Genomic DNA, 57,671 nt, shown 5'->3' on the forward strand with positions numbered 1-57,671 from the left:
GCGTGCCGAGCTCGGCAAGGGAATCGAGCTGGCGGCGCATGGCTTCGATCCGGGCATCGAAGAGCGTGCTCTCGTCTCGTACGATCTGCTGGATGGCGGCGCCATCGGCGGCCTTGAGCGCCTGGGGAAACTCGATCTTGGCGCTGTCGGTGAACTCGGCCCTCAGCCGCGCCCGACGGGCGGCGAGTTGCATCATCTCGAGTTCCATCCGGTTCAACTCGCCGGTGTAGCGGATCTGCTCCATGTCGGAGTAGCCGCCGGCAGGGTTCGTACGGCGTTCGCGCCCGCCCGCCATGGCCACCGCCTGCATCACAGTCATGCCCGGGCGGAATTCCAGCTCGCTCGGCCGGTCGACCAGACCCGTGACATAGATCATCGGGTAGCGGACAACTTCGACGGATGTCTCCGGCGCCTTGCTGAGGCCGGTGCGCTCCTTCAGGAGGTCGGCGATCGTGGCTGCCAGTTCTGCGGGTGTCCGATCCTTGGCCTTCACTTCGCCGACCAGCGGAACCGAGATCGTGCCGGCGGGGGAAACGACATATTCTCCGTTGAGCGCGGTCCATTCCTTGTATTCCCCGGTCGCCGCGACCCATTCGACGATCGCGACCTTGACCCTTGTCTGGGGTTGCAAACGGAACACGGGCTCGGCATGGGCCTGATGGATGGGAGCAAGAGTGCTCAGGCCGATCGCCAGGTACAGGGTCGAGACACGGCCAAGCGACGACAGGCGATGTAGAATACGGTGATCGGCATGGGGCATGGGGCCTCGCTAATGTTCCAGCGCGCCACGGTACCGGACAGCTCGGCTTGGTGTGGCGCGTCGGATTGATTGTCGGCCCAAAACGTTCGAGGTAAATTCCCTGCGGTCTAATCGAGGGTAATCCCTTTAGGGGAATATCCCTAAACCGGCGGCACCATCGGATAGGATTGCCTCGGCCTATGGCTAAGCCCGGGTCGGCCGCCACCGGCCGCTAAACCTTTCGGGTAGGACGATCGTTCCTTCGGATGCACCCCCGGACCGATCTTGGCTCTGTGCACGCGCACCTTGTGTGTCCCATGCTGCGGCAGGATCGTTTCAGAGGGGAGCACTATGCGCGTCGCAATCGTTCATTATTGGCTGGTATCGATGCGCGGCGGGGAGAAGGTGATTGAATCGCTTTGCGACCTCTATCCCGAGGCCGACATCTTCACCCTGGTTTATGATCCGGGCCGCGTGTCCGACAAGATCAAGAAGCACAAGGTCACCTCGTCATTCCTACAGCGCATTCCGGGAGCGATCGGGCACTATCAGTCGCTGCTGCCACTGATGCCTTTTGCGCTCGAGAGCCTCGATCTCAGCGGCTACGACCTGATCATTTCGAGTGAGTCAGGGCCAGCGAAGGGGATCATCCCGCCGCCACATGCAGCACACATCTGCTACTGCCATTCTCCCATGCGCTATCTCTGGGATCACTACCATGCCTATCGGTCGAGCGCGGGCCTGTTGTCACGGATGATGATGCCGGTGCTGGCGCCGATGCTGCGCAGTTGGGACGTCAATACCAGCATGCGGGTGGATCGGTTTGTCGCCAATTCCCATCATGTTGCGGCACGCATCGGCAAATACTACCGACGTCCGGCCACGGTCGTCTATCCGCCTGTGAGCACAGAGGACTTCGCACCCTCGACGCAGATCGAGGATTTCTATCTTTGTGCGGGGCAGATCGTCCCCTACAAGCGAATCGATCTCGCGGTCGAGGCGTTCACGAAGATGGGCAAGAACCTGGTCGTGATCGGCGACGGCAAGGAACAGGACATCGTCAGGCTGAAGCGCATGGCCGGTCCCACCGTCACCTTCCTCGGGCGCGCGCCTTTTGCAGTGCTGAAGGAAAAGCTCTCGCGCTGCCGCGCTCTTGTCTTTCCCGGAGAGGAAGACTTCGGCATCGTGCCTGTCGAGGCCATGGCGAGCGGCCGTCCGGTCATCGCCTTTGGCGCCGGGGGGGCGCTTGAAACCGTCGTGCCCAATCTGACGGGCATGCTTTTCGAGCAGCAGAGTGTCGACGCGCTGATCAAGGCGATCTACGCTTTCGAGGCGCGCGAAGATACCTTCCGGCCCGACGTCATCAGGACACACACTGCCCAGTTCAGCGTCAGGAAATTCAAGTCCGGCATGCAGGCGGTGATCGATGACGAGCTTCGTCAGCGCCGCGCGCTGCCGTTCGGCGACGGAAAACTGGCGATCGGCGGTTTTCAATTGCGCGACGCGGAAAGCGCGACGCCGCTGCATTGAGGGCGGGCGAGGCTGCGTATCGACCGCCAGTCGCAGCAACGACTGGCCAGCGATGTTCAAACGGGAATTGCCGGCGCGCCGCCTTGGCTTGCCGTCGGCCGGAAGAGGTGGACATGCGTTTTCTTGTTCGTCGGCTGGAGGCTTTCAATCGGGATGAGCTGCCCGCTTGGCGTGGTGCTCAATCGCTGCCGAGACAGGCGCTGCTATTCGTGCCGCGCATCCTCGAATTCCTCGTGATGTATGCCGTCGGTCTGCTTGCCCTTGCGGCAATCCTCGTTCTGATGACGGTTGGGTGGCTGACGGGGCTTGACCGCAAGGCAGGCTGACGGATGGGCGGTTGAAGCGACGCTCCCGGTGGCGGCACCTTCTGCAGATCTGTCTCGCTATGCGGCTTTCGAGCCACACTGGTCCGACGCCATCGCCATCCTGTGTCCATATTGGCGCAACTGCCTTTCGGCAGGTGTCCGCAGGCGATTGGTGTTCTCCATCAGCAACAGTCCGCCGCAAACTTGCATACGGGTGCTTGCGCCCGGAGCGGTGCCTTCGAAATGTCCGATCGGCGTTCAACGGTGACGTCTCTGTTGCTCGATTCGTTTTCCAAAAGACCGAGTGCTGTTGATCAATAACGATCCGAAAAGGAGCGAACTATGAAAAAGAGTCTTGCGATGGCGCTTACTGCTGCAACCCTGGCGTCTGCCGGTGCGTGGGCCGTCAATGCCGCCGACCTGCCGACCTACAAGGACACCTACCGGGAGCCGGACGCGCGCGGTGGCGTCAAGATCGGTTACCTCGACTGCAACATTGCCGGCGGTGCCGGCTATGTCCTGGGTTCGGCCAAGGAAGTCCAATGCGTCTTCCGTTCGACCGTCGGCGCGGAGGCTTCCGACCACTATGCCGGTGCGATCCGCAAGCTCGGCGTCGATGTCGGCTTCACCACCCGCAGCCGGCTGATCTGGGCGGTGTTCGCGCCGACCGCCGGCTATCACAAGGGCGCGTTGAGCGGCATCTACCAGGGTGCGACCGCCGAAGCGACGCTCGGTGCAGGCGTCGGCGCCAACATCCTCATCGGCGGTACGGCCGGTGCCATCCACCTGCAGACGGTCAGTGTGACGGGTCAACTCGGCCTCAACGTTGCCGCGACCGGCACGTCGATGACGCTCACTTCGGTGAACTGATCTGCGAGCGGCGCGCGGCTCTGCTGCGCGCCGGTGCTTCCCCATCCTTTTTCGCCGCCTCCACATCTCAGGATCGCCGCGCTGCCTCAGCCGAAGCTGGCGTCGAGCAATCGTGTCGCCGGACCACGCATCGGCGTTGTTTCCGCAAGGCTGACTGCAGCCCATCTCCTGCACTTCCGGTCGAACGGCTGGCTTCCATCGCCGACCACATGTGGCGCACCCTGTCTTCAGCGAGATTCCAGGCTGCAAACTTTGGGCGGGTTTTTCTCTCATCCCGCCCCGAAATAGAAATGCATTTCTTATAATGCATATTGTCTATGTGTTTTATGGAGTAATGGCGACCAGTACGGACGCTATGACAATCTGGAACACTCGGCATGTCCTATCTTCTCAGTCTTCTCGACAAGAGCCCGATCGATCCGGGAACCACCGCAACTGACGCGTTGCAGGCAACCGCCAGGCTGGCGGCGAAAGCGGAAGAGTGGGGCTATCACCGCTTCTGGCTGGCCGAGCATCACAACATGACAGGGCTGGCAAGCTCGGCGCCCGAAACGCTGATTGCCTATCTCCTGGCGCGCACATCCAAGATCCGCATCGGCTCCGGCGGCGTCATGCTGCAGCATTACAGCGCCTACAAGGTCGCCGAAACGTTCAACCTCCTGGCATCACTTGCGCCCGGACGGGTTGATCTCGGTGTCGGCAAGGCGCCGGGTGGCTTTCCTCTCTCGACAAGGGCACTACAGATCGGCATCGATCCCGAGCGCAAGCCGGGTTTTGCCGAACAGCTGAGCGATCTCAACCACTATCTTGCGCCCGGAAAATCCGACGACGGAGCGTTGCTGGCAACGCCCTTGCCCGTCCATGCGCCTGAAAGGTTCCTGCTTGGGGCCAGTGTCGAGAGTGCGGAACTTGCCGCTGCAAAAGGCTGGCAACTGGTGTTTGCCGCGCATCTCAATGGTGATCCGGACAACATCGAGCGAACTGTTGCGGCTTACGAGCGCGCAACGGGCGGTGGTCGGCCGATTTTGGCAGTCGCGGCGCTGGCAGCGGAAAGCGAGGAGCGCGCCCGCGAGCGCGTCGCCGGCCTTCGTATCTTCAAGGTTTTCCTCGGCAACGGCCAAAGCGTCAATGTCGGCAGTGAGGAACAGGCGGCCGAATTCGCGCGCCAGGCGGGCGTCAGCGACTACCGGGTCGAGGAAAAGAGCCCGAGCGTGCTGCACGGAACGCCGCGGCAGGTCCGCCAGGAGCTTGATGCGCTTCACCGCCGCTACGGCGTCAAGGAATTCGTGATCGACACGCCAGCCCTTCCTGCGGCCGAACGCTTCGCATCGATCGAACTCATCGCCAGAGAGCGGCTTTCGCTCGTCGCCTGAACATCCGCACAAGGATCTCGTCCATGCCCCAGAAAAATGTCACCTTCGGTATCATGCTGCAGGGCCCCGGCGGCCACATGAATGCCTGGAAGCATCCGAGCGGTCCCGCCGACGCTAGCGTCAACTTCGGATTCTTCGTCGACACGGCGCGCAAGGCGGAAGCCGCCGGTATCGCTTTCGCCTTCGTCGCCGACGGCCTCTATATCAACGAACAGTCGATCCCGCATTTTCTCAACCGCTTCGAGCCGCTGACCATTCTGTCTGCGCTTGCCGCATCGACCTCGAAGATCGGGCTCGTCGGTACCGTTTCGACCTCCTACAGCGACCCCTTCACCATCGCCCGCCAGTTCGCTTCGCTCGACCTGATCAGCGGCGGGCGGGCCGGATGGAACGCGGTGACCTCGCCGTTGGAGGGCTCCGGCCGCAACTATGGGCGCGAGCATCCGGAACATGAGCTGCGCTACGAGATCGCCGACGAGTATCTGGATGCGACCAAGGGCCTCTGGGACTCCTGGGACGACGATGCCTTTGTCCGTGACCGTCAGGCTGGCGTCTATGTCGACAAGGCCAAGATGCGCCGTCTGAACCACAAAGGCCGTTTCTTCCGCATCGAAGGGCCGCTCAACATCAGCCGGTCGCGCCAGGGACAGCCGGTGATCTTCCAGGCAGGGGCTTCCGATTCAGGTATCCGTCTTGCCGGCAAACATGCCGATGCCGTCTTCACCAATGGCGGCCCGATCGACGATGCTCAAGCCTTCTACAAGCAGATCAAGCAGAGTGCGATTGCTCAAGGCCGAAGGGCGGCCGATATCGGCCTCTTCCCCGGCATCGCGCCGATCGTCGGCTCGACGGCCGCGGAGGCGGAGACCAAGTATCAGGCAATCCGCGCGCTGGTCACGGTCGAGGAGGCGCTGCTCTATCTCGGCCGGTTCTTCGATCACCATGATTTCAGTGCCTATCCCCTGGACGAACCGTTCCCCGACATCGGCGATATCGGCAAGAACAGCTTTCGCGCGACGACCGACCGCATCAAGAAGACGGCGCGCGAGACCGGCCAGACTCTTCGCGAGATCGCGCTTGATGTTGCGACGCCGCGGACCGCCTTCATAGGCACCGCAGACCACATCGCCGACGAGATCATCCGTTGGGTCGATGGTGAGGCGGCAGATGGCTTCATCCTCGGCTTCCCGGTCATTGCCGAAGGCCTGCAGGATTTCGCCGCCCACGTGCTGCCGATTCTTGAAGAGCGCGGCTATTTCGACCCGCATCTGAAGGGCGAGACGCTGCGTGATCATCTGGGGCTGCCCTACAGGGAGAGCCGCTATGCGGCGGCGGCGGAAGAGATCAAGCAGGGAAGGGCCGTCGGCGCTTGAGGCGTCGACGGAGCTGCCGATGAACATGATCGTCAAGGACACACAGGCGGGGGACGCGGTCGAGCGAGGCATCGGCGCCTATCTCGATGAGATCGTCGCGCTACGCCACGATCTCCACCGCCATCCGGAACTTGCGTTTCACGAACACCGCACCAGCGAAATCGTCGTCAGTCGGCTCTCTTCCTGGGGCTACGAGGTGGCAACGGGAATTGGCGGAACCGGTGTCGTCGCCACCTTGAGCCGGGGTGAAGGCCAACGCAGCATCGGCATCCGTGCCGACATGGACGCCTTGCCGATCGAGGAGGCAACGGGTCTTGCCCATGCCAGCGTCCATCGCGGCGTCATGCATGCCTGCGGGCACGATGGCCACACGGCAATCCTGCTTGCCGCCGGACGCTATCTGGCGGAAGCAGGCCGCTTCGACGGCACCGTGCGGCTGATCTTCCAGCCGGCCGAAGAGATCGGCGCCGGCGCGCGCAAGATGCTGTCCGAAGGGCTGTTCGAACGGTTTCCCGCCGACGCCGTCTTCGGCCTGCACAACTGGCCGGGCGTTCCAACAGGGCAATTCGGCTTCGTTGCCGGTGCCGCCATGGCTTCGGTCGACCAGTGCAACATCACGATCGTCGGCAAGGGTGGCCATGGGGCGGAACCGCAGCTGACCGTCGATCCGGTGCTAGCGACCGCGTCGCTGATCACCGCCCTGCAGAGCGTGGTTTCGCGCAATGTCGACCCGCAGGAGATGGCGGTGGTTACCGTCGGCTCGATCCATGGCGGTTCGGCATCCAACGTCATTCCTGAAAGCGTGGCGCTGAAGCTGACCATGCGGGCCTTCAACGAGGCGACCCGCGCACTGCTCGGCGAGCGGGTACCTGCACTGGCGTGCGCTCAGGCCGAAAGCTTCGGCGCCACCGCGGAGGTGGATTATCGCCGCGGCTTCCCGGCTCTGATCAATCACCGCGCCGAGACGGAGCTTGCCCGCAGTGTCGCACTAGAAGCCTTCGGCCCCGGCCAGATCGTGAGCAACTTCAAGCCGCGCACGGCAAGCGAAGACTTCGCCTTCATGCTGGAGGAGAAGGCCGGCAGCTATCTCTTCGTCGGCAATGGCGACAGCGCGTCGCTCCATAGCGCCAACTACGACTTCAACGACGCAATCATCGCGCCTGCCGCCCGCTATTGGGTGCGGCTGGTCGAAACCTTCCTCGCATGATGACGACAACGGGATTGGCGAAACCATGAGCGATACGTTTCTCTACACCACCCCCCTCGACCCGCGTGCCAAGCCGCTGATCGACGAACTGATCATCGAATATGACAGCCGTTACGGCAACTACTTCAGCGACGAGGGTGCTGCGGCAGAACTCAACCGCTATCCACCTGATGCCTTCGCGCCGCCGCATGGCAATTTCGTGCTGCTGATCCGCAACGGCGAGACGATCGGCGGCGGTGCGTTCAAGCACTACGACGACCGCACCGCGGAGTTCAAACGCATCTGGACGCGCTCCGACCTGCGCCGCCAGGGATTGGCGCGCAGGGTTCTGCTCGAACTCGAAGCGCAAGCAGCAAGGCAAGGCTATTCCCGCATTTATCTGACCACCGGCTTCCGGCAGCCGGAGGCAGTGGGTCTCTATCTCGTCAATGGCTACACGGCGCTGTTCGACGTCGCTGCCGATCCGGAGGTCTACAAGACGCTGCCGTTCGAGAAGGACATCACCCATCTCGTCGCGTCGCTCGCGCTTCTCGGAGAGCCGCGCCCATCGCATCCGCAGGCAGTGAGCCACCCGTAACGCCGGCGTCCAACGGGCGCCAACCATCCAGAGAGGATGCATCATGGCCATTTTGACCGATTATGCCGGCGTTGCCGGAACCGGGCGAGCAAGCGAACCCAATCCGGGCTACGCGCATTATCGCATCGTGCCGGCCCGCCATCCTGGCAGGGCGCTCGGCACCCTGTTTGCTGCGCTCGTCATAACCGGCGTGCTTTATTCGGTGCTGACCAATCCTCGCTGGGGCTGGCCGGTCTTTGCCGAATGGTTCTTTGCAGAACCGGTGCTTGCGGGCCTTGGGCGGACGCTGCTCCTGACGGCACTTGCGACCGTTTCAGGCTCGCTACTTGGAACGGCTCTGGCGCTCGCCCGGGTGTCGAAGTCGCCGCTGCTCGGTGGCCTGTCCTTCGGTTACATCTGGCTGCTGCGCTCCATTCCGCTGATCGTGCTGCTGCTCGTGCTCAACAATCTCGGCTATCTCTACGAGACGATCTCGGTTGGGATTCCTTTCACCGACACGACGCTCTTCAACTACCCGACGACCCAGCTGCTGACGCCGTTTGCAGCAGCCTTTCTCGGTCTGACGCTCAATCAGTCGGCCTTCTTTGCCGAGATCGTGCGTGGCGGCATTCTCTCCGTCGATCACGGGCAACACGAGGCCGCGGCTGCACTCGGTCTTCCCCGTCATCGCCAGGCATTCCGTATCGTGCTGCCACAGGCGATGCGCTCGATCCTGCCGACCGGCTTCAACGAGATCATCGGGCTCGCAAAGAGCACATCAATGGTCTACGTGCTGGCGCTGCCCGAGCTCTTCTACACCGTTCAGGTCATCTATCGCCGCAATCTCGAAGTCATTCCGCTCCTGATGGTGGCCACCGTCTGGTACCTGGTGATCATGACCGGGCTGTCGATCGCCCAGCACTATATCGAACGCCATTTCTCCAAGGGGGCCGTTCGCAATCCGGTGCCGCTGCCGTTCCAGGCCTTCTTCTCGCGGTTTCGGCGTCCGCTGGCCGAGGTTGCGAGCAGTGGTGCCATCGCCCGCAAGACCGGTTTTCATGACGCGACTGCATTCCGCGCCGGCGGTGCCGTCCGCATCCATGGCATCTCGAAGAGTTTCGGTCCGCTGAAAGTGCTAGATGACGTCGAGCTGAGTTTGCCTGCCGGCAGCGTCACGGCGATCCTCGGGCCATCGGGTTCGGGTAAGTCGACTTTGCTGCGCGCCATCAATCATCTGGAGCGGGTCGATGACGGCTTCATCTCGATCGACGGCGATCTCGTCGGCTACAGCCAGAAGGGCAACACGCTCTATGAACTGAAGGAGAAGGATATTTTGAAGCGCCGCGCCGACATCGGCATGGTGTTCCAGAATTTCAATCTCTTCCCGCATCTGACGGTGCTGGAAAACCTCATCGAGGCACCGTTGCAGGTGCGCGGCCTCAAGCGCGACGACGCTGTTCGGTTGGCGCAGGAACTGCTGGCGCGGGTCGGCCTCAGCGACAAGATCAACGCCTATCCCCGGCAGCTCTCGGGCGGCCAGCAGCAGCGCGTGGCGATCGCACGGGCTCTGGCCCTTAAGCCGAAGGTCCTCCTGTTCGACGAACCGACCTCGGCACTCGATCCGGAACTGGTCGGCGAAGTGCTTGATGTCATCAAGGAACTGGCCCGCACCGGCACGACGCTTGTGATCGTCACGCACGAGATCGGGTTTGCCCGCGAGGTTGCCGACACCGTCGTCTTCATCGAGGCGGGACGCATCCTGGAGGCCGGGCCGCCGTCCCGCATCTTCACCACCGCGGAACATCCGCGCACCCGCGAATTCCTCGCCAAGGTTCTCTGAAAATTCCAGGCGTGCATGGGCACGCTGGATCGTGCCGACACAATCTGCAACCCAAAGATGAAATGGAGTTTAAGTACATGGCATTTTTCGATAGAGCAAAACTGCTTTTGGCAGGAGCGGTCGCCGCAGCGACGCTCGGTACGGCCTCGGTTCAGGCGCAGGAGAAGTTCGATCTCAGCCCGGATACGTCCAACCGCGTGCGGGCCGAGCGGAACGAAGCGGCCATCAAGGCGATCGCGCCCGACTTCAAGTTCGTAAACCCAGGAAAATTCACCGTTGCCGTCAACCCCTGGGATCCGCCGATTGCCACCTACGCATCGGACTCCAAAACGGTCGTCGGCGCCGATCCCGATCTCGCCTCGCTGGTGGCCGATTCCCTCGGCCTCGAACTGGATCTCGTCGCGGTCGCCTGGGCCGATTGGCCGCTCGGCGTCGCCTCCGGCAAATATGATGCGGTGATCAGCAACGTGACCGTGACCGAGGAGCGCAAGGAGAAATTCGACTTCTCCACCTATAGGCGCGACGTGCTCGGCTTCTTCGTCAAGTCCGACAGCCCGATCACATCGATCAAGGAACCGAAGGACGTGGCGGGCCTGAAGGTGATCACCGGGGCCGGCACCAATCAGGAAAAGATCATTCTGGAATGGGACAGGCAGAACGTCGCCGCCGGGCTGAAGCCGATCGAGGTGCAATATTATGACGACCGCGCGGCTGGTGACCTGGCGCTGCAGTCCGGCCGGGCCGACGTCGAATTCAACCCCAATGCGACGCGCGCCTATGCCGCCTCGATCCGCAACGACACCAAGGTCGTCGGCATCGCCAGCGGCGGCTGGCCGCTGACCGCCGAGATCGCGGTGACGACCCGCAAGGGTGGTGGCCTTGCCGACGCGATCACCCTTGCCATCAACGACCTGATCAAGAACGGCAAATACGGCGAGGTGCTGAAGCGCTGGAGCCTGACCGACGAGGCGGTCGACGCGTCGCAGACCAACCCACCGGGCCTGCCGAAGAGCGGCTCCTGATCATTGCCTGTTGCGGGTCGGCGCCTGCTTTTGCCGCCGGCCCGTTCGTTCAACATCCCTTCCGGAGACGACAGAAATGCTTGGTCTAGCTGCATTACGCCCCTCGTTCATCGCCGCATTTGCGACGGCACTTTTCCACCTTGCCCCGGCGCTGGCCGCCGACGGCTTCGATTTCAGCCCTGAACAACCGGGGCGCATCCGTGCCGAACGAAACGAGGCGGCGATTGCGGCGATACCGCCAAGCTTCAAATTCGTCACCCCCGGCAAATTCACCGTTGCCGTCAGCCCCGGCGGCCCGCCGCTTGCGACCTATGCGAACGATGCAAAGACCGTCATCGGCGCGGATCCGGAATATGCTTTGGCCGTCGCCGATAGTCTGGGGTTGACGCTGGAGCTCGTGCCAATCGCCTGGATCGATTGGCCGCTCGGCCTGACCTCGGGCAAATACGATGCGGTGATCTCCAATGTCGGCGTGACGGAACAGCGCAAGGAGAAGTTCGACTTTTCGAGCTACCGTCAGGGATTGCATGGCTTCTTCGTCAAGGCCGACAGCGCAGTTACATCGATCAAGGAGCCGAAGGATGCCGCCGGCCTGAGGATCATCGTTGGCGCTGGGACAAACCAGGAGCGCATTCTTCTCAAATGGAACGACGAGAATGTCGCTGCCGGGCTAAAGGCGCTCGAGCTGCAATACTATGACGACGAGGCCACGAGCCTTGTCGCATTGGCTGCAGGCCGCGCCGACGTGATCGTCCAGCCGCATGCGCAACTCGTCTTCATTGCCGCCCGCGACCGGAACATCAAACGCGTCGGCACCTTGAGCGCCGGTTGGCCGGAGCGATCCGACGTGGCGATCACCACGCGCAAGAACAGTGGCCTAGCCGACGCCCTGACCGCCGCCACCAACGGCCTCATTGACAATGGCACTTACGCCAAAATTCTCGAGCGCTGGCACCTGGCGGAAGAGGCGCTGCCGAAGTCGGAAACCAATCCACCCGGCCTGCCGAAATCCTGAGGTGAGCAACGATGACAGAGCATAAGATCTCGATCGATCATATCGGCTTTCTCACTCCCGGAAACTACGCGAGCGACGATCCCTTGGCGGGGCTGGAGCAGACGCTGCGCCTTCTCGAGTATGGCGAGAGGCTCGGCTTCGCCAGCGCCTGGGTGCGGCAGCGCCACCTGGAGCCCGGCATCTCGTCGGCGGCCGCCTTTCTGGCGGCGGCGACCCAGAGAACCGATCGCATTCAGCTCGGCACGGCGGTGATCCCGATTGGCTATGAGAACCCCTACCGGTTGGCCGAGGACCTTTCGACCGTTGACGTGTTGTCGCGCGGCCGCCTGAATATCGGCCTGAGCGCGGGCCGCCCGCCACATGTGGACCTCATCGGTCCGCTCGCCTTTGACGGAGACTGGTCTGCCAGCGATTTCTCCCATCAGCGGGTTCTGCGTTTTGCAGATAATCTGCGCGGGGCATTTCTCGGCGACGAGCATACCGTCATCAAGACACCGTTCGGCCCGCAGCGCCCACGGTTGCAACCCCATGCCAAGGGGCTTGTCGACAGGCTGTGGTACGGTGGCGGCTCCTTGCGCTCCGCCCGCTGGGCCGGCGAGAACGGCTTCAATCTCCTGATCGGCAACGTCACGACAGGCGAGCAGACCAACGACTTTTTCGAGGCGCAGGCACGCCAGCTCGAAACCTATCGGCAGGCTGGCGGCGCAGAGAAACGCGTCGCGCTCGGGCGCGTCATCGTTCCGCTCGATGGCGCCAACGCCAGCACCCGGCGCCGCTATCTCGACTACGCCGCCAGCCGGCATGAGCGCACGCTGACACCACAGGGCGAGCGGCGCACGCTGTTTGCCAGCGATCTCGTCGGTACGTCCGAGCAGATCCTCGAACGGCTGTTGGCCGATCCGATCCTGCCGCATGTGCGCGAACTCAGGCTCGAACTGCCCTACGAATTCGAACACGACGAGTATCGCCAGATCCTCGATGATGTCTTTACGCGCATCGCACCGGAGCTTGGCTGGTCGCCGACGAAGGGCGAGGCCGCTCGAACGCTGTCAGCGAACCCGGCGGCGGCTTAGGCCGCTGCCTACAATCCCAGATCCAAAACCCATGAGGCAGATCTGACAGTGACAAAAAGCATCGACTACTTCTTCTCGATCGGCTCGCCCTGGTCGTTCATCGGGCTTGAAGCCTTTGCGGCTCTCGCACGCCGGCACGAAGCGGCAATCACGCCCTACATGGCCACGGTGGTCGAGGAAAACGGCGGCATCTTCTCGCGCAATCGGCCGCAGGCGCGACGAGCGTACGGCACGCGCGACCTGAAGCGCTGGAGCCGTGTGCGGGGCAGGGAACTTCTGCTCGACGGCCGTCCGCCGCTCGCCGATCCCACGCCTGCGTCACGGATGGTGATTGCCACCTATCTCGACGGCAAGGACTGGTTCGCCTTGACGGAGATTTTGCAGGAAGCCTTCTGGGTCCGAGCCGAGGACATCGGCCGGTCAGAGGTGCGCGAGGCAGTAGCAACGCGCGCAGGCTTCGATGGCAGTGCCTTGCTTGCGCGGGAAAGTGCCGCAGACGTTGTCGAGAAATGGGCGTCCGATCGGGAGCATACTCTCAAGAGCGGCGTCTTCGGGTTCCCGACGTTCGGCTATGACGGCGAGATTTATTGGGGCCAGGACAATCTGCCGTTTCTGGAGCAACACCTGCAAGGCGAGCGGCCTTAGGCATCGGCGGGCGCGGAGATCGAGCGCTCGCGGCACGCCGTCGGATCACTTTTCCAAGCCTGGTACGATCTTTGGGTCGAGGTTCCTTTAATCCACTGTTTAACTCGATAATTTTCAGGATGCTTGAAGCCGAGCAGTCGAATGAAACCTTTTCCGTTGTTTGCGCATTTCCTAGACAACGATGGCTTTTGATGAGGTGTGCCATGAGTGTCCTGCGGCAATATGAACGCCTGAGCGCGATCCGAGATGTCCTGCAAGGCAAGCTTGAGCTTTACGAAGCGCGGGATTGTTTCGGGATCGATGATTTCGAAGACGGAACAACGAACGAACTTCGAGACCGCATCGCAGAGCTTTCGGACGAGATTTCCAATCTCAACCGTCGGCGCGAACGGTACGAAACCTGGTGATTTCGATTGCGGCTGAAGGCTGAAACCAACGCCACGACACAGGAAAGCCATGACCATCGAAATCAATTCGCGTATCGCCGGCCACCCGATCAACCCGCTCTTTCTCGAGCGTTGGTCGCCGCGCGCCTATGCCGGAGCGGAGATCTCCGAAGCCGAGCTGTTCGGCATCCTGGAGGCGGCGCGCTGGGCGCCGTCGGCCTATAACGCCCAGCCCTGGCATTTCATCTATGCCCGCAGAGGCACCGAGCATTGGGACAAACTGTTCGGCATTCTCAACGCATTCAATCAAAGCTGGGCCAAGGAGGCTTCCGCACTGATCTTCGTGCTGTCGAAAACGTCGCTGCTGCCTCCTGGCGCCAGCGAGGAAGTGCCTTCCTATACGCACTCGTTTGACACAGGGGCCGCATGGGGTGCGCTCGCGCTGCAGGCCGCCTATTCCGGTTGGCAGGCGCACGGTATGGCCGGCCTCGACTACGACAGGGCGCGGACCGAGCTTGGCGTGCCGTCCGATTACCGCGTTGAAGCCGCCGTGGCGATCGGCAGGATCGGCGACAAGGCGCAATTGCCCGAGGGGTTGCGGGAGCGCGAAGTGCCGAGCCCGCGGAAACCCCTGACGGAGATCGTGTCCGAGGGTCGTTTCGAGCGGTCTTGAACGCATTGCTCCGATGACTTTGCCGAGGGCGGGTCTCGCCCTCGGCCGCAATTCGGCTGACAGGTCACAATTGCCGTCTTACCTCAAAGTGGCTCTTCAATGGGTGTGTCATGGCCGGACGCGCCGTGCAGGGTCGCACCTGAAAACAGCTCGGAACCATAGGCCTGCTGCGCAACGATCGACGGAAAGCTCACGTCCCGGACGTCGAAGGACGGCATCAGGCTCATCATCGGAAGGATGCGCTCGAACACAGCACCGCCGAGCGGGGCGGCATTCCAGCCGGAGGTGCGGAAGCCATAGGTTTCCGGCAACCCTTTGGGCTCGTCCAGAATGGTCAGGAGCAGATAGCGCGGATCGTCGGCCGGAACGACACCCATGAAGGACGTGAGATTGAGATCCTTGGCATAGCGTCCAGCGACGACCTTTTCGGCCGTGCCGGTCTTGCCGCCGATGAAATAACCTTTGACTTCGGCCTTTCGCGCCGATCCGGTTCTGGCATTGAGGCGGAGCAGAAAACGCATGGCCTCGCCGGTTTCCGGCTTGATGAGGTCGGCGGCCAGCACCCGCTCTTCGACATCAGAGCCTTTGATCAATGTCGGCCTGATCAGGCGCCCGCCGTTGACGAGGGCCGCAACCGCAATGCTCGCCTGCAGCGGCGTCACGGCAATGCCGTGGCCGTAGGATGCGGTTGCCGTATCGATCTCGCGCCAGGAGCGCGGCAGTTGCGGATGCGCGCTCTCCGGCAACTCGGTCGTCAGTCGCGACATCTGTCCGAAACGAGAGAGAAAGGCGCGGAAGTTCTCAGGGCCGAGCGCGATCGCCATCTTGGCCATCGCGATGTTGGAGGAATAGATGAAGGCTTCCGGCAGGCTGAGCGGCCGGTATTTCCCGCGATAATCGCGGATGCGGAACCGGCCGAAGGCCAGCGGCCTGCTGGCATCGATGACGGAGCGGATGTTGAACTGCCCGGAATCGAGCGCCATGGCCGTCGTCAGGGCCTTGAAGGTGGAGCCCATCTCGAAGGTGGCGGCGGCAATGCGGTTGATACGATCAGGCTTCAGCGCATCGGCGGGGGTGTTGGGGTCGAAATCCGGCGCGGAGGCAAGCGCCAGCACTTCACCATTGGTGATATCGAGCACCAATCCGGCACCGGCCTTTGCCCCGAATTTCTCGATCGCCTTGGCAAGCTCGATCTGCAGCGCGTGCTGGATTCGGATGTCGAGCGTCAGCGTGACGGGCTGCAGGTTCTGATGGGAGAGGTCCATGCCGGTCTGGCGCAACACGTCCAGGCCCTGGCTCTCGATCCATTTTTCGATGCCGGCAATGCCGATATTGTCGATATCGACAGTGCCGAGCACGTGGGCGGCAAGCGAACCATTGGGGTAGACACGCCGCTTTTCCCGCTGGAAGCCGACGGCCGGAATGCCCGCGTCCCAGAGCGCCTGCTCCTCAGCCGGTGTCACCTGACGCTTGATCCACGCGAAGGGCGCCTTGCTTTTCAGCCGCTGGTGCAGTTCGCGAGCATCGAGATCGGGGAAGATGGCCGTCAGCTTTTCCACCGCCTCGTCGACGTCGACGATGAAGCGGGGCTCGGCATAGACACCGGAGCTTGGCACATCGATCGCCAGCAGATTGCCGTTGCGATCCAGGATCGAAGGGCGATCGACCGAGGGGCGCTTCGGCACATAGCCGGTGGTCTCGATTTCGGCCGTGCCGAGCTGGATCAGTCGCCCGAACATCGTCAGGAACACGACGATAAACACGGCTATCAGAAAGAGGATGCGCTTGCGGCGATCCGCGCGCGATTGAAGCCGTTGCACCATATCAGTAGAGCCCGCCGGTATTGCTGAGCAGCTTCTGCCGCAATTCAGGTGTTAGGCCCTGGTCGGCGCCGTTGGCCGGCAACTCGGCCATCTCCTTGTCGTCGATGACGGCGCAACCGCCGTCGCAGGGGCCGGTTCCCGGCTTGAAGGCTTCGAGGATGGCGCCTTGCGCGCCGTCCTGCGCGGGCCGCCCCGTCTTTCTGTCGACTGTCTGGAAGGACATGCCGGGCGGCGGATGAAAATCGGCCGCCGGTTTTCCCTGAAGTGCCACCTTCATGAAGTCGATGAAGATCGGTGCGGCGAGACCGCCACCGGTTTCGCCGTAACCCATCGGCTTCGGCGTGTCGTAGCCGAGGAAGACGCCGGTGACGATATTGGGGGTGAAACCCACGAACCAGACGTCCTTCTCGTCGTTGGTCGTTCCGGTCTTGCCGGCGATCGGGACACCCAGCGTGGCGACATTTCTGGCGGTGCCTCTTTCCACCACGCCACGCATCATCGAAGTGATCTGATAGGCCGTCATCGGGTCGAGCACATAGTCCCTGATGTCGACGAGATCAGGCTCTTCCTGGTTTTCCCAGGCAAGCGCATTGCAGTCCGCGCACTGGCGGCTGTCTTGCCGGTAGATCGTCCGGCCATATCGATCCTGAATACGGTCGATCATCGACGGGGTTATGGCCTTGCCGCCATTGGCGATGACGGCATAGGCGGAAACGAGCCGCAGCAACGTCGTTTCGCCGGCGCCCAGCGCCATCGGTAGGTAGGTGCGAAGCTCGTCGTAAATGCCGAAGCGCTTGCCGTAGTCGGCGACAAGGTCCATGCCAAGATGGCGAGCAAGGCGCACGGTCATCAGGTTGCGGCTGTTTTCCAGCCCCGTTCGCAGGGTCGAAGGACCGCTGAAGCGCCCATCATAGTTTTTCGGCCGCCATGTCTTGCCGGTGCCATCAGGGATGGCGATCGGCGCGTCCATGACGAGCGTGGTCGGCGCATAGCCGGTATCGAGTGCCGCGGCGTAGACGAACGGCTTGAACGACGAGCCGGGCTGGCGGTAAGCCTGGGTCGCGCGATTGAATTCGGATTGCGCGTAGGAAAAGCCGCCGGCGACCGCGAGCACCCGACCAGTGTTCGGGTCCATCGAGACCAGCGCTCCCTGCACCTGCGGCGGCTGGCGCAGGACATAGCCAGTCTCCTGCTTTTCGACATAGACGACGTCGCCCGGCTGCAACACGCCGTTGAGGGATGAGGCACAACGACGCTTGCCTTCGGCGAGCCGGCACAGAGCCCAGGCTGTGTCATCGCGGTCGATCATGGCCGTGTCTGCGGCCGCCGTCGCCGTTTCTGGTCCTGACGGTCTGAGGCCGAGTTCGGCCTTGTCGTTGCTTGCGGAGAGGACGACTGCGAGCTGCCATTCCGGAACGTCCGAGAGCGGCTGACGTTTGGCGAGCGCCTGCTGCCACCCTTCAAGCGAAGGCAGGCGGGTGATCGGCCCCCGGTACCCCTTTGCCTGGTCGTAGCCAACCAGTCCCTTTCGCAACGCCCGCATGGCCGCTTGCTGCAGCCGCGGATCGAGTGTCGTGCGAACCGAGAGCCCGGCAGTGTAAAGCGCTGCCTCGCCATAGCGGGTGCCTAACTGGCGGCGCACCTCCTCGGTGAAGTAGTCCGCCTTGTCGGTGGATGTCTCCTGTCGTTTCGGCCTGATGCTGAGGGGCGAGGCGGTGGCTGCGGCTGCAACCTCTCTGTCGATGACGCCGTTGCGGCGCATCTGCTCGATGACCCAGTCGCGCCGGGTGACGGCTCGGTCCGGATGGCGATACGGGTCATAATTGTTCGGCGCTTTTGGTAGGGCGGCGAGATAGGCCGCTTCGGCCACCGTCAGTTGATCGACCGGCTTGTCGAAATAGGTAAGCGCTGCCTGCGCGATGCCATAGGCGCCGAGACCGAGATAGATGTCGTTGAGATAAAGTTCCAGGATCCGGTCCTTGGAATAGGTCTGGTCGATGCGGATCGAAAGGATCGCTTCGCGCAGCTTGCGCTCGACCGTTCGATCGGAGGACAGGAGAAAATTCTTGGCGATCTGCTGCGTGATCGTCGATCCGCCAATCATGCGCCGGCCCGAGCCGTAGTTGGCGACATTCGACCAGAGCGCGGTGGCAAGACTCGTCAGGTCAATGCCCGGATGAAGGTAGAAGTTCTTGTCTTCGGCCGAAAGGAAAGCCTGCTTGACCCGGGCGGGAATGGCGCCGATCGGCAGGAACAGACGGCGTTCCCGGGCATATTGCGCAATCATGGCGCCGTCGCCGGCGTAAAGCCGGGTCGTGACCGCCGGCTCCCAGTTCGCCAGCGCCCGATGATCCGGCAGGTCTCGCGTCAGGGCCGCGGCGCAGAATGCCAGCCCGACGCCGAGAAGCGTTGCCAGATTGATCAGGGTTGCGAGCAGGTTTGCAATGAACTTCATGGCGGATGTCGGGGCTTTCGAATTTCGAAGGACATGGCTTCGCCATCCGATCCAAGGGAGCGGCTGACGCGCATCAGTTTGTGGCGTGAAGGCGGTGCGGGGCGGCGGATCGGGCCTAGAAGCCCGATGTTTCGCCTATCCCGTCGCGGCCGGTTCGTCGCCTCAGTCTCACCACCAAGGGCTGTGACATGCCGCCTTGGTCCGCTGCTGCGGCCGGAGCGGATGTGACGGTGCGAAACGTGTTGGGCGCGTGCCTATGGGGCGTTCAGTTGAGACGACACATGGTTGGGTCCTCCACGGGGAAGTATGTCTGAGGGGCCGGATCCTCGATATGTTGGCAGTCTCGTCCTGGCGAAACAGGGTGCCGACGTGAGTTCACCGTAAAGAGGTTGCACCGCAGCGGCAAACCACGTTTATTTGCAGGACCCATTAGCTGAATTAGGGCATCCATGGTCAGGCCATATCTCCCCCTCAATGCGCTGCGGGCCTTTGAGGCGTCCGCGCGACATCTGAGTTTTACCCGCGCGGCGATCGAACTGTGCGTGACGCAGGCGGCGGTCAGCCACCAGGTGAAGCTGCTGGAAAGCCGTCTCAACGTGACGCTGTTCAAGCGGCTGCCGCGCGGTCTGATGATCACCGCCGAGGGCGAGGCGTTGCTGCCGGTACTCCAGGATTCCTTCGATCGCATGGCCGATATGCTCGAACGGTTCGAGGGCGGCCATCTGCGGGAGGTGCTGATGATCGGCGCAGTCGGCACCTTTGCCGTCGGCTGGCTGCTGCCACGCCTTGCGGATTTTCAGGAAAAATATCCCTTCATCGATGTCCGGTTGTCGACGAACAACAATCGTGTCGACATGGCCGCCGAGGGGCTCGACTACGCCATTCGCTTCGGCAGCGGTTCCTGGCACAACATCGAGGCGACGCGGCTGTTCGAGGCGCCGCTTTCGGTGCTGTGCGTACCTGAGATTGCCGATACGCTGCGCCGTCCCGCCGATCTTCTGGGCCAGACGCTGCTCAGGTCCTATCGGGCGGACGAATGGGTGAACTGGTTTGCCGCTGCCGGCATCACCTATCCGGCGCCGCTGCTCAAGGGCGTCGTCTTCGATTCGTCGCTCGCCATGATGGAGGCAGCCGCCCAGGGCATCGGTGTGGCGCTTGCGCCGCCTTTGATGTTTTCCCGACTGCTGTCGAACGGCACAGTGCGGCAGCCCTTCGACGTCTATACCTCGATGGGGAGCTACTGGCTGACGCGGCTGCGGTCGCGCGCGCCGACACTGGCGATGTCCGCCTTCCACGATTGGCTGATGGCGGCGAAGGAGGATAGCGCCGCCCGATTGCATGAGCCGGAGGCGAGCAACTCGGCATAGGCTGCAATGCGTTGGCGGGGGAGTGCCGTCAGCGAAAGGGGATCTGCTGGGAGCAACTCGATACTGAAGGTCAACCTGCGACCGGTGTGCCGAGCTATTCGCCGTAGCTGACGATCCATTCCGGCGGCTCTCGTTCCAGGCTGCCGTCAACGCGCACGTTCCTGTCCTTCGCCCAGCGGTAACCCCACATCGGACCGAATTTCGTCGCGTAGGACAGCGGTCGCCGATAGGCGGCGTCGGCCTGCGCCTTTTCGAGCGTTGTGAAACTGTAGCCGCTCTCTTCGAACAGCGACAGGATCCCCTTCATCGCGTCGGCATTCAGCCGGTTGACATGCAAGAGCAGAATGCCGGCGGCTCGTAGCCAAGGACCTGCTCGTTGAGACCGGCGTAATAGGCGATCTGCTGTTGGGTGTGCATCAGATAGGCCGTCCTGATGCGGTGGGCGGCTTCCGTGTCGTTTTCGGCAAGCGCGCGCTCATAGGCGCGGTCGAAGACGTAATCGGAGGTATCGATGGTCGAGGCGGCGATCGTGTAGTCAAGCTTCGCCGCAAGCGCCGCGATCGCCTTCTGCTTTTCCGTTGTGTCGCCGGTGTGATTGTAGGGAAACCGTAGGAAACGCAGCTGCTTGCCCGCCGCCTTTAGCGTTCGCCTCGTCGTCTTCTCGCCATCGACGATCTCGCGCTCGATGCCGGCGATGTCGAGCGTGTTGGTGTCCGCGTGCGAGAAGGTATGGTTGCCGAGCGTCAGCCGCGGGCCGGTCCAATCCTTCAGGATATCTTTCGCAAACGGACCGATCGCGCGAACCTTGCTTTCCACGACAAAGCCGATAGCCGGCGCCTTGTGATCCCTGAGGGCGGCAAGAATGCGGGCATTCGCATCCTGGATGCATTGAGGCGAAGGTTGATCTGTTCCGTCGGTGCCGGCATTGGCGTGGGGAAGATCATCGAATGTGATGGCGACGGATTTCTCCCGGGCGGTGCCGCTGGTTTCGGCATGGGCGTCGACCAGGAAGAAAACAAGCGCGAGCCAAGGCGTGAAGGCAAGCAGCATGAGGCGCCCGATCGCGCGGGCCCTTCGAACGCCTAGCCCTAACACTGCGTGCCGCAGGCGCCATGAAGCCTGGTTTCCATCATCATCGTCCCTCTTCTGCTAATCGAAATGAGATCGACCCTCGTACGCAAGGGTTGCATGAGCATTGCGTGGTCGGGATTTTCGGGCCAAGTGCCTGTGGCTGCTGGCCCCGACTGTCCAGGTTCATCGAAATGCAAATTATTCTAATGGCTGCCGCAAATTATCGTCGTTTGCCGACCCCGCCACGGCTCCTTAGGCAGGACGCGTCCGAGGTTCATGGAAACCAAATTCGAGATGCGGAGGCTTGTATGAGAAAGATGATGCGACGCGCGCTGGCGACGGTGGTCGCCACGGTATGCCTGGCGAGTGCGGCAATGGCTGATAACGCCGAATGGTCGCAGCCGACAAAGCCATTCCGCGTCGTCGGCAACATCTATTACGTCGGGACCAAGGGGCTGGCGGCCTACCTCATCACCTCAGGCAAGCAGGCCATTCTGCTCGACGGCACGTTGAAGAGCACCGCATCCCTTGTCGAGGACAATATCGCAGCACTCGGTTTCAAACGCTCCGACATCAAGATCATCGTCACGAGCCATGCGCATTACGATCATGTCGCTGGCGTTGCACAAATCAAGCGTGACAGCGGCGCCAAGCTCTATGCGATCGCGGCGGATCGCTGGGCACTGAAAAACGGCCTGCATGATGGTGAGACCACCTATAAGCGTGGAACCTTTCCGGCGGTGAAGGTCGATCATGTGCTTGACGACGGCGAAGTCGTGACGCTCGGAGACGTCAGCATGAAGGCGACGCTGACGCCCGGCCACACGCCGGGCTGCACCACCTGGTCAACGTCGGTGAGCGAGGCCGGGCGTGCGCTCAAGGTGGTCTTTCCCTGCAGCGTCACCGTCGCCGGCAACAAGCTCTTCGGCAACAAGCGCTATCCCGGGATCGTTGCCGACTTCGAGACCAGCTTCGACCGGCTGGGAGGCATGACGGCGGATGTGGTCCTGCCCGCTCATCCCGATATCGCCGACATTATCGGCCGCGCCGCGCGGCGGGATGCGGGCGAGGAAGATGCCTTCGTCGATCCGGCCTTGCTGGGCCAAATCGTCGAAAAGTCCCGTGCCGCCTTCAAGAAAGAGCTTGCACGGCAGAAGGCGAAAAAATGAGAGAAGGGCCGCGCTTGCCGTGGCCCTTTGCACATTGCGAACGAATCGGTCTCTTACTCGGCCATGAGACCGTCGAACACTTCGATCATGGCGTCGCTGATGGCCTTACCGAGTGCTGCTGCAGCAGCGGTCAGCGCCGTATCGTCCATGTCGCGTGCCGCCATGGCGAAAGACGCGCCTTCAGTCACGACGATTTCCTGTGCGCGCTGGATTGCCCAGAGGGCAAATTCGCTGCGGTCTGCGATTTCGACGGTGTCCATCGTAAGCTCCTGATCTGTTTGAGTGCAGCCTTATAGCCCTATCGGCCCTGCTGGGGATTGTCCGTGTGATCCTTTGGTGTGGAATCTCGAAAAAAATCATGCCACGCCGCAGTCTTTCACCCTCAGATCCGCTTGGTGCTGTTCTCTCCAAAAGCAATCGCCGGGGACTTCCGTTGCGGCTTAAAGATGAGTATTGGAGGAAGGAATAAAGTAGCCAAGACAGACCTTCCCGAAGACGGGCAACGCGATAATGACGTTTCAGCCGCGGATGCAGAACAAGATTGCCGGTTTCAAGATCCAGGGCGAGTTGCATCGCCGGGAATGGAACGGGATCATTGCCGACGTGTGGGATGTGGAATGCGACCCCCATGCCGGCGGCTACTACGTCTCGGATGATCCGCGGATGTTCATCGTTCTCGATGCGCGGGGTGGGAGCAGCTGCAACGTCAAGCTTTCCTCGCAGGCAAACGGCGCCGTCCAGAACTATCGGCAACAGGCGATCTCCTACATCCCCGCCGGCATGGAGATCTGGGCGGATGTGGTTGATGTCAAATACATCCGCCATCTCGATCTGCACTTCAACATCGACATCCTTAGCCGACGGCTGATGGAGGATCTCGACGCCGGCCAATGCGCCGTGCCACGGCTGATGTTCCACGACGAGCGGTTTCTCCAACTCGCCCGACTGATCGCTGCCGAATGCCTCAATCCGCAGCCACTACACGATCTCTACGGCGACGGGCTGACGCTGGCGCTGTTCATCGACCTGATGAAGCTCAATCGCAGCAGCGCACGCAAGCGCAGCCAGCTCGCGTCATGGCAGTTGCGTCGGGCGGTGGAATACATCGAGGAAAACAGCCTTCGCAACATCCGGCTCGAGGAACTGGCTGGTCTCGCCGGGCTTTCGCAGTCCCATTTCAGCCATGCCTTCAAGGCATCGACAGGCGTGGCGCCGCACCAGTGGCAGACTAACGCGCGCATCGAGCGAGCCAAGCATCTGCTTTTAAAGAATGAAGCGTCGCTGACCGCGATCGCTGCCGAAACTGGTTTTTCGGATCAGGCACATTTCACCCGCGTCTTCCGCAAGGCAGTCGGAACGACGCCGGCTCTTTGGAAAAGAAGCCGTCTCGCCTGAGCAAATGCCTTCAGCCTTGAACAGTTGCCCGCACACATTTGCCCAAGAGCGTTCAACTTTCAGGGTTCGAAACAAGCCCCGTCCTAATAGTTGAGATAAACGGTCATCTTATCAGCAGTCAGAAAGTCGGGCCGCACGTCGTGGGGATGGCGGGTCCGGCATCAAAGGGCGACGATACGATGCAGCGTGATGGTGAAAGTGTGCGTTTGAGAAAATTCCTTGCGAGTGGCGTTGCCGGTATCGCCTTGCTCGTGTCGACGGCGGCGGTCGCCCAGGACGGTATCGCCACGAAACTCGAAAAGATCGAGGTGCAGGCACAGGGCTTACGCGACGAGGCCACCGGCCCCGTTGACGGTTACGTCGCCAAGGCGACGACGACGGGCTCGAAGTCGGCCACGCCGATCAGCGAAATTCCCCAATCCGTCTCCGTCATCGGTCGCGATGAGCTCGACGACCGCGGCGTGGTCAACAAGGTCGATGAGGCCCTGCGCTACACGCCGGGTGTGACGACGGAGCCTTTCGGCACCGATGCGGATACGGATTGGTACTACATCCGCGGTTTCGACGCGACGCAGACCGGCGTGTTCCTCGATGGTCTGACGCTTTTCAGCTTTGGTTTCGGCGGTTTTCAAATCGACCCCTTCATGCTCGAGCGGGTCGAAGTGCTGAAGGGGCCCGCCTCGGCGCTCTACGGCGGCGCCAACGCAGGCGGTATCGTCAGCCTGATCAGCAAGCGGCCATTCGATGAACCGCTCTATTATACCGAGATCGGCATCAACAACTTTGGCAATGCCTTCACCGGCTTCGATGTCAACGACAAGCTGACGGACGATGGCACCATCCGGTATCGCGTCACCGGCAAGATGTCGGGCGGCGATACCTACACCGATTTCTCCAACGATCTGCGCGGCTTCGTCCTGCCGCAGATCACCTACGCGCCTGATGATGCGACAAGCCTGACGGTCTACGGTGTTCTACAGGGCCTCGACCAGGTGCACGTCGGCAACGGCTTCCTGCCTTATGTCGGCACGGTCGTCGATGCACCCTTCGGTAAGATCGACCGCGATGCACTTTATGGTGAGCCGGATCTGGATACGGGCACCTATGTCCAGCAGATGATCGGCTATGAATTCACGCACGAGTTTGAAGGCGGTTGGCAGTTTAGCCAGAACCTGCGGTACGGCCATCTCTACAAGCATGAGAACGGCCCATATACCTTCGGTTACTACGATCCGAGCCTGCCCTTCCCGTCGTCGACAGTGCCGGCCACCCCCGACAATCTCCTTTATCGTCTGGGGTTTGAGGCGACATCGAAGGTCGATACCTTCGCCGTCGACAACCGTGTCGAAGGAGAATTCGAAACCGGGGCACTGGATCATACGCTGCTCGTTGGCCTGGACTACAAGTACTACCGGCTGGACCATGTGCAGGCTTCGTCGGCCGCTACACCCATCAGCGCAACGGATCCGATCTATGGTGCGCCGCAGCCCGCAAACGCCACCTATATCAATCAGGTGGTTACGCAGCAGCAGCTGGGCGTTTATGCGCAGGATCAGATCAGGTTCGGTCAGGGCTGGCTCGTCACGCTCAATGGTCGCTACGATTACGTGGACACCAACACCAAAAACGGCCCGACCTTCTGGGCTCCGACGCAAAATAACGCCTTCAGCTACAACGAAGGCGCTTTCAGCGGCCGCGCTGGCCTTGCCTATGAGTTCGACAATGGCCTGACCCCATATGTCAGCGTCGCGACCTTCTTCAACCCGATCGTCGCGGTGACAGCAACAGGCAATACCAAGCCGCAGGAAGGTGAACAGTTCGAAGTCGGGGTCAAATACGAGCCGACGTTATTCGACGGCGTGTTGACGGCATCACTCTATCAGTTGACCAAGCGCAATGCTCTCGTGACCGACCCGTTGACGAGCATTTCCACCCAGACGGGTGAGGTGCGTTCCCGCGGCATCGAGTTTGAGGGCAAGGCCAATATCAACGAAGATTGGAAGCTGATCGCCGGTCTTGATTTCATGGATCTCGAGGTGACCGAAGACGCGAACACGGCGTTGGTGGGAAAGACGCCGTACCTTGTTCCCAACGCTCAGGCGTCGCTGTGGCTCGACTATACCGTGCCTTCAGGAGCGCTCGAGGGGGTCAGCCTTGGCGCCGGCGTCAGATACCAGGGGGAATCCTGGGCGGATGCGGAGAACACGCGCAAAGTGCCCTCGGCCGCATTGGTCGATGCGGCAATTCGCTACGAGAAGGACGATTGGGCGGCATCGCTCAACGTCTCCAATCTCTTCGACAAGGAATATGTGAAGGGGTGCCAGGGGCTTTCGGTGTGCGGCTACGGCGAAAGCCGCACGCTGACCCTGAAGCTCAGCAAGAAATGGTAACGACGGCATCACCGCTTTAGTTTGTATGTAAACGACGTCGGGACCGGCGGCAGCCGGTCCCGACGTCGTTTACATTCTGGCAAATGCGTCGCTCGCTGCGCTTTCCAATGTCGGCTATTCCGTCGCCATCGGCTATAGATCATCCCATGAGAATCAATGCGATTACAAACTGGGCCTACGGGGTCACGGTCCTTTTGACCGGACTTTCCGGTGTAGCGTTCATCCTGTCGACGAACAGCGCGATCGAGGAGCGGCAGGCGGCCGAGCAGCATCTTGTGCTCGACACGCTTGGCGAAGATCTTGCGCTCGGCGCTGAGGAACGGAGCGATGCTGCCCGTCTGTACGTGATGCGCGGCGACCTGCGCCATCTCGAACGCTTCCATGGCAGGGAAGAGGAAGAGCGCGCGCACGAGGCGGCGATCAAGAACGTGCGGGAGGTTGGGGCGTCACCGGCCGAGTTGGCGGCACTTCAGGAGGTCGAGCGCGAGGTAGAGGCCCTCGACAAGATCGAGGTTTCGGCGATCGCCGCCTACCAGGAGGGCGACCAGGCAAAAGCGCAACAAATGCTCTTCGGTCCGGAGCACGACCGTCTGCAGACGGCGTTGCTTGAAACGGTGGTCCGCTTCCGCGAACTGACCAAGGCCAGAACCGGCGCGGCACTGGAGCAGGCAAAGGAGCGAAGCGACTGGTTCGCCATCGCCGCCAAGACGATGCTCGCCATGACTGCGGCGCTCTTCCTCGGTGTCCTTTATTTCGTGCTCAAGCGGCGCGTGGCCATGCCGCTGGTGCGCATGACGGGCATCGTGACGCGGCTTGCCAAGCAGGATTACGACGTGGAAGTTCCGCTCGACCGCCGCCGCGACGAGATCGGCGAGATGAACGAGGCGATCCATATCTTTCGCACCAACGGGCTGGAGCGGGACCGGCTCGATGCAGAGCGCCGACTGGATCAGCAGACCAAGGACCTCATCCTGCAAATGATGCATCGGCTGCAGGCGTGCCAGATCCAGGAAGAACTGGCCGAGGTCGTAGCCCGGTTCGCACCGCAGATCTTCCCCAACCTTGCCGGTCATCTCTATGTGCTGAACGATAACCGCACGTCGCTGACGCGTGTCGGCACCTGGCTCGACCCGCAACATTCGGCCGATACTTTCCCTTCCAGTGCCTGCTGGGGGCTTCGCCGCGGCCGGCCGCATGTCAGCAATGGCGGGCAGGGCGATATTGCCTGCCAGCATCTGGACGAGAGCGATGTCGCTGGACTGTGCGTGCCGCTGACCGCTCAGGGCGATACGATCGGTCTGCTCTATTTCGAGGAACGCTCGCCCGAGCAGCCGGCCGTCGAGACGTCGCGGCTTTATCTCGAGCTGATCGCGGAAAATATCGGCCTGGCTGTGGCCAACCTACAGCTGCGCGAAAAACTGACCAACCTGGCGGTCCGCGACGCATTGACGGGGCTGCTCAACCGGCGCTGCCTCGACGAAGCCCTGAACAAGCAATTGCGGGAGCGGGCCGGACGGCCGCTCGTTTGCCTCATGATCGACATTGATCACTTCAAACGCTTCAACGACGAGTTCGGCCACGACGCCGGCGATGTGGTGATGCAGTATGTTGCCCAGATCATGCTCGACGCGGCCGGCGAGCTGGGCGCGACCTATCGTTTCGGTGGCGAGGAGTTCACGATGCTGCTGCCCGAAATGAGCGAGGCGGCGGGCTTTGAATTCGCCGAGCGCCTGCGCGACAAGATCGGCACGACGCCGCTTTCTCACCGCGGACGCATCCTCGGCTCCGTGTCCGTGTCGATCGGTATTGCCTCGTCGCCACGCGAAGGCACGGTCGCGACGCTTCTGACGCGGGCCGATGCCGCCTTGCTCGACGCCAAGGCGCGGGGGCGGAACATGACGGTTTGCTCGTCAGGGCTGGTCGTCATCTAGCACTCTTCTGGAATAGCGCGTTTCCGGTTTGGACGGCTGCGGCATGATAGCGCGCGCAGCCGGGCCCGCTCGAGCCAACGTCGGACCGTCGCCGTTCAGATCCAGACGGTTCGGCCCTCGCCTTCGCAGCCGAGTGCGCGCAGAATGCTGAGCGGTATGCCGATCATGGTTTCATGGTCGGTCGAAAGCAGGAACGAGGCCGTTTGCGGTTCGCGGTAGGCGAGGATCTCTTCGCGGGACGCCTTGGTATAGATGCCGCGCAGGGCGCGCACGCAGCCGCTATGGGTCACCACCACGTGTGTATTCTCGTGGTCGAGGGTGGCGAGCCAGGCGAGCAGGCGGCCGTCGAGCGTGGTGCGGCTTTCGCCGCCGGGCATGGCGTAATCCCACGGTTCGGCGCTATGCGCCTCATATTCGTGCGCGAGATCCCTCTCGATCTCATCGTGCGCGCGCCCTTCCCAGGAGCCGTAGGCCCTTTCCACCAGTGCCTCGTCATGGGTGAATTGCTCGAAGGGAACAGACCATGTGTCGGCAAGGATCGACGCCGTCTGGCGCGCGCGCCCAAGCGGGCTAACCCAGAATTTGAGTTTCGTCTCGCCGGCAATTCTTTCCGCCAGCCGCAGCCCGACGGCGAGCGCCTGCCGGACACCGTTTGCCGTCAACGGCGTGTCCTTTCGGCCTTGCAGCCGACCGGCGACATTCCATTGGGTTTCGCCGTGGCGGATGAGGATGATGTTTGGCAAATGGGAGGTCATGACATGCTCGAAGTTCGACGGCGCGGCGCACCGACATGAAAAAAAGAAAGAAGGACACCCGCCGACCGACGGCCGGCGGGTGCCTGGTTGCTTACTCGGCAAGCCAAAGCGCCGAGGACGGCTTGAGGCCGAGTGTCGTCGTGGCTCCGGTCTCTAGCAGAGAGCCGCCGGAATGGAACGGTGCGTCGATCAGCACCGTGGCCGTTCCGACCTGCACGCCGTAGCGGACGGTGGCGCCCAGGAATTCGCGATGCGCGATCGTGCCGGTCAAGGCGACCGCACCCGGCTCCAGCGTGGCGAGCGTCGCATATTGCGGCCGGAAGACGAGCTTGGCGCCCGCCGGTACCGACGCCCCTGCCGGGATCGGGATCGAGCCGGCGCCTGCAACCTCGAACGTGCGCTGCGTGCCGGAACCCGAGACGGTGCCGTCAAGGATGTTGGCGGTGCCGAGGAAGTTGGCGACGAACAGGTTGGCGGGCTTCTCATAGAGGCCCATCGGCGTTCCCACCTGCTGGATGCGCCCTTCATTGAAGACGGCGATACGGTCGCAGACGGTGTTGGCCTCCTCCTGATCGTGGGTGACGAAGATCGTCGTCAACTTCAGCCGCTGCTGCAGGTCGCGCAGCTCCCGCCGGACTTCGACGCGCATCTTGGCGTCGAGGTTGGAGAGCGGCTCGTCGAGCAGAAGCACCTTCGGTTCGATTGCGATGGTGCGGGCAAGTGCGACGCGCTGCTGCTGTCCGCCGGAGAGCTGCGACGGGCGGCGATCGGCGAGATGTTTCAGCCCGACGAGTTCGAGTGCCGCCTGGACCCGGCGTTCGACCTCCGCGCGCGGCAGGCGACGCTCTTCCAGGCCGAAGGCAACATTGGCGGCCACCGTCATATGCGGCCAGAGCGCGTAGGACTGGAAGACCATGCCGATGTCCCGCTTCCACGGCGGCATGTCGAGCACGTCCTGGCCGCCGATGACGACCTTGCCCTGCCGGGCATTGTTGAAGCCGGCGATCAGCCTGAGAAGCGTGGTCTTGCCGCAGCCGGACGGGCCGAGAAAGGCGAAGAACTCGCCCGGTTGGATCTCCAGGTTGATATCCTTCAGCACGTGGAGCGCGCCGTAGTAGAGATTGACGTCGCTGATGCTGATCGCCTTGGCGGGGCTAACCGCGAGCGCTGCGCTGTTGATGTTGACAGTCATAGTGTTCCTCCCGAGTTTCTATTTCGTCATGCCGAGCGCCTTCTGGCGCCGCTCGATGACGTAGTGCGAGAGCAGGGTGCAGAGTGCGACCATGATGACGGCGATGACGCCGAGGGCTGCACCCGGGCCACGACCCGCCGGCGATTGCATGAAGACGTAGAGCCCGTAGGCGATCGGTGCGTCCGAGTTGCTCTGGATCAGCATCAGGGTTGCCGACAGTTCGACGGCGGCCGTCGAAAAGCTGGTGACGAAGCCGGCGAGCAGACCACCCGTCATCAAAGGCAGGACAATGCGCCGGATCGTTCGCTGCTTGGTGGCGCCGAGGTTTTCGGCGGCCTCCTCCAGCGATTCCGACACCTGCTGCAATGCGGCGTAGCAGGCTCTGAGCGCGTAGGGCAGACGACGGATGGCGAGTGCCAGCACCACCATGACCCAGAGCGTCGCAAGCGGCGTACCATCCGGCAGCGTGATGCCGTAGAAGGTGCGGAGGTAGCCGATGCCGAGCACGACGCCGGGGATGGCGAGTGCGGCGGTTGCCGCCCAGTCGAGCCAGCGACGGCCTACGACCTTGGTTCGCAGCACGAGATAGGCGATGGCGCCACCGATGACCACGTCGATCAGGCCGGCGAGGCTGGCGTAGATCAGCGTGTTCTTGATGTAGAGCGAGCTTTCGCCGAAGACGCGGCCGTAGTGCGCGACCGTATAGGCGTCCGGCAACGGGCTGAACGACCACACGGTTGCAAGCGACAGCAGAAGCAAGCCGATATGCGGCGACAGCACGAGCAGCAGGATCAGGCCGACGACGCCATAGGCTATGACGCTCTCACCGCGGCTCAGCTTGCGACGGGAAAGACCACCGCCGCCGCGCTGCGTCGTCGAATAGTCCTTGCCGCGCATAGCGATCGCTGACAGCCACATGGCGAAGATCGAGACGGTGATGAGGATGACCGAGATGACATAGCCCATCGGATCGGTGAGGCCGACCGAAGTGACGCGGAGGTAAGCCTGGGGCGCCAGCATGTCCTTGACGTTGAGAAGCAGCGGCGTTGCCAGGTCGTCGAAGACCTTGACGAAGACCAGCGAAGCGCCGGCGAGATAGCCGGGCATTGCCAGCGGGAAGACGACGCGGCGGAACAGCCGGAAGCCGGACGAGCCGAGGTTCTGGGCTGCTTCTTCCATCGAGCGGTCGATGTTGCGCAGGCTGGTCGACAGATTGATGAGGATGAAGGGGAAATAGTGCAGCGACTGCACGAAGATGACGCCGTTCAGGCCTTCCATGAAGGGAATGCGGATGCCGAACCAGTCATTCAGGATGAGGTTGACGGTGCCGTTGCGGCCGAACAGCAGCTGCATGGCGACCGCACCGACGAATGGCGGCATGATCAGCGGCACGAAGCCGAGCGTCTGGATGATCAGCGAGCCGCGGAAGTCGAAGCGCGTGGTCAAAACCGCGAGCGGCAGCGCGATGGCGCTTGCCCAGACCACCGACATGCCGGAGACGTAGACGGAGTTGAAGAACGACCGCCGGAACAGATCGGTGTTGAAGAAGTCGACAAAGTTGACGATCGTCAACGCTCCGGTGCCCTTTTCGGTGAAGGCGGTGTAGATCACCGTACCGGCCGGGATGACCAGGAAGATGGCGAGGAAAAGCGCGATCAGCGAGATCGGAAAGATCTGTCCGGGCTTGGCCGAAACGCGTCTTATGGGAATGGATTGAACGAGCGCCATGGGGCAGACTCCGGATTTTGGTCGACAAGCCTGACGCGCTTGCGGCGCCCCTGCGCCTCTGGATCGCTGGGGTCGCAGCAACGCTGTCGGCTGCTGCGCGGTTGCTTCAGGATCGGTTCGCATCACTGAGAGCCGACCGGCAGGCGCGTCAGGCTTGGCGAAGGCATGGTTTTCGGGGATGGCCGCCCGCCGGGGCAGGCGGCTTTTTAAGCCGGCGTCAGTCGACGAGAGCCAGCGCTTCCTCGGCCTTGGCCTTGGCGGCGGCGTACTTCTCGGTCGCAAAGGCGGCCCATTTCTGCTCGAGTTCCGCCTGGCGGGCGGTCTTTTCCTCGCCGCCGGTGAAGGCGTCGCGGATCTGCTGGCTGGCAGCTTCGTCGGCAGTGATCGGCATGGCCGCGATCAGCGCGTGGGCTTCCGTCAGCAAAGCGCGTGCGGGAGCCTGTTCGTTGGCGGCAACTGCCTTTTCGGCTTCGTGGATCGCCTTGGTGGCGCCCTTGATGTTGTCGAGCTGGAACGAGATCAGCTGATCGTAGAGCGTGTCGACGACGTCGGTGCGCTTCTTCGAAACGTCGGAATCGAACGTGATCATCGACTGGAAGCGCGGATCCTTGTAGGGATTCGGGAAGCCTTCCGGTGCCTTTTCGTAGAGGGCCGGGTTGATCGGCAGACGACGGATCGCCGGTTCGAGCAGAACGGCCTGGCCCTTTTCCGAAAGCAGGTAGTTGACGAAGGCTTCAGCACCGGCCTGGTTCGGCGCATTGGCAACGATGCCGATATTGGCCGGAACGACCGTCGTGACCGACGGGTAGGCGAAGCTGACAGGGAAGCCGCTTGCCTGTGCCGAGAAGGCGAAGAAGTCGATGACGATGCCGATGCCGGTCTGGCCGGAGTTGACCGCGTCAGGAACGCCGAACGAACGCTCGGTGACCTGCTGCAGGTTGCCGCCGATACCCTTCAGCGTCGCCCAGCCCTTGTCCCAGCCTTCGCCCTGCAGGATCGTCTCGATCGTCAGGTGGGTCGTGCCCGAACGCGAGGGCGCAGCAATCGCGATGTGATCGTGGTATTCGGGCTTGGTCAGGTCGCTCCACTCGACCGGCTTCGGCAGATCGTTGGCTTCGAGATAGCGATCGTTCGACATAATGCCGTAACCGGAGGCGGCAAAGCCGAAGTAATAGCCGTCCTTGTCGTTGACGGGGTAGGAGCCGACCTTTTCAGGAAGGCCGGTGACCGAAGGCGTGAACTTGGCGAGCAGCTCGCGGCTCTTGAGGCTGTCGAATGCGTCCGGGGCCGATGCCCAGAACAGGTCGACCTGGTTGTTCACCTTGGTTTCATCGATGTATTTGACGCCCGAGCTCGTGCTCTTGTTCTGGACGTCGAGGGTGAAGCCGGGGTTGGCCGCTTCGAAGCCCGCCTTGAACGGATCGGTCACATCCTTGGAAAACGACGTGACGATCGTGACTTTCCCGCCGTCCTGGGCGTAAACCGTCACGACGAAGGCAGCCGACATCAGCATCGCCGCAGCAATGGTCTTCAACATATAGGTATCTCCTCCCAATAGGGACACCGCTTGTTTGGTGTCCGATCTATTGAGAGCAAGCACCGTGCCAGATTGAAAACCGCCGGAAATCAGCAGTTCTTTGTCGGCTGATGGGTAAAAAAGGTAACAACCTCGCAAAAGGACGGGGTCAAACCGGTAACATCAGCCGGCTTCGCCATCGCCCTGGGCGGCAATATCGAATTTGCGCATCTTGAGGTAGAGCGTCTTGCGGGAGATGCCGAGCGCATCGGCCGTCGCGCCGACGCGGCCGTCGTGCCTGGCGAGGCTGTCGAGAAGGATGGCGCGCTCGAGGCGGTCCATCTGCACCCCCAACGTCTCGCCGCCTGCCGCTGCCCGGTCGATATCGGAGCGGTCTTCAAGCCCGAGCACGAAGCGCTCCGCGACGTTGCGCAGTTCGCGAACGTTGCCCGGCCATGACCTGCCATTGAGTTCGGCCAGAAGTTCGGCGCTCACCCGCGGCGGGGTGCGGCCCTGTCGTTTGGCGGCGAGGCCGAGGAAATGCTGGAACAAGAGGCCGACGTCGCCCTTGCGTTGCGCCAGTGACGGCAGCTCCACACGGGCGATGTCGAGGCGGTAGGCAAGGTCTTCACGGAAATCGCGCTTTTTGGCCGCCGCATGCAGATCCGCCTTGGTCGCCGCCACGACGCGCATGTCAACCGGCAGCTCGACGTTGGAGCCGAGCCGTTCGATGACGCGCTCCTGCAGTACGCGCAGCAGCCGCACCTGGGCGGCAAGCGGCATCGATTCGATCTCGTCGAGAAACAGCGTACCACCGTCGGCATACTCGATCTTGCCGATGCGCTTCTCGCGCGCACCGGTAAAGGCCCCGGCCTCATGGCCGAAGAGTTCGGATTCCAGCATGGTTTCGGGAATGGCGCCGCAATTGACGGCGACGAAACGCCCCTTGCGCCCGCTGAAATCGTGCAGCGCGCGCGCCGTCACTTCCTTGCCTGTGCCGGTATCGCCGATGATGAGCGCGTCGGTTGTCGCGGCCGCGATGCGCTTGAGTTTCTCCCGCAGCGCAACCATCGGTCCGGAATGTCCGATCAGGCGCGTTTCCCAACCGTCGTCGTCCACCGACAGCCGCAGCCGCCGGTTTTCGAGAAGCAGGCGGCGATGGTCGCGGGCGCGGCGTACGGTTTCGATGAGATGCATCGGATCGGCCGGCTTCTCCAGAAAATCCCAGGCGCCGTCGCGCATGGCGCGAAGCGCCATCGGGATATCGCCGTGCCCGGACATCAGGATGATCGGGATCTCCTGGTCGATCTTGCGCACGGCGGCGACCAGATCGAAGCCATCGTGATCCGGCATGCGCACGTCGGAAACGATAACGGCGCGGCTGTCGGCGCGAAGGCCGGCGAGCGCCGATATCACCGAGCCGTGCGGCGATACGCTGAGGTCTTCCAGTTCGAGCACCTGACAGCAGGCTTCAAGCACGCTGGCATCGTCGTCGATCAGGATGATATCCGGGTCCAACGTCATTCCGGGCCTTTCAAGGATACGAGGAATTGCGTGCCGTCCGCACTGGTTTCAAGGATCGATATCTCGCCACCGAAATCCTTGACGATGTTGTAGGAAATGGAGAGGCCAAGTCCGAGGCCGGAACCGACCGGCTTGGTGGTGAAGAAGGGATCGAAAACCGCGCCGACATCGGCAGCAGCAATACCGGTTCCGCTATCGCCGACGACAAGGCGGGCATCGGTACCGACCCTTTCGATCATTGCGTTTACCTGGCGAACGGGCCTGTCTTTAACGGCATCCAAGGCGTTGCCGATGAGATTGACCGCCACCTGTTCGAGCCGCACCGGTTCGGCCATGACAAGGACTGCGGCGCCTTCCGGCAGGCGCAGTTGTATTTCGACAGCCTCTTCCTCGAACCGATGTTCGAGCAGGCTGAGCGCGTCGCGGACCGCCGCGGTGAGATCGACGGGCCGCAGCTGCGCGTCGGGCCGGCGGGCAAAGCGACGGATATGGCTGATCTGGTCGGCCATGCGCCCCGTCAGTCCCTTCATCTTGTCGAGATTGAGCAATGCTTGATCGCCCTTGTCTCGCCCGATCAGAGTGGTGGCGCTATGGATATGCGCCCGAAGGGCTGCCAGCGGCTGGTTGAGCTCGTGGCCGATGCCGGCCGCCATCTGCCCGAGAGCCGCGAGCTTTGCCGACTGGATCAACTCGTCGCGCGTCTGGCGGAAAAGTACCAGCGCATGGGCGAGATCGCCGAGCTCGTCGGCCTCGGGTGCGGGGATCGCGGTTGCCGGACGCCCGCTGCTGATCGCGCCGGCGGCTGCCGAAAGAAGCCGGATGCGTGCGAGCAGATTGCGGTAGACGTAGAAGAAGCCGATCGCAGACGCGAGCAGCACCGAAAGAATGGCGATGGCGACGAGCAGGCTGCGCCCCGTTTCGATAGCCGCAGCGGCCCGTTGGGCGGCGGCGGCGGCGCTGGCCTCGATCGTCACGACTTCCGTTTCGATCCGGCGCCCCAGGTCCTCGACGAGGCGGCCGTTTTCGCCGGCAAGTTCGGAGAGCTTTGCCGCCTCGATCATTTCCGAGCGCTTGCGGTTGGGAATGCCCGTCAGAACGTCGGACTGGTCGAGAATGCGGCGTGCCAGTTGGCGAACGGTGATGCTATCAGGCCAGTTATCGAGGCTGGCGATGCGGCTGGCGAGTTCGTCGGCGCTGTCACCGAGGAAGGCATTGGTTTCCTGAATTTCCTCTTGCGTGGTGGCGTTGACGAGCCGGCCGATCAGCCCGGTTGCCAGGTTCGCTTGCGACACGGCCGTCAGCAGCGCCTCGCTCTTTTGCTGCTCCGCAAGTGCGGCCGCCCCGTTTCCGTTGCGCGTCTCGGCTTCGATGTTGAAGCGAATGTCGTCGACGAGCGGATCGGCCTCCTCGAGGAGATCGGCCTGGACCCACCGCAGTTCGTCGGTATCGGAGCGCATCGCTTCGCGAAGTGTAAAGCGCTTGCCGGCGGCAAGGTCGATCTTGTCGAGGTTTTCGCCGATCGCTTCCGCCAGCGGCAGCAGATCGGTCGCATCCGACTTTGTGCCGCTTTCCCCAAGCAGCGAGCGCAGTGTGGTCAGGCGCGCCGCGTAGCTGCTGCGGATCTCGTTGTACTCGGCACGTGTCTCAGCGCCTGCGAGAACCGTCGTCACCGAACCGATGTCGGCACCCGCCTTCGACAGTCTCGAGGCGAAGGCGAGTTGCGGCATCTGGTCTTCCGCGATCCGCGACAGTTCACCGGACAGACGCTCGTAGGAGAGCCAGCCGACAAGGCAGGCGCCGACGGCGAGGCCGACGATCGCGACGAAGGCAAGGACCAGGCGCGCGCCGATGCCGAAGCGCCAGCGGCGCATCCCGGCAGCAGGGTCTAACGATTGGCCCATCACTGCCGCCATGGCTGCAGATCTGTCGCCGGTCGCCCGACGGAGGAGAGCAGCATTTCGGCCGTCGCCAGGTTCCGCTCGATGGTGGCGCGCAGCCGCTGCGTCAGTGCGGTATGCGCCGGCGAGCGGGCAATGCTGCGCGGCCACTCGGCCTTCAGGGCTTCGTCGGCGTTTTCCACATCGCTGGCCGAAAGCGGCGGCGTGCCCAGCAGACGCCGGGCTCTCGCAAGCGTGCTGCGCTGCTGCGCGTCCTCGATTTCGATCGCTTCCAGATCCGTCACCCTTTTCCAGAGCCGGGCAAGCGTCGCCCGGCGGCGCACGATATAGTCGTCGAAGATCAGGTTGACGAGACCGTACCTTCGAGCAGACAACGCCGCGTCGAAACCGCCGTATTTCAACAGGCCGTCATCACTCTCTTGGGGCAGTAGTCCCTTGTTGAGCGCCGGGTTGAGAGGAATGCGGGCGACGGCGGGCAGCAACAGCACCTTCTGGCCGTCTTCAGACAGAACGAAATCGATGAAGCGCTCGGCGGCGGAAACATTGCGCGCCCGTGACAGGATCGCGATGCTGGCCGGCACGAACACGGTATCGGGCGGCAGGATGAACACATTGCCGGCGTCGGCGAATTCTGGCGCATTGGCGAGGAAATCGATGGTGATGCCGATGCTGAAGCGCCTTTGGGCGACACCGGACGCAACGCCGAAACTGCGCGCGGTAACCGTCGATAGATTGCCGCCGAGCTGGGACAGCATCGCCCAGCCCTTTTCCCATCCATAGGTCTGCAGCAAGGCCTCGACGATCAGATGCGTCGTGCCCGACCGTGACGGCGTGGTGATGCCGATCTGGCCGGAATAGATGGGGTTCAGCAGGTCCTGCCAGTCCCGCGGCACCGGCAGCTTGTTCTGGGCGAGGTAGGACTGATTGTAGACGAAGCCGTAACCGGAGAGCGCAAAGCCGAGATAGTAACCCTCGGGATCGTTGACCGGGTAACCGAAGACTTTTTCAGCCGCGCCCGTGTGGCGCGGCGCAATCGGGCGCAGTTCGCCGCTGCGCTTCAAGAGTTCGAAAGCATCGGTCGCCGAGGCCCAGAATATGTCGGCCGGCACATCGGCTTTCTCCATGACGAAGCGCGTCGCGCTTGCCGTGTTGCGCTGAACGATCGACGTGCGGATATCGGGATTGGCCTTCTCGAACGCCCGGCGAAACGGCTCAAAAAAGGATGGCGGGTAGGAGGTGACAACCACCAGGTCCCGTTTTTCGGCTGCCTGCGCAGCGATCACGGGCATGCTGAGGCCGGCAAAAGCCAGCAGTTGCAATGCCGCAAGAATGACGAAACGGAACTTCAACACTGCATGCCACCACGACCAGCGCCTGCTTCTTCTTAAAAAAAAGCTGCCGCGGTCCCCCCCTCATTATCGCCATCCCGGCGGGTTGATCCCGCCATCGGCCGACGGTTTACTCTGCTACGAAGACCGTGTCGCCGTAAACCCCGGGGCGTCTTGTACACTGTTGCAAGCAAGCCGCACCGGTTGCACTTTGGCGGCATGGCTAGATTTCCTCGCTTGGCGGTTGCGGGCGATTCGCCTATAACTCGATTTCCGGCAACAGATCAGGGAGGTTTCAGATGCCAGCTTATTCTTTCTCCCTACGGGGCGGCGTACAGTTCTGAACGAGACGCTGGGGGGCTTCGGGCTCTTTAGCAGTTGCAAGTCAGGACCTTTCTCGCTGACTTTGGTCTTCCCTCGATGCGGAAGCTACCAATCCATTGATGCCGATCGGAAAACAGTTTCCCTTTCTCGGCATGTTTCATTGACCTGAATTTTGAGGCCAATGCTCCAGGCATTGGGCAATCGTTATGGCTTTTACTCGTTTCGCCTTGCGCGGCGGTGCGTTCCGCAGCGTTCTCGGTTTCACCTGGGTTCATTGGAAGCGCCAGCCGCTTCGCCTTGCCTTCATCCTCGGTGCCGTCCTGTTTTCGACGCTCGCGGATGTCCTGACGCCACTTTACTCCGGTCGGCTGGTCGACGCGGTCGTGACCGGTGCTGCCTCCGACCAGGTGGCCTGGGACGCGGCCCTTGCGGCATTCTGGACGATGATGGCGCTGTCGCTCGGTGCCATCATTTTCCGGCATGTCACCTTCATGGGTGTCGTCGACCTGACGCTCAAGATGATGTCCGACATTGCCTCGGCGGCCTTCTTCCGCATCCAGCGCTTCTCGTCCGACTGGCATGCCAACAGCTTTGCCGGCTCGACGGTGCGCAAGGTGACGCGCGGCATGTGGGCGCTGGACCTGTTGAACGACACGCTGCTGATCGCGTTGTTTCCGTCGATCATCATGCTGGTCGGCTCGACCGCTTTGATGGCGTGGTACTGGCCGATGATGGGTGTCATCATCGGCGTGGGCTCGCTTGTCTTCATCGCTGCGACGGTCACGTTGTCGCTCGGCTACGTCGCGCCGATGGCACGCCTGGCCAACAGCTGGGATACCAAGCTCGGCGGTTCGCTTGCCGATGCCGTCAGCTGCAACAACGTTGTCAAAGGCTTCGGGGCCGAAAAGCGCGAGGATGCGCGGCTGGTCAAGGTGCTGGCCAAATGGCGGGACCGCACGGGCCGGACCTGGGTCCGCGGAACGGTGAACGGTACGACGCAGGGTGCCCTGCTGCTCGTTCTTAGGGCGGCGGTCATCGGCTTTGCACTGTTTCTCTGGTCGCGCGGGCAGGCAACAGCCGGTGATATCACCTTCGTGTTGACCTCCTTCTTCATCCTGCAGGGCTACCTGCGTGAAGTGGGCATGCACATCCGCAACCTGCAGCGGTCCGTCAACGATATGGAAGAGCTGGTCGACATCCACGCCCAGCCGCTCGGTATCGAAGACAAGGCCGAAGCAAAGCCGATCCGCATCACCGACGGTCGCATCGAATTCAACGATGTGACCTTCCACTACGGCGCCCATCGCAAGCCGCTCTATGATCGGTTCTCGGTGACGATCCCGGCGGGCGAGCGTGTCGGCCTTGTTGGACATTCCGGCTCGGGCAAGACGACCTTCGTCAAGCTGATCCAGCGCCTGCATGACCTGAAGTCCGGCCAGATCCGGATCGACGGTCAGGATATCGCCGGCGTTGCCCAGGCTTCGTTGCGCCAGCAGATCGCGATCGTCCAGCAGGAACCGATCCTGTTCCACCGCTCGCTTGCGGAGAACATCGCCTATGCCCGGCCGACGGCCACGCAAGCGGAGATCGAAAAAGCCGCAAGGCTTGCGAGCGCTCACGACTTCATCACGGGCCTGCCGAAAGGCTACGGCACGCTGGTGGGCGAACGCGGGGTCAAGCTGTCGGGCGGCGAACGCCAGCGCATCGCCATCGCCCGGGCCTTCCTGGCGGATGCACCGATCCTCATTCTGGACGAGGCGACGTCGAGCCTCGATTCGGAATCGGAAGTGCTGATCCAGCAGGCGATGGAGCGATTGATGCTGGGTCGCACCACCCTGGTGATCGCGCACCGGCTGTCGACCGTACGCGCGCTCGATCGGTTGCTGGTGTTCAGCCACGGCCGCATCGCCGAGGAGGGCACGCACGAGGCACTCATCCGCCTCGACGGCGGCATCTACCGCGGCTTGTTCGAGCGGCAGGCGCTGGAACTGACCAAGGGCCTGGTCCTCAACGACAGCTAAGGCCGGGCGCAAGCCGCAAATGCCGAAATGCAAGGACGCCGGTACCTGAGTGTGCCGGCGTCTTGCGTTTCTTTATCTGTTATCCCGCGTCGTCAGTGATACCGCTTTGCGGGGGGGCGACGCTTGCCTACCGTCGCAGCCATGCGTCGATGCCGCGTGCCGCAGCACGACCCGTGGCGAAACAGGCGGTCAGCAGATACCCGCCGGTCGGCGCTTCCCAATCGATCATCTCGCCGGCAACGAAAATCCCCGGCAGCGCGGTGAGCATGTAGGCGTCATCCATGGCGCTCCAACGCACGCCGCCCGCCGATGAAATCGCCTCGGCAATGGGACGGGGACGAAGGACGGCAATCGGCAGCGACTTGATGCGTTCGGCAAGCGCGTTCGGATCGGTGCGTGTGGCCTCGGGAACAATTTCGCGCAGCAAGGCCGATTTGACGCCCTCCAGGCCCGCACCTTTGCGCAGGCGATTGGAGAAGCTCATCTTGCCGTCTTGGCGCGCCAAGTCCTTGGCCAGCCGTTCGACCGTTCGTCCCGGAGCAAGATCGATTGACAATGCCGCAGAGCGCTGCATCTCCAGACGGTCGCGCAAATGCGCCGCATGGGCATAGACGAGGCTGCCCTCAATACCGTGACGGGTGATGACGAATTCGCCGGGGATCGTGCCTGCCTCTGAAGTCGCCGTCACCGATTTCAGCGCTTCGCCGGCAAAGCGCTCACGGAACGCATCGCTCCAGTCGACATCGAAGCCACAATTGGCTGGGCGGAAGTCGGTGACATCGACGCCGGCGTCTCTCAGAGCCGTCGCCCATCCGGCGTCCGACCCGAGGCGCGGGTAGCTTGCCCCGCCGAGTGCGAGAAGCGTGGCATCGCTGTGGACGGTCTTATGCCCATCCGGCGTGTCGAAGGTCAGTGTCTGACCGGCAAAGCCAGTCCATCGGTGCCGCGTCAGGATCCGCACGCCCTGCGCCTCAAGCCTCTTGATCCAGGCGCGCAGCAGCGGTGAGGCCTTCATCGCCTTCGGAAATACCCGGCCGGACGAGCCGACGAAGGTTTCGGTCCCGAGACCTTCCGCCCAGACGCGCACGTCCGCGGGCGTGAAAGCGTCGAGTGCCGGGCGCAACTGTTGCGACGCGGCGCCGAAGCGATCGGCAAAGCGCTCGAAATCCTCGGAATGGGTGATATTGAGGCCGGACTTGCCGGCAAGCAGAAACTTGCGCGCAACGGTCGGCATGCTGTCGTAGACCGTCACCGAATGGTTCTGCATAGACAGGATCTCTGCCGCCATCAGCCCGCTCGGCCCGCCGCCGATGATCGCGATTTCGCTTCGTTTCATGTGCCCGTCCGGCGTCCGATTCCGTTACGGGGACTCTTGGCCCGTCACGGCGCCTCGCGCAAGGCGGGGCGAAGGGCGCGCTTCAATGCCTGCTCGCGGCGTTCAGACGTTTCTCGAGCCAGATGCTGTAGCGCGAGCCGGCAAAGCAGATGATGAAATAGACCGCGGCGGCGAAGATATAGGCTTCGGTATAGAAGCCGAGCCAGGTCGGATCCGTGGCCGAGGTCCTTGCCGCATTCAGGAGGTCGTAGATGCCGATCACCGCCAAAAGCGACGTGTTGAGCACGATGCCGATCGAAAGATTGACGATCGCCGGGATGACGGCGCGCAGCGCCTGGGGAAGGACGACGAGGCGGATCGTCTGGACATAGCCCAGACCAAGGGAAAGTGCTGCCTCCCGCTGGCCCCACGGCACCACCTGTAGGCCGGCACGGATGACTTCGGCGAGATAGGCCGAGAAGAACAGCGTTACGCCGATCTGTGCGCGCAACAACTTGTCGATGGCGGCCCCGCTCGGCAGGGCGAGCGGAACGATCAGCATGGCGACATAGAGCACTGCGATCATCGGCACGCCGCGCAGCGTCTCGATAAAGGTGATCGCTAGCGTCCGGACGATCCCCATGCTCGATTGTCGGGCAAGAGCCAGCAGGAGCGCGATCGGGAATGCGAAGGCGAGGCCAGCGATCGAGACGACCAGCGTGATCGGCAGCCCGCCCCAATTGTTGGTCGACACCACTGGCGGCGTCAACGTTCCCGCCATCAAAAGCCAGCTCAAGGCGAGTGCGGCGATCCAGAGCGGCACAAGCCGGAAACTCCAGAACCGCGGCAGGGCGGATAACACCAGCAGGGCGAGCACGGTTATAACCACAAGGGCAGGGCGCCATTGCAGCACGGGCGGAAAGAACGCGAAGAGGATGAAACGCAGCTTGGCGCCGATGAAAGCCCAGCAGGCGCCGACCCCGTCAACCGCACAATCTGTCGCGGTTCCCGTCCATACCGCATCAAAAATTGCCCAACGGAGGAAAGGTTGGAGAAACCAGACAAAGACGCCGAGGGTAGCGAGCGTGATGAGGCTGTTACCCCAACCGCCGAAGAGGCCGCTTCGCCAGCGATGCCAGTCCGGCGCAACAGGTGGTGGCAGTTCGATATGGCTCATCGTCGTGTCTCCCCGCGAAGGACGATGCGGCTGTTGTAGAAGTTCATCAGTGCCGACACCGAGAGGCTCAGGGTGAGATAGACGGCGGCGATGATGCAGATCGCTTCCAGCGCCTGGCCGGTGGTGTTGGCGGTGGTGTTGGCGACGCTGACGATATCGGGATAGCCGATCGCCACCGCGAGGCTGGAATTCTTGGTGAGGTCGAGAAAGCTTGAGATCATCAACGGCGTAATGACACGCAACGCCTGCGGCAAGACGACGAGACGCATGATCTGCGCCGGCTTCAGGCCCAGCGCACGCGCCGCTTCCCATTGGCCCGATTTTACCGACTGGATGCCGCTCCGCACGATTTCGGAGATCGAGGCGGACGCGTTGACGACCAAGCCGATCAAGAGCGCGAAGAATTCCGGCGTCAGCGACAGGCCGCCCTTGATATTGAAGCCGCCCTTGGCTGGCAGATCGATGGTGGCAGCGAGGCCGAAAGAGGTGAGCGCGAGCGTGCAGACGACCAGCGAACCGAACACGGTCATGGTTGCCTTCCGCATATAGAAGGTCGCACCTGTCAGCAGGCGCCGGGCGAGCGACAGCGACGCGTAAGCCGTCAACAGGATGGCCGGCAGCCAGATCGCCCAGGAGAGGCCGTGTAGCGAAATGGACGGGACATAGACACCGCGATTGCTGAGATAGACGCTTTCCAGGAAGAGATAGGCGCCGCGCGGCGGCGGTAGCGCATGGATGATCGCGCTCCAGAGGAAGAGCTGCAGCAGCAGCGGCGTGTTGCGCAGCAGTTCGACATAGGCATGAACGAAGGTTGCCAGCAACAGGTTACCCGACAGCCGGGCGATGCCAAGGGCAACGCCAAGAAACGTGGCGAGCACACAGCCGACGACGGCGACCTTGACGGTGTTGGCTAGGCCCGCCGCAAGCGCGCGGGCGTAGGTGTCTCCCGCCGAATAGGGAAGCACGGTTTCGCCGATTTCGAAATTCGCCTGATGGAAGAGAAAGCCGAAACCCGGAGTGAGGCCCATGCGTTGCATGCTGTCGACGGTGTTGGAGCCGAAGAGCGCAAAGATCCCCAGCACGCCGATAAACAGGACGATCTGTCGAAAGGGCGAGGGGCCGAGCCAGGTGCGCAACCGCGAGGGAAGTCCGGGCCCTAGCGGGCCCGGTTGAAGAGTGGATGTCATCGCAGATACCGGCAAAGGCTCAACGGAACGGCGGCGAATAGAGTAGGCCGCCGGCGGTCCAGGGCTGGTTGTAGCCGCGATCGAAATTGAGCGGCGTGCCCTTGCCGACGTTGCGGTCGAAGATCTCGCCGTAGTTTCCGACCGCCTTGACGATGTTATAGGCGAACTTCGGGTCAAGCCCGATGGCTTCGCCGAGCGACGGATCAACGCCGAGGAAGCGCTTGATGCCCGGATCTTCGCTCGTAAGGAAACTGTCGACATTCTTCTGGGTGATGCCGAACTCTTCCGCCTGGATCGTGGCGTAGACGGTCCAGTTGACGATCTCCAGCCACTGGTCGTCGCCGGCGCGAATGGCCGGTGCGAGTGGTTCCTTCGACAGGCGCTCTGGCAGAAGGACATAGTCGTCCGGCTTGGAAAGCTGCGTGCGCTTGGCGGCAAGGTCGGTCGCATCCTGGGTCAGCGCATCGACGCGACCGGAATCGAGTGCCTTCAGGAATTCGCCGGTCTCTTCGATCGTCACAGGCGTAAAGGTCTTGCCGGTCTTCCGGAAGAAATCGGCGATGTTGAGTTCGCCGGTCGTGCCGCTCTGGACCCCGATCGTCGCTCCGTCGAGCTCCTCGCCCTTGCCGACACCAAGATCCTTGCGCACCAGCAGGCCCTGGCCGTCATAGAAGACCACCGGGCCGAAATGGAAGCCGAGCTTGAACGCTCTGGTCACTGTCTGGGTCACGCCGGAGAGCAGGATGTCGAATTCGCCCGATTGCAGGGCGGGGAGGCGCTGCTGCGGCGAGGAGTTGGTGAACTCGACTTTCTCGGTGTCGTTGAAGACGGTGACTGCGAGCGCGCGACCGAAATCGACGAAGAAACCCTGCCAGCGGCCGCTGCTATCCGGCGTGAAGAAGCCGGGCGTGGTGCCGACGCCCACCTTGATGAGCCCGCGTGCCTTGATCTTGTCGAGGGTCTCGCCCGCAAGGGCGGAGGAGGCGATCAGGGCTGCCGTCAGGGCCGCCGTGGCTGTAAATGCCTTTGTGAAAAATCTGCTGCCGATAGAATTTCGCTGCATGAAGAGGCTCCTGGCCATGGTGTTCGTCCGTCGCGCCGCCCGACAAATCTCGGGCCGCGACTGCCTTTATGTTTTAAATCTATAGAAAATATAGAATAGAGATGATTATGCGGAATATCTGCCATTTCGGGAAGAAATTTCTCGCCTTTCAGTGTCGGTGAAATGATTTCGATAGTTGCTGGGCCTTAACCTCGCAAAGACATTCGCACTGACTGGCTGTGTGCTCAGCTCATGATCAACCCGCGCATTTTCTTCGGGTGACGGATGATTTTTCGTTCACCGCTGTGCGCATCTTGACCGGGCCAGGCTACGACCGGTCAGGTCTCCGGTTTGTGTGTGCTTTATTGCGGCCACTTGTTGAGATGTGCCGAAGCACCTAGCTTCCGCCCATGTGGTCCATTATCTCGTAAGCGATGCAGCTGTTTTCAGAAAAATGGTGGGAGAAGATCAGATGGGGCACGCCGACCTCGGTGGCTCTGCACCTGCTTGTCATCGCTCTGCTGCTGATCCAACTGCCGAAGGAAACGCCCAAACCGCAGGGCGAGCAGAGCATCAACGTCGAACTCGTCTCTCCACCGCAGCCCAAGCAGCAAGAGAAGCCCAAGCAGGAGGCTCAGCCGAAGAAGGAACAGCCGAAGCCACAACCGGCTCCCTCTCGTCAGCAGCCACAGGCCTTCGAGTCGGCTGCGGCCAAGATCAAGCAGGAGGCTAAAGCTGCTCAGCTTCCGCCCACTGCGAAGGCCGAGAAGAAGGATGTGGTGAACCAGCCGAAGAAGGCAGAGGCGGCCGACGCCGCCACGAAGAAGGTGGAGAAAGAGGAGGCGCAGGCGCGGAAGCAACCGGAGACGGAAAAGCCGACACCGCAGCAGCTTGCCGTCCTGTCGACCCCTGCCAACGGCGATAATAGTGCTGCTGAGAAGAAGCCGGCTGCCGAGGCGGATGCCGAGAAGGCGGTGTCCAAAGCCGATCCGGTGCCGGTGCGCAAACCTGCCGACAACAAGGAGAAAAGCGACGAGACGGAGGGCAAGGCCGAAGCGACGGCGAAGTTGCCGTCCGACAGGTTCGTCAAGGCCGAGGAGCTTTTTTCGGCAAAGTCGATCGCCGATCCGCGCGTTAAGCAAGCGATGGGCCAGCTGCCGGTCAAGCAGCGTATAAAGCAGCTATGCAGCATTGAGGCGATGGAACAAATCCGTAACCAGCGGCCAAACGACGTCATCGACTTGTTCACGGCCTTCGGCCCGGTCGGCGGGTTCATTTCGAAGGATGGCATGGATGCAAGCGGCGGTGCGTACCGGAGTAAGGGAAACTGGTACGACTTCGATTTCAAATGCCGGGTCGATCTCGAAAAGCTTGAGGTCACATCATTCAGCTTCGCCATCGGCAACATCGTTCCGAAAACGGCTTGGAAGAGCCGCCGTCTGCCGCCCAACTGAGCCGGTCTTGGCGATCGGCCCGTGCCCTGCAACGCGAGACGTCCGGTCGTCTTGCGGACTTCTCATAGAACTATTCCATTTTTGCGATGCCGTTTTGTCACGGGGCAGAGTAGCTTCCAGCCAAATAAGGCGACGGTCGGTTGGGCGGATCGCCATCTGGGCAGTACGGGGAAAAGCTATATGTCGGCAATCACGCGTCAAAGACTTCGCGACCTCGGATTCCGCCCAGGCGTATATCAACCCGGTTCGTTGAACGCGATTACCGACGTTTCCGGTGTAGCCGTTGGCCACGCGACCGTGGTCGAGGGCGACAGGATTCGCACCGGCGCGACCGCCATCCTTCCCCACCAGGGCAATCTGTTTCAGGACAAGGTGCCCGCGGCGCTGGCGGTCCTGAACGGCTTCGGCAAATTCGTCGGTTCGACCCAGATCGCCGAGTTGGGCGAGCTCGAAACCCCTGTCGTTCTGACCAATACGCTGGCGACCGGGCGGGCGATCGAGGCGATCAATCGCTTTACGCTGGCCCAGCCGGGCAACGAAAAGGTTGTGTCGCTCAACGCCGTCGTCGGAGAGACCAATGACTCCAGACTGAACGATATCCGCGCCGGCCGCCCGACGATCGATGAGATCGGCAAGGCAATTGCCGCGGCGGCGCCCGGTCCGGTCGAAGAGGGCGCCATCGGCGCCGGCACCGGCACGGTGGCCTTCGGTCTCAAGGGCGGGATCGGCACCAGTTCGCGCCGCGTCAAGGCGGCAGGCGAAACCTTCACAGTCGGCGTGCTGGTGCAGTCCAATTATGGCGGCCGGCTGCTGATTTGCGGGCATCCCTATGATGCGCCGTCGGGACATGATCGCGACGGCTCAATCGTCATCGTCGTCGCCACCGACGCGCCGTTGTCGGCGCGCAGCCTCGAACGGCTGGCCGAGCGCGCCTTTGGCGGCCTCACCCGCACCGGTGCCGCCCTCAGCAATGGATCCGGCGACTATGCGCTGGCATTCTCCACCGCGGAAGCTGTCCGCCGGACGCGCGAGCGGCGCACAGCGATCTCCAGCTACCCCGACCTGCCGAACGACCTGATCTCGCCGCTGTTCGAAGCGACGATCGAGGCGACAGAAGAGGCGATCCTCAATTCGCTGGTCACGGCGCAATCCACAAGCGGTTTCAATGCGGCCACCGGCAAGGTGAGTTCGGTTGAGGCGATTTCGCTCGTCCGCCTCGCAGCCCTCAAAGCCTAATTCTCTTCCCTCAGACGGAGTTACCATGTCCAACCCGACCGGCCGTATCGTTTATCTGAACGGCGAGTTCGTTTCCGAGCACGCGGCGCATCTTTCGGTCTTCGACCGCGGTTTCCTGTTCGGCGACGGGATCTATGAAGTCACCGCCGTGCTTGAAGGCAAGCTCATCGACAGCGCCCTGCATATGGCGCGGCTCGAACGCTCGTCTCGCGAGATCGACGTGCCGCTTCCGGTCCCCGTTTCGGAGATCGTCGAGATCGAGCGCCGGTTGGTGCGCGAAAACAACCTCGTCGAGGGCGTGGTCTATCTGCAGCTGACGCGCGGTGCCGAGGATCGCAACTTCCTGTTTTCAGGCGAGATCAAGCCGACGCTGCTGCTCTTCACCCAGGTCAAGACGCTCGAGCATGTGGCGGCGGTCGACAAGGGTGTTTCTGTCAAGTCGGTCGCTGACCAGCGCTGGGCACGACGCGATATCAAGAGCGTATGTCTTCTGCCGCAGGTGATGGCGAAGCGTATCGCCAGGGCCGAAGGCTGCGACGAAGCCTGGATGATCGAGGACGGGTTCGTGACCGAAGGCGCGTCCTCCACCGCCTATATCGTTACCGACGACGGTAGGATCGTTACCCGCGGCAACAGCAGTGCGACGTTGCCCGGTTGCACGCGGCTTGCCGCGCTGGAACTGGCGCGCGAGCAGGGGCTTACGATCGAGGAGCGGCCGTTTTCGCTTGATGAGGCGCTGGACGCCCGCGAGGCATGCCTGACGAGCGCGTCGAACTTCGTCGTCTCCGTGACGCGCATCGACGGCAAGCCTGTCGGCGACGGTGTGCCCGGACCGATGGTCAAGCGGCTGCGTGAACTCTATCTGGAGAACGCCCGCCGCACGGCGATTTAGCGGCCGATTAGCGGGAGGGGCAGTCGATGGGACAGGAGTGTGAAGCGCATCCTGACCGGAACCGCTTCATATCTTTCGTCAAATGGCAGCCGGCTCCTGCGTTTGCCAGATGCGGCCGACGACGGGCCGCCGGTTGTCCTTGGCGCGGTAGAGCCGGATTTCGACGCTGATATCCCAACGGGGATCGGCGGCGCGCACCAGCGCGCCGGAGGCAAGCTCTGCGGTCATCAGGCTTTCCGGCACCCAGGCGATGCCCCAGCCGGCCTGCGCCATCGCTTTCAGGCCGACGGACATGCTGCCCTCATGCACGCGCTGAAAGAGCGGCAGGTCGGCGCCGACCAGCTCTCCCAGCAATTGCCCGAAGAATGACGACTTCTCGTAGCTGATATGAGGGAAGGGCTTTGCCCCGCCCTCCAGCAGGTGCGCGGCCGCTCCCGTTTCGTTAGGCGCCGAAACCGGGATGATCTTTTCATGGCCGAGCAAGCGGTGTTCGAACGCCTGCGGGTCCAGGAGCAACGGCACCTGGGTATGGGCATAGGTCAGGAGGAAGTCGCACGAGCCATCGACCAGTGAGTTGAGGTTCTCCTCCATGCTGCCGGAGTCAGGGCGAAGCCGCGAGAAGACCGGGCCGGCCTTTTTGTTGATGCGGTTCATCCAGTCGGGAAAGAAGGTGAAGGAGAGTGTGTGGAGAGCGGTCACCTTGATCGTCTTGGCGTCCGAGCCCTCTTCCTTCTGCAGGTTTCGCCTGGATTGATAGAGGTGCTGAAGGGTCTCCTGCGCCACCGGAACGAATTTCAGGCCCGCCTCGGTCAACCGAGAGGGGTAGGTGGCGCGGTCGACAAGGCTCGCGCCGACCCAGGCTTCGAGCTGCTTGATCCGGCGGCTGAAGGCGGATTGGGTGACGTGCCGTTCGTCGGCAGCCTTCGAGAAATTGAGCGTGCTCGCCAGTGCCAGAAAGTCTTCGAGCCACTTGATTTCCAACACATGCACTCCTGAAGAACGTCATTTCCCGCCTTGCAGCGGGAACCTGACCCCTTTTAGGCACTGTTCGACAGGCTTCAAGAAAAATCAGGCCCGACGGCGGTATTCCATCATCCGAGCGCGGTTGAGCACGAGTTCCACCCTGTCGTCGCCGAGGACATGAAGGCAGACACGTTTCGACCAGGGGCCGTCATGAAGCGTGAACAGGAAGCGACCGTTGCCGAGCGCCGTCAGCGGCATGACGTTGCGCACCGGGCCAACACCCATAACCACCGCCCCGTCGCGGATCTCGAACTCTGCCCCTTCAGGGGACTGCCACACTCCGGAGAGAGACGCCGGCACAACGTGCTGGCCGGCGACGGGCAGGAACCGCCGCGCCGCATGGCCCGCCTCGCCGACAAGCGCCGATCCCTCCAGCCGCAGCCGCATCGGCGACGAGGCCGAGCGCGAGGAAACCCAGCCGTCGCCGTCGTCGTAAAGCGTGTCGTCGGCATCGAGATAGGTGCAGACGCTACCCTTGATCTCCAGCCACCAGGGACCTTGTTCGGTGATATAGAGGCCATCGGGAATGCTCGCTGCCGGCGTTGGCAGCGGCAAGCCGGTCAGCGCCGCCATGCTTTCGAGCGCGATCTTGTTGCCGTTGGTGTCCTCACGGTTGGAGACGACGACGAAGCCCGAGCGGCTTTCGGGGTCGAGCAGGAAGTAAGTCTTGTAGCCGGGGTGTGAGCCGCCATGGCCGACGAAGCTGCGTTCACCGAGCGTCGACGAGCGCAGGCCAAGGCTGTAGCCGCTCGGCCGTCCGTCCGCCAGGAAACGGGTCGTCTGCAGCCTTTCCAGCAAACCTTCGTAACGACCGTGCCCGCCCATCAATGCCTGCAACCAGGCAGTGAGTGCATTGGCGCTTCCTGTCAGGCTGCCGGAAGCGGAGATATGCAGGCCGGCGGCGGAAAGCTGCCAGCGCTCGCCAGAGTGCCAATAACCGGGCACCAGGCCCGTGACCGGATCGTTCCAGACGTCGGGCGCCTTGAAGGTGACGCCGAGTGGCCCGGCAACGTCGCTCTGGATGAAGTCGTCGAAGGCAAAGCCCTTGCGCTCCAGCGCGGCCTCGACAAGGCGATAACCGGTGTTGGAGTAGGAGACCTCGCTGCCGGCATCGAAATTCAGCCGTCGCAGACGCGCCAGAAACGCCAGAAGCGGTGCGGCCTGGGTCTCCGTGTAGACGGAGAGGCCGAGCAGGGACAGGCATTCACGGGTGTCCGGCAGGCCGCCGCTCATATCCAGCGCCTGGCCGACCGTCACGTCGGCAAGCGGCGAGACGAGTTCGGGCAGATGTTGCCCAAGCCGGTCGTCGAGCTTGATGATGTCGTCATGGCCGAGAACCATGGCACAGAAGAAATGCTTGGTGACCGAGGCATAGCGAACGACGCTTTCGGCCGAGAATGGCGCAAACGTTGCCAGGCTTTCGACGCCGCGCGCATGCGAAAAGCGGATGCCGCTATCGTCGAAACCGACGATGGCGCCGCCCGGTTCGTTCTCCGCCCACTGCTTGGCGAATCCTTCGGCTGCGGCGGATGCGGCGTGCCAATCGAAATGTGCCGGCATGTTTTCTTCCATTGTCCTAGTTGTCACCAAGGGGCGAAGTCAGGCCGGTTCTTCCAGCCCGACGCTCAGCATACGCAACTCCGTCGTATGGGCATGGTGTGTCTTGCCGGTCCTCAGGTCCTGCGCGCTCAGTTGCTCCACCATTTCGCCGTTCAGCATGACGCCGACCTGACCACAGAGATGGGCGATCACGGCCAGGTTGTGGCTGACGAGAATGTAGGTGAGGTTTCGCGCTGCGCGAAGATCGGACAATAGGTTGAGGATTTCCGCCTGCACCGAAACGTCGAGCGCGCTCGTCGGCTCGTCGAGCAGCAGCACCTGCGGGTCGGCAATCAGTGCCCGGGCGATCGCCACCCGCTGGCGCTGACCGCCGGAAAGCTGGTGCGGAAACCGGAAGCGGGCCGCCTGCGGCAGCGCCACATCGGAAAGCGCCTGGACGATCCGCTTGTCGATATTGTCCATGCCGTGCACGAGCGGCAATTCGCTGAGAATACGGTCGATCGTCTGGCGTGGATGCAGCGAGCCGTAAGGGTCCTGGAACACCATCTGCACCCGGCGGAAGAAGGCGGGTGGGCGCTTCAGTGCCGCCGCTTCACCGCCAAAGGCGATGCGACCGTCCCAGCTTTCATTGAGCCCGGCCATCGCCCTGAGGATCGTGGATTTGCCCGAGCCACTTTCGCCGACGATGCCGAAGCTGTCGCCCTTCTTCACCGAAAACGAGACACCTTTGACGACTTCGCGGTCGCCGAACCTTATGCGGAGATTTTCAACGTCGATCATGCGGTGAGCCACGATGCATCGCGGTTGAGAACAGGCAGCCGGTCCCTGGGATGCGTGAGGGAAGGCATGCAGTTGAGGAGCCCCTTGGTATAGGGGTGGCGAGCGTTCAGCAGCTCCGATGCCTTCAGCTCTTCCATCACCCGCCCGGAATACATCACCGCGACGCGGTCGCAGAAATGCGAAACAAGCGGCAGGTCGTGGCTGATGAGAATGAGGCCCATGTTGCGCTCCGACACCAATTCCTCGATCAGCCGCAGGATTTCTGCCTGCACGGTAGCATCGAGCGCGCTCGTCGGTTCGTCGGCGATCAGCAGTTCCGGATCGGGTGCCAGCATCATCGCGATCATCACCCGCTGGCCCATGCCGCCCGAGACTTCGTGCGGGTAGGAGGCGGCAACTTCGCGCGGGTTGCGGATCTTCACCTGGTCGAGAAGGTGGACTGCCGCCTCGAGCGCCTGCTTCTTGCTGCCGCCCTTGTGGGCGCGCCAGGCTTCAGACACCTGCCGGCCGATGTTCATCACCGGGTTCAGCGAGTATTTCGGATCCTGCAGGATGAAGCCCGCCCGCTTGCCGCGGATCTGCCGCATCTGCTTTTCAGAGGCTGAGAGCACGTCGATGCCGTCGAAGGACAATCGGTCGGCGGTGATCGCGGCATTGCTGGGCAACAGCTTCATCAGCGCCCGCGCTGTCAGGCTCTTTCCCGAGCCGGATTCGCCGACGATGCCGAGTTTCTCCGCGCCGAGTGAAAGCGAGATGCCGCGCACCGCCTCGAAGCGCGAGGAGCGGTTCTCGAAGGCGATGCGGAGGTTCTGGATATCAACCAGCATGGCTCAGTCTCCCTTCGGATCGAGCACGTCGCGCAACCCGTCTCCGAGGAAGTTGAAGGCGAGCGACACGAGGAAGATCGCGATGCCCGGCACGGTCGCAACCCACCACTGGTCGAAGATGAAGCGCTTGGCGGTGGCAATCATCGCGCCCCACTCGGGTGACGGCGGCTGCGCGCCCATGCCGAGGAAGCCGAGGCTTGCCGCGGTGATGATGATCGAGCTCATGTCGAGCGTGATGCGCACGATCAGGCTGGGCACGCAGAGCGGCGCTGCATGGCGCATGATGATGCGCCATGGCGACGCACCGGTCAGCCGGCAGGCGGCGATGAAATCGCTGCGGCGTACCGTCATGGTTTCGGCACGGGCGAGACGCGCATAGGGCGGCCAGGCAGTAAGCGCGATGGCGAGAACGGCGCTCTCGACACCTGGCTTCAGCGCCGCGACGAAGGCAAGCGCGAGAATGAGCCTCGGGAAGGCGAGAAACACGTCGGTGACCCGCATCAGCACCGTATCGACGATGCCGCCGAAATAACCGGCAATGCAGCCGACAGCGAGCCCGATCGGCGCCACCAGAACGACCACGGAAACCACCATGCCGAGCGTCACGCGACCGCCGAAGAGGATGCGCGAGAAGATGTCGCGGCCGAGTTCGTCGGTGCCGAGCCAATGGGCAGCACTTGGGGCGGCAAGCCGGTTGGCCAGGTTCTGGATCGCCGGATCGTGCGGCGCCAGTACCGGCGCAAACACGGCAAGCAGCGAAAAGACGAGGATGATCGTCAGCCCGATCATCGCCAGCGGGTTGGACCTGAGCTTCAGCCAGATTCGATAGCGATGACCCCAGGAGGCCTGGGTGCGGGAGGCGGGCGTTTCATCCAGCGCCCAGTTTCGAAAGGTCGTAAGCATCATCGGACGCGGGGATCCAGTACACGATAGAGAAGGTCGGCGATGAGGTTGAGGCCGACATAGATGAGGCCGATCAGCAGGGTCGCTCCGACCACGGGGTTCATGTCGGCGTTCATCAGCGACACCGTCAGGTATTGGCCGAGGCCCGGCCAGCTGAACACGGTTTCGGTAACGACGGCGCCTTCGAGAAGTCCGGCATAGGTCAGCGCCAAGACTGTCACCAGTTGCACGGCTACCGTCGGGAAGGCGTGGCTCCAGATGACGGTCGATGCGGAGAGACCCTTGGCGCGCGCGGTGATGACGAACTCGCCCTTCAGCGCATCGACCATGAAGGCTCGGGTCATGCGGGTGATGTAGGCCATGCTGAAATAGGCGAGAATGCAGACCGGCTGCGCCATGTGCGCCACGGCGTCACGGAAAGCATCCCAGTCGCCGGCGATCAGTGTATCGATCGTCAACAGGCCGGTGACCGGATCGATCATGCCGTCGAAGATCACGTCCTGGCGGCCGGGTCCCGGTGCCACGCCAAGCGTCGCGTAGAAGATCAACAGCGAGATCAGCGACAGCATGAACACCGGAACGGAATGACCGGCGAGGCAGACGACGCGGATCGCCTGATCGACGAACTTGCCCTGCCGGACGGCCGCCCAGACGCCGAGCGGAATGCCGATTGCCGCCGACAGCAGCAGCGCCGCCGTCGCCAGCTCCAGCGTAGCCGGGAAGAACCGGGCGATATCGGTCGCAACCGGGTTGCGTGTCAGGATCGAGATGCCGAGATCACCGTGCAGCAATTGCCAGAGATAACGGAAGAACTGCACGATCAGCGGCTGGTCGAGGCCCATTTCGATGCGCGCGCGGGTGATCACCGCCTCGGAGGCGTTGTCGCCGACCGCGGCAATCACCGGGTCGACGGGCATGACGCGGCCGATCATGAAGGTGACGATCGTCAGGCCGAGCAGCGTCAGGAAGACGCTGCTCAACGTGGCGGAAAAGCTTCGGATACGCTTGTTCAAGCCTTGGACGCCTCTGCATAGGAATGGGAGTCCGACAGCGTGCCGAGCCGGATGCCGGCAACAGACTTGCGGCAGGCGGCCGTGGTCGTCGTCTGCAGCATGAAGATGAAGGGGCTGTGCTCCATATGGGCGCGCTGCAGCTCCTCGTAGAGCGCGATGCGCTTTGCCGGATCCTGCTCGTCGCGGGCGGCCTCGGCCTTCTTTGCCATCTCGGCGTCCTGCCAGGATGAGCGCCACAGGAAGGGGCGCGACTTGGCATCATCCGAATTGTCGGGGTTGATGTTGAAGACGTCGGCATTGGCGTGCGGGTCGAAGTAGTCCGATCCCCAGGCCGAGAGCGCCATCTGGTGCTCACGGGCGCGCATCTTGGTCAGCACCTGGCGGTTCTCGGCCGCCTGGAGCTGCACGCGGATGCCGATTTCGGCAAGGTTTGCCTGGATCGCCTGCGCCAGATCCGGATAGGGCTGTGCCGAATAATGATCCATCACGATGTCGAAACCGCCTTCGAGGCCCGCCTCGGCCATCAGCGCCTTGGCCCTGGCCACATCCTTCGTAAACGGCGTATCGTTGACGACGCCCGGATAGCCCTCGGGCAGGAAGCTCTGGTGGATCTTGTGGGTGAGGGGCACGATGTTTTCCTGCATGCCCTTGTAGTCAAGTGCGTGCTTGATCGCCTGCCAGACCTCAGGCTTTGCGAGGTTTGCCTGCTTCTGGTTGAGCGAGATCAGCACGAGCGAGGCGACGCCCTTGCGAACCAGCGTGTAGTTCTCGTCGCCCTGCAGGGTGCGCAGCTGTTCGGAGCTGAGGTTGCGGGCGATGTCGGCGTCGCCCTTCTGCAGCATCAGCAGCTGCGACGACGGGTCGGCAACGTGGCGTAGGATGATGCGCTTGATATTGCCCTTGTAGGGGCCGTTCGGATTGACCGTCAGCGCGACGCTCTCGCTCGGCTTCCAGGACTGCAGCGCGAACTCGCCCGAACCGGCGGTGTTCTTCTGCAGCCAGGCGTTGCCGAGGTCGCCGTCGACTTCGTTTTCGAGCGCGGCCTTCTTCTCGACGATGCTGCCGACATTGGCCGAGAGGCAGTAGAGCAGGAAGGAGAGCGATGCCGGCTCCTCGAGCGTCAGGCGTAGGGTCGAAGCATCGACGGCGACGATGCGCTCTTCGACATTCTCCGGCGTGAAGCCGAACTGGGCGATGATGAAGGCCGGGCCTTTGTTCATCTTGATGGCGCGCTGCAGCGAGAAGGCCGCATCTTCTGACGTAACCGGCGCGCCGCTGGCAAAGGTTGCGCCTGCGCGAAGCTTGAAGGTGAAGACCTTGCTGTCGGCATCGGTTTCCCAGGATTCAGCCAGGATCGGGTCGACCTTGTTGGCATCATCAAGGTTGGGATGAACGAGCTTCTGGTAGATATTGCCGCAGATTTCGCTGCCGACTGCCTCGAAGCTCTCATGCGGATCGAGGCTGGTCATGTTGTCGAGCTGCTGAGCGACAACCAGAATGTCCTTCGGCGTTTCGGCGAAGGCCGGAACCAGGCTGACATAGGACAGAAACGGCACGGCAGCGCCGCCGATCAACAGGTTGCGTCTGGAAATCATCGGAAATATCCCCTTCTCGGACTTAACGTCATGCGAACGGCCGTCGTGAGGTTTTCGCAGTTCACCTCACCGCCAACCGTGTTCCCTTGTTAGTGGCCGGATTAAGCACAACATGGCTTGGTGCTACCAATTCCGATTTCGGCAGGGCCTATGCATGGTTTGCATTTGCGCCGATGGACGGCTTTCCCCTAGGGCTGTCAGATGATTATGTTCGCGCGCGACGGCCAGTTTGAGTCGTGCGCAGTCGGCCGCCGTGGGCGGCAAACAAGTTGAAAGGCGGTCCCCAATTGGCAACACAGGCGAAAATTCCGGTCTTCGATGGACATAACGATGTGTTGTCCCGCTTGTGGCACTCGCAGCAGGCAGACGCCGAGGCCCGCTTCGTTGACGGCGGCGGCAGCGGTCATATCGATCTCGTCAAGGCGGAAAAAGGTGGGCTCGCCGGTGGTCTTTGCGCTGTCTATGTCGCGTCGCCCAGCATGCAGAAGGATGCTAATGGCGATTTCGCAACGCCGGATCAGCAGGATGCGCTGAAGAGCACGCTCGGCATGGCAAGCCTGCTCATGCGGCTTGAGCGGCGAGCGAGCGGCCGTCTGAAGATCTGCCGGTCGGCAGCCGATATCCGCCAGGCCATCGCCGACGGTGTGTTCGCCTCGGTGCTCCACGTCGAAGGTGTCGAAGCCTTCGCCGCCGATCTCGATGCGCTTTACGTGCTGCACGCCGCCGGCCTGCGCACGCTCGGGCCTGTCTGGAGCCGGCCGAACATCTTTGCCTATGGTGTGCCGTTCCGTTTCCCGTCGTCGCCGGATATCGGTCCCGGCCTGACGGAAAGCGGCAAGGATCTGATCCGGGCGTGCAACGAGCTCAGGGTCATGGTCGACCTGTCGCACATGAACGAGCAGGGATTCTGGGACATTGCCGCTCTGTCCAATGCGCCGCTGGTCGCCTCGCATTCCAACGTGCATGCGCTTTGCCCGCACAGCCGCAACCTCACGGATCGCCAACTCGACGCCATCAAGGATACCGGCGGCCTTGCCGGCATCAATTTCGGCGTGTTGTTCTTGCGGTCTGATGGCATCAAGAACCCGGACACCAGCCTCGAGCTTTTGGCCGATCACATCGACTACATCGCCAACCGCATCGGCATCGATCATGTCGCGCTCGGCTCCGACT

The 57,671-nt window shown here is 62.5% G+C and carries 48 protein-coding genes (2 of these 48 cut by a window edge); 23 read left to right on the forward strand and 25 right to left on the reverse strand.

Going from position 1 to position 57,671, the window contains the following annotated elements; genetic code table 11:
- On the reverse strand, positions 1 to 760 hold the 5' portion of the coding sequence (locus ASD52_RS09755; RefSeq protein WP_025428358.1) for a polysaccharide biosynthesis/export family protein. 566 nt of this gene lie to the left of the window's left edge; the window shows 760 of its 1,326 coding nt (coding positions 1-760); it begins with the start codon at positions 758 to 760; its stop codon lies off the left edge, out of view.
- Positions 761 to 1,090: 330 nt separating this feature from the next.
- Here ASD52_RS09755 and ASD52_RS09760 point away from each other — a divergent pair, with 330 nt between their 5' ends.
- The 12 genes from ASD52_RS09760 (at position 1,091) to ASD52_RS09820 (ending at position 13,548) form a co-directional block, all read left to right on the forward strand.
- A complete protein-coding gene (locus tag ASD52_RS09760) occupies positions 1,091 to 2,269 on the forward strand; it encodes a glycosyltransferase (RefSeq protein ID WP_082571779.1) in 1,179 nt (392 codons plus the stop codon).
- Positions 2,270 to 2,382: 113 nt separating this feature from the next.
- Positions 2,383 to 2,595, forward strand: a complete 213-nt coding sequence (locus tag ASD52_RS09765; RefSeq protein WP_057224026.1) for a hypothetical protein — start codon at positions 2,383 to 2,385, stop codon at positions 2,593 to 2,595.
- Positions 2,596 to 2,916: 321 nt separating this feature from the next.
- On the forward strand, positions 2,917 to 3,444 hold the full coding sequence (locus tag ASD52_RS09770; RefSeq protein ID WP_057224028.1) for a DUF992 domain-containing protein: 528 nt from the start codon (positions 2,917 to 2,919) through the stop codon (positions 3,442 to 3,444).
- Between the two features lie 377 nt (positions 3,445 to 3,821).
- Positions 3,822 to 4,817: an LLM class flavin-dependent oxidoreductase gene (locus tag ASD52_RS09775; protein ID WP_025428362.1), complete on the forward strand. Its 996-nt coding sequence runs from the start codon at positions 3,822 to 3,824 to the stop codon at positions 4,815 to 4,817.
- Positions 4,818 to 4,840: 23 nt separating this feature from the next.
- Positions 4,841 to 6,190, forward strand: coding sequence for an LLM class flavin-dependent oxidoreductase (locus tag ASD52_RS09780; RefSeq protein WP_057224029.1), 1,350 nt, complete (start codon positions 4,841 to 4,843; stop codon positions 6,188 to 6,190).
- Positions 6,191 to 6,209: 19 nt separating this feature from the next.
- Positions 6,210 to 7,397 (forward strand): M20 aminoacylase family protein, encoded by a 1,188-nt coding sequence (locus ASD52_RS09785; RefSeq protein WP_057224086.1) that lies wholly within the window; start codon positions 6,210 to 6,212, stop codon positions 7,395 to 7,397.
- Positions 7,398 to 7,422: 25 nt separating this feature from the next.
- Positions 7,423 to 7,974 (forward strand): GNAT family N-acetyltransferase, encoded by a 552-nt coding sequence (locus ASD52_RS09790; RefSeq protein WP_057207543.1) that lies wholly within the window; start codon positions 7,423 to 7,425, stop codon positions 7,972 to 7,974.
- A 43-nt stretch (positions 7,975 to 8,017) separates the two neighbouring features.
- The gene (locus tag ASD52_RS40580; protein ID WP_081788921.1) at positions 8,018 to 9,793 is read left to right on the forward strand and encodes an amino acid ABC transporter permease/ATP-binding protein; all 1,776 of its coding nucleotides are present in this window, start codon (positions 8,018 to 8,020) and stop codon (positions 9,791 to 9,793) included.
- Positions 9,794 to 9,870: 77 nt separating this feature from the next.
- Positions 9,871 to 10,815, forward strand: coding sequence for an ABC transporter substrate-binding protein (locus ASD52_RS09805; RefSeq protein ID WP_025428364.1), 945 nt, complete (start codon positions 9,871 to 9,873; stop codon positions 10,813 to 10,815).
- 76 nt (positions 10,816 to 10,891) lie between these two features.
- Complete coding sequence (locus ASD52_RS09810) at positions 10,892 to 11,830, forward strand: ABC transporter substrate-binding protein (RefSeq protein WP_057224031.1); 939 nt, start codon at positions 10,892 to 10,894, stop codon at positions 11,828 to 11,830.
- A gap of 11 nt (positions 11,831 to 11,841) precedes the next feature.
- Complete coding sequence (locus ASD52_RS09815) at positions 11,842 to 12,903, forward strand: LLM class flavin-dependent oxidoreductase (RefSeq protein WP_057207546.1); 1,062 nt, start codon at positions 11,842 to 11,844, stop codon at positions 12,901 to 12,903.
- Between the two features lie 48 nt (positions 12,904 to 12,951).
- Entirely contained in the window at positions 12,952 to 13,548 is a 597-nt protein-coding gene (locus ASD52_RS09820; RefSeq protein WP_025428367.1) for a DsbA family protein, read from the forward strand.
- On the opposite strand, the gene ASD52_RS40725 is transcribed toward ASD52_RS09820, so the two are convergent.
- Positions 13,545 to 14,012 (reverse strand): hypothetical protein, encoded by a 468-nt coding sequence (locus ASD52_RS40725; RefSeq protein WP_156407918.1) that lies wholly within the window; start codon positions 14,010 to 14,012, stop codon positions 13,545 to 13,547. The genes ASD52_RS09820 and ASD52_RS40725 overlap by 4 nt on opposite strands.
- Here ASD52_RS40725 and ASD52_RS09830 point away from each other — a divergent pair.
- Complete coding sequence (locus ASD52_RS09830) at positions 14,005 to 14,607, forward strand: nitroreductase family protein (RefSeq protein WP_025428369.1); 603 nt, start codon at positions 14,005 to 14,007, stop codon at positions 14,605 to 14,607. The two genes, ASD52_RS40725 and ASD52_RS09830, sit on opposite strands and share 8 nt — an antisense overlap.
- An 83-nt stretch (positions 14,608 to 14,690) precedes the next feature.
- Here the strand turns inward: ASD52_RS09830 and ASD52_RS09835 are convergent, their stop codons facing one another.
- Both ASD52_RS09835 and ASD52_RS09840 read right to left on the reverse strand, forming a co-directional pair.
- Entirely contained in the window at positions 14,691 to 16,430 is a 1,740-nt protein-coding gene (locus tag ASD52_RS09835) for a penicillin-binding protein 2 (protein ID WP_057224033.1), read from the reverse strand.
- A gap of 1 nt (position 16,431) precedes the next feature.
- Positions 16,432 to 18,885, reverse strand: coding sequence for a penicillin-binding protein 1A (locus ASD52_RS09840; RefSeq protein ID WP_057224035.1), 2,454 nt, complete (start codon positions 18,883 to 18,885; stop codon positions 16,432 to 16,434).
- Between the two features lie 449 nt (positions 18,886 to 19,334).
- Between ASD52_RS09840 and ASD52_RS09845 the strand changes: the two genes are divergently transcribed.
- On the forward strand, positions 19,335 to 20,252 hold the full coding sequence (locus ASD52_RS09845; RefSeq protein WP_057224036.1) for a LysR family transcriptional regulator: 918 nt from the start codon (positions 19,335 to 19,337) through the stop codon (positions 20,250 to 20,252).
- A gap of 94 nt (positions 20,253 to 20,346) precedes the next feature.
- Here ASD52_RS09845 and ASD52_RS09850 read toward each other — a convergent pair whose 3' ends face one another.
- A complete protein-coding gene (locus ASD52_RS09850; RefSeq protein ID WP_156612948.1) occupies positions 20,347 to 20,559 on the reverse strand; it encodes a hypothetical protein in 213 nt (70 codons plus the stop codon).
- 11 nt (positions 20,560 to 20,570) lie between these two features.
- Positions 20,571 to 21,302 (reverse strand): polysaccharide deacetylase family protein, encoded by a 732-nt coding sequence (locus ASD52_RS09855; RefSeq protein WP_057224040.1) that lies wholly within the window; start codon positions 21,300 to 21,302, stop codon positions 20,571 to 20,573.
- 329 nt (positions 21,303 to 21,631) lie between these two features.
- On the opposite strand from ASD52_RS09855, the gene bla reads away from it, so the two are divergent.
- Positions 21,632 to 22,492, forward strand: coding sequence for a subclass B3 metallo-beta-lactamase (bla, locus tag ASD52_RS09860; RefSeq protein WP_057224042.1), 861 nt, complete (start codon positions 21,632 to 21,634; stop codon positions 22,490 to 22,492).
- A 53-nt stretch (positions 22,493 to 22,545) separates the two neighbouring features.
- Here the strand turns inward: bla and ASD52_RS09865 are convergent, their stop codons facing one another.
- Positions 22,546 to 22,752: a hypothetical protein gene (locus tag ASD52_RS09865; RefSeq protein ID WP_057207551.1), complete on the reverse strand. Its 207-nt coding sequence runs from the start codon at positions 22,750 to 22,752 to the stop codon at positions 22,546 to 22,548.
- A gap of 250 nt (positions 22,753 to 23,002) precedes the next feature.
- Here ASD52_RS09865 and ASD52_RS09870 point away from each other — a divergent pair, with 250 nt between their 5' ends.
- From ASD52_RS09870 to ASD52_RS09880, 3 genes are all read left to right on the forward strand, one after another.
- Positions 23,003 to 23,887, forward strand: a complete 885-nt coding sequence (locus ASD52_RS09870) for an AraC family transcriptional regulator (RefSeq protein WP_057224044.1) — start codon at positions 23,003 to 23,005, stop codon at positions 23,885 to 23,887.
- A 179-nt stretch (positions 23,888 to 24,066) separates the two neighbouring features.
- The gene (locus ASD52_RS09875) at positions 24,067 to 26,277 is read left to right on the forward strand and encodes a TonB-dependent siderophore receptor (RefSeq protein WP_057224088.1); all 2,211 of its coding nucleotides are present in this window, start codon (positions 24,067 to 24,069) and stop codon (positions 26,275 to 26,277) included.
- A gap of 146 nt (positions 26,278 to 26,423) precedes the next feature.
- A complete protein-coding gene (locus ASD52_RS09880) occupies positions 26,424 to 28,208 on the forward strand; it encodes a diguanylate cyclase (RefSeq protein WP_025428378.1) in 1,785 nt (594 codons plus the stop codon).
- Between the two features lie 95 nt (positions 28,209 to 28,303).
- Here ASD52_RS09880 and ASD52_RS09885 read toward each other — a convergent pair whose 3' ends face one another.
- From ASD52_RS09885 to ASD52_RS09915, 7 genes are all read right to left on the reverse strand, one after another.
- Positions 28,304 to 28,963, reverse strand: a complete 660-nt coding sequence (locus tag ASD52_RS09885) for a histidine phosphatase family protein (protein ID WP_057224046.1) — start codon at positions 28,961 to 28,963, stop codon at positions 28,304 to 28,306.
- 91 nt (positions 28,964 to 29,054) lie between these two features.
- Positions 29,055 to 30,155 (reverse strand): ABC transporter ATP-binding protein, encoded by a 1,101-nt coding sequence (locus ASD52_RS09890; protein ID WP_057224048.1) that lies wholly within the window; start codon positions 30,153 to 30,155, stop codon positions 29,055 to 29,057.
- 18 nt (positions 30,156 to 30,173) lie between these two features.
- Entirely contained in the window at positions 30,174 to 31,883 is a 1,710-nt protein-coding gene (locus ASD52_RS09895) for an iron ABC transporter permease (RefSeq protein ID WP_057224050.1), read from the reverse strand.
- Between the two features lie 217 nt (positions 31,884 to 32,100).
- Complete coding sequence (locus ASD52_RS09900; protein ID WP_057224052.1) at positions 32,101 to 33,420, reverse strand: extracellular solute-binding protein; 1,320 nt, start codon at positions 33,418 to 33,420, stop codon at positions 32,101 to 32,103.
- Between the two features lie 162 nt (positions 33,421 to 33,582).
- The gene (locus ASD52_RS09905) at positions 33,583 to 34,923 is read right to left on the reverse strand and encodes a sigma-54 dependent transcriptional regulator (protein WP_057224054.1); all 1,341 of its coding nucleotides are present in this window, start codon (positions 34,921 to 34,923) and stop codon (positions 33,583 to 33,585) included.
- The gene (locus ASD52_RS09910; RefSeq protein ID WP_225906408.1) at positions 34,920 to 36,824 is read right to left on the reverse strand and encodes an ATP-binding protein; all 1,905 of its coding nucleotides are present in this window, start codon (positions 36,822 to 36,824) and stop codon (positions 34,920 to 34,922) included. Before ASD52_RS09910 ends, ASD52_RS09905 begins: the two co-directional genes overlap by 4 nt.
- Entirely contained in the window at positions 36,824 to 38,173 is a 1,350-nt protein-coding gene (locus ASD52_RS09915; protein ID WP_146160897.1) for an extracellular solute-binding protein, read from the reverse strand. Before ASD52_RS09915 ends, ASD52_RS09910 begins: the two co-directional genes overlap by 1 nt.
- 506 nt (positions 38,174 to 38,679) lie before the next feature.
- On the opposite strand from ASD52_RS09915, the gene ASD52_RS09920 reads away from it, so the two are divergent.
- Positions 38,680 to 40,494: an ABC transporter ATP-binding protein gene (locus ASD52_RS09920; protein ID WP_025428386.1), complete on the forward strand. Its 1,815-nt coding sequence runs from the start codon at positions 38,680 to 38,682 to the stop codon at positions 40,492 to 40,494.
- Between the two features lie 127 nt (positions 40,495 to 40,621).
- On the opposite strand, the gene ASD52_RS09925 is transcribed toward ASD52_RS09920, so the two are convergent.
- From ASD52_RS09925 to ASD52_RS09940, 4 genes are all read right to left on the reverse strand, one after another.
- Positions 40,622 to 41,830, reverse strand: a complete 1,209-nt coding sequence (locus ASD52_RS09925; RefSeq protein WP_057224058.1) for a TIGR03862 family flavoprotein — start codon at positions 41,828 to 41,830, stop codon at positions 40,622 to 40,624.
- An 82-nt stretch (positions 41,831 to 41,912) separates the two neighbouring features.
- Complete coding sequence (locus tag ASD52_RS09930) at positions 41,913 to 42,986, reverse strand: amino acid ABC transporter permease (protein WP_057224060.1); 1,074 nt, start codon at positions 42,984 to 42,986, stop codon at positions 41,913 to 41,915.
- A complete protein-coding gene (locus tag ASD52_RS09935; RefSeq protein WP_057224062.1) occupies positions 42,983 to 44,173 on the reverse strand; it encodes an ABC transporter permease subunit in 1,191 nt (396 codons plus the stop codon). The genes ASD52_RS09930 and ASD52_RS09935 overlap by 4 nt, the downstream gene beginning before the upstream one ends.
- 19 nt (positions 44,174 to 44,192) lie before the next feature.
- Positions 44,193 to 45,236: an amino acid ABC transporter substrate-binding protein gene (locus ASD52_RS09940; RefSeq protein WP_038577778.1), complete on the reverse strand. Its 1,044-nt coding sequence runs from the start codon at positions 45,234 to 45,236 to the stop codon at positions 44,193 to 44,195.
- 413 nt (positions 45,237 to 45,649) lie between these two features.
- Here ASD52_RS09940 and ASD52_RS09945 point away from each other — a divergent pair, with 413 nt between their 5' ends.
- From ASD52_RS09945 to ASD52_RS09955, 3 genes are all read left to right on the forward strand, one after another.
- Entirely contained in the window at positions 45,650 to 46,669 is a 1,020-nt protein-coding gene (locus tag ASD52_RS09945; RefSeq protein ID WP_063991823.1) for a DUF930 domain-containing protein, read from the forward strand.
- A gap of 180 nt (positions 46,670 to 46,849) precedes the next feature.
- A complete protein-coding gene (locus ASD52_RS09950; protein ID WP_057224066.1) occupies positions 46,850 to 47,905 on the forward strand; it encodes a P1 family peptidase in 1,056 nt (351 codons plus the stop codon).
- A 25-nt stretch (positions 47,906 to 47,930) separates the two neighbouring features.
- Positions 47,931 to 48,797: a D-amino-acid transaminase gene (locus ASD52_RS09955; RefSeq protein ID WP_057224069.1), complete on the forward strand. Its 867-nt coding sequence runs from the start codon at positions 47,931 to 47,933 to the stop codon at positions 48,795 to 48,797.
- Positions 48,798 to 48,875: 78 nt separating this feature from the next.
- Here the strand turns inward: ASD52_RS09955 and ASD52_RS09960 are convergent, their stop codons facing one another.
- The 7 genes from ASD52_RS09960 to ASD52_RS09990 form a co-directional block, all read right to left on the reverse strand.
- Positions 48,876 to 49,778 carry a LysR substrate-binding domain-containing protein gene (locus tag ASD52_RS09960; RefSeq protein WP_057207561.1) on the reverse strand — a complete coding sequence of 301 codons (903 nt, stop codon included), beginning with the start codon at positions 49,776 to 49,778 and terminating at the stop codon, positions 48,876 to 48,878.
- An 87-nt stretch (positions 49,779 to 49,865) separates the two neighbouring features.
- Positions 49,866 to 51,380: a serine hydrolase domain-containing protein gene (locus ASD52_RS09965; RefSeq protein ID WP_057224071.1), complete on the reverse strand. Its 1,515-nt coding sequence runs from the start codon at positions 51,378 to 51,380 to the stop codon at positions 49,866 to 49,868.
- Between the two features lie 39 nt (positions 51,381 to 51,419).
- Complete coding sequence (locus tag ASD52_RS09970) at positions 51,420 to 52,160, reverse strand: ABC transporter ATP-binding protein (RefSeq protein WP_057207562.1); 741 nt, start codon at positions 52,158 to 52,160, stop codon at positions 51,420 to 51,422.
- On the reverse strand, positions 52,157 to 52,987 hold the full coding sequence (locus ASD52_RS09975) for an ABC transporter ATP-binding protein (RefSeq protein ID WP_057224073.1): 831 nt from the start codon (positions 52,985 to 52,987) through the stop codon (positions 52,157 to 52,159). The genes ASD52_RS09970 and ASD52_RS09975 overlap by 4 nt, the downstream gene beginning before the upstream one ends.
- Positions 52,988 to 52,990: 3 nt before the next feature.
- Positions 52,991 to 53,893 carry a nickel transporter permease gene (gene nikC / locus ASD52_RS09980; protein WP_057207564.1) on the reverse strand — a complete coding sequence of 301 codons (903 nt, stop codon included), beginning with the start codon at positions 53,891 to 53,893 and terminating at the stop codon, positions 52,991 to 52,993.
- Positions 53,890 to 54,903 (reverse strand): ABC transporter permease, encoded by a 1,014-nt coding sequence (locus ASD52_RS09985; RefSeq protein ID WP_057207565.1) that lies wholly within the window; start codon positions 54,901 to 54,903, stop codon positions 53,890 to 53,892. Before ASD52_RS09985 ends, nikC begins: the two co-directional genes overlap by 4 nt.
- Entirely contained in the window at positions 54,900 to 56,498 is a 1,599-nt protein-coding gene (locus tag ASD52_RS09990; RefSeq protein ID WP_057207566.1) for an ABC transporter substrate-binding protein, read from the reverse strand. Before ASD52_RS09990 ends, ASD52_RS09985 begins: the two co-directional genes overlap by 4 nt.
- Before the next feature lie 287 nt (positions 56,499 to 56,785).
- Here ASD52_RS09990 and ASD52_RS09995 point away from each other — a divergent pair, with 287 nt between their 5' ends.
- Positions 56,786 to 57,671, forward strand: partial view of a dipeptidase gene (locus ASD52_RS09995; RefSeq protein WP_057207567.1) — the 5' portion only. 155 nt of this gene lie beyond the right edge of the window; 886 of the gene's 1,041 nt are visible here — the first part of the coding sequence; the start codon lies at positions 56,786 to 56,788; its stop codon lies off the right edge, out of view.

Source organism: Ensifer sp. Root142 (genome assembly GCF_001426785.1).
Taxonomy (GTDB): Bacteria; Pseudomonadota; Alphaproteobacteria; order Rhizobiales; family Rhizobiaceae; genus Ensifer; species Ensifer canadensis.

Excerpts from the sequence above, each read along its gene's own strand:
- ASD52_RS09760 (WP_082571779.1), top strand. The coding sequence starts at position 1,091 with ATGCGCGTCGCAATCGTTCATTATTGGCTGGTATCGATGCGCGGCGGG.
- ASD52_RS09765 (WP_057224026.1), top strand. The coding sequence starts at position 2,383 with ATGCGTTTTCTTGTTCGTCGGCTGGAGGCTTTCAATCGGGATGAGCTG.
- ASD52_RS09770 (WP_057224028.1), top strand. The coding sequence starts at position 2,917 with ATGAAAAAGAGTCTTGCGATGGCGCTTACTGCTGCAACCCTGGCGTCT.
- ASD52_RS09775 (WP_025428362.1), top strand. The coding sequence starts at position 3,822 with ATGTCCTATCTTCTCAGTCTTCTCGACAAGAGCCCGATCGATCCGGGA.
- ASD52_RS09780 (WP_057224029.1), top strand. The coding sequence starts at position 4,841 with ATGCCCCAGAAAAATGTCACCTTCGGTATCATGCTGCAGGGCCCCGGC.
- ASD52_RS09785 (WP_057224086.1), top strand. The coding sequence starts at position 6,210 with ATGAACATGATCGTCAAGGACACACAGGCGGGGGACGCGGTCGAGCGA.
- ASD52_RS09790 (WP_057207543.1), top strand. The coding sequence starts at position 7,423 with ATGAGCGATACGTTTCTCTACACCACCCCCCTCGACCCGCGTGCCAAG.
- ASD52_RS40580 (WP_081788921.1), top strand. The coding sequence starts at position 8,018 with ATGGCCATTTTGACCGATTATGCCGGCGTTGCCGGAACCGGGCGAGCA.
- ASD52_RS09805 (WP_025428364.1), top strand. The coding sequence starts at position 9,871 with ATGGCATTTTTCGATAGAGCAAAACTGCTTTTGGCAGGAGCGGTCGCC.
- ASD52_RS09810 (WP_057224031.1), top strand. The coding sequence starts at position 10,892 with ATGCTTGGTCTAGCTGCATTACGCCCCTCGTTCATCGCCGCATTTGCG.
- ASD52_RS09815 (WP_057207546.1), top strand. The coding sequence starts at position 11,842 with ATGACAGAGCATAAGATCTCGATCGATCATATCGGCTTTCTCACTCCC.
- ASD52_RS09830 (WP_025428369.1), top strand. The coding sequence starts at position 14,005 with ATGACCATCGAAATCAATTCGCGTATCGCCGGCCACCCGATCAACCCG.
- ASD52_RS40725 (WP_156407918.1), bottom strand. The coding sequence starts at position 14,012 with ATGGTCATGGCTTTCCTGTGTCGTGGCGTTGGTTTCAGCCTTCAGCCG.
- ASD52_RS09835 (WP_057224033.1), bottom strand. The coding sequence starts at position 16,430 with ATGGTGCAACGGCTTCAATCGCGCGCGGATCGCCGCAAGCGCATCCTC.
- ASD52_RS09840 (WP_057224035.1), bottom strand. The coding sequence starts at position 18,885 with ATGAAGTTCATTGCAAACCTGCTCGCAACCCTGATCAATCTGGCAACG.
- ASD52_RS09845 (WP_057224036.1), top strand. The coding sequence starts at position 19,335 with ATGGTCAGGCCATATCTCCCCCTCAATGCGCTGCGGGCCTTTGAGGCG.
- ASD52_RS09850 (WP_156612948.1), bottom strand. The coding sequence starts at position 20,559 with ATGAAGGGGATCCTGTCGCTGTTCGAAGAGAGCGGCTACAGTTTCACA.
- ASD52_RS09855 (WP_057224040.1), bottom strand. The coding sequence starts at position 21,302 with ATGCTGCTTGCCTTCACGCCTTGGCTCGCGCTTGTTTTCTTCCTGGTC.
- bla (WP_057224042.1), top strand. The coding sequence starts at position 21,632 with ATGAGAAAGATGATGCGACGCGCGCTGGCGACGGTGGTCGCCACGGTA.
- ASD52_RS09865 (WP_057207551.1), bottom strand. The coding sequence starts at position 22,752 with ATGGACACCGTCGAAATCGCAGACCGCAGCGAATTTGCCCTCTGGGCA.
- ASD52_RS09870 (WP_057224044.1), top strand. The coding sequence starts at position 23,003 with ATGACGTTTCAGCCGCGGATGCAGAACAAGATTGCCGGTTTCAAGATC.
- ASD52_RS09875 (WP_057224088.1), top strand. The coding sequence starts at position 24,067 with ATGCAGCGTGATGGTGAAAGTGTGCGTTTGAGAAAATTCCTTGCGAGT.
- ASD52_RS09880 (WP_025428378.1), top strand. The coding sequence starts at position 26,424 with ATGAGAATCAATGCGATTACAAACTGGGCCTACGGGGTCACGGTCCTT.
- ASD52_RS09885 (WP_057224046.1), bottom strand. The coding sequence starts at position 28,963 with ATGACCTCCCATTTGCCAAACATCATCCTCATCCGCCACGGCGAAACC.
- ASD52_RS09890 (WP_057224048.1), bottom strand. The coding sequence starts at position 30,155 with ATGACTGTCAACATCAACAGCGCAGCGCTCGCGGTTAGCCCCGCCAAG.
- ASD52_RS09895 (WP_057224050.1), bottom strand. The coding sequence starts at position 31,883 with ATGGCGCTCGTTCAATCCATTCCCATAAGACGCGTTTCGGCCAAGCCC.
- ASD52_RS09900 (WP_057224052.1), bottom strand. The coding sequence starts at position 33,420 with ATGTTGAAGACCATTGCTGCGGCGATGCTGATGTCGGCTGCCTTCGTC.
- ASD52_RS09905 (WP_057224054.1), bottom strand. The coding sequence starts at position 34,923 with ATGACGTTGGACCCGGATATCATCCTGATCGACGACGATGCCAGCGTG.
- ASD52_RS09910 (WP_225906408.1), bottom strand. The coding sequence starts at position 36,824 with ATGGGCCAATCGTTAGACCCTGCTGCCGGGATGCGCCGCTGGCGCTTC.
- ASD52_RS09920 (WP_025428386.1), top strand. The coding sequence starts at position 38,680 with ATGGCTTTTACTCGTTTCGCCTTGCGCGGCGGTGCGTTCCGCAGCGTT.
- ASD52_RS09925 (WP_057224058.1), bottom strand. The coding sequence starts at position 41,830 with ATGAAACGAAGCGAAATCGCGATCATCGGCGGCGGGCCGAGCGGGCTG.
- ASD52_RS09930 (WP_057224060.1), bottom strand. The coding sequence starts at position 42,986 with ATGAGCCATATCGAACTGCCACCACCTGTTGCGCCGGACTGGCATCGC.
- ASD52_RS09935 (WP_057224062.1), bottom strand. The coding sequence starts at position 44,173 with ATGACATCCACTCTTCAACCGGGCCCGCTAGGGCCCGGACTTCCCTCG.
- ASD52_RS09940 (WP_038577778.1), bottom strand. The coding sequence starts at position 45,236 with ATGCAGCGAAATTCTATCGGCAGCAGATTTTTCACAAAGGCATTTACA.
- ASD52_RS09945 (WP_063991823.1), top strand. The coding sequence starts at position 45,650 with ATGCAGCTGTTTTCAGAAAAATGGTGGGAGAAGATCAGATGGGGCACG.
- ASD52_RS09950 (WP_057224066.1), top strand. The coding sequence starts at position 46,850 with ATGTCGGCAATCACGCGTCAAAGACTTCGCGACCTCGGATTCCGCCCA.
- ASD52_RS09955 (WP_057224069.1), top strand. The coding sequence starts at position 47,931 with ATGTCCAACCCGACCGGCCGTATCGTTTATCTGAACGGCGAGTTCGTT.
- ASD52_RS09965 (WP_057224071.1), bottom strand. The coding sequence starts at position 51,380 with ATGCCGGCACATTTCGATTGGCACGCCGCATCCGCCGCAGCCGAAGGA.
- ASD52_RS09970 (WP_057207562.1), bottom strand. The coding sequence starts at position 52,160 with ATGATCGACGTTGAAAATCTCCGCATAAGGTTCGGCGACCGCGAAGTC.
- ASD52_RS09975 (WP_057224073.1), bottom strand. The coding sequence starts at position 52,987 with ATGCTGGTTGATATCCAGAACCTCCGCATCGCCTTCGAGAACCGCTCC.
- nikC (WP_057207564.1), bottom strand. The coding sequence starts at position 53,893 with ATGATGCTTACGACCTTTCGAAACTGGGCGCTGGATGAAACGCCCGCC.
- ASD52_RS09990 (WP_057207566.1), bottom strand. The coding sequence starts at position 56,498 with ATGATTTCCAGACGCAACCTGTTGATCGGCGGCGCTGCCGTGCCGTTT.